Here is a 57,671-nt window from a genome sequence, read left to right as displayed (position 1 = left end):
GCGGACACACCCGCCGCGGTGCACGCCGAGGTCCACCGGCTGGTGATCCTCGACACCGGGGACGAGCGCGCCGAGACGCTGCGAGCGGAGTTGAGCGCGCTCGCACCCGAGTGGGACATCCGGACCGGCGACCCCGACGGCGCCTCGCACCTGGTGCACCTGGCCTCCGGCAGCGATCTGGACGAGGCGCTGCGAAGCGGCTTCCACCGCGCCCTGACGCTGTGCCGCACCCGGATCGCCGGGCGCGGCGGGCCGCTGCGCTACCTGTACGTACACGACGACGAGCCCGGCGCGGCCGGCGCGGCGCATGCCGCTCTCGACGCCTTCGCCCGCTCGATCGGACAGGAACACCCGCAGATCCGGATGAGCGTGGTGGCCCGCACCGGTGCCTCCGGCTCCCCGCGCGACCTCGCCGAGCTGGTGCGCGCCGAGGTGCTGTGCGGCGCCGGACCGGAGCTGCGCACGGACGGCCGACGCCGTCTGTCCCGTGCCTGGCGTCCGCTGGCCCTGCCCGCTCCCGCCGTCTCGCCGCTGGCCCGCGACGGAGCGCACCTGATCACCGGAGGGTCCGGGCGGCTCGCTCTGCACGTCGCCCGCCGCATCGCCGACCGGCATCCCGGCGCAGGGATCGTCCTCGTCAGCCGGTCCGCGCCGGCCGGCCCGCTTCCGGACGGCTGGCTGCACGTCCGGGCCGACGTCACCGTGCCCGCCGACGTGGCACGGGCGGTGCGCGCGGCCCGGGACCGGTTCGGGCGGGTGGCCGGCGTGGTCCACGCCGCCGGCACCCTGCGGGACGCCCTCGTCCTGCACAAGAGCGACGCGGACGCCGAGGCCGTGCTCGCGCCGAAGGTGCTCGGTGCCGTGCTGCTCGACGAGGCGACCCGTGCCGACGAGCCCGACTACTTCGTCGTGTTCGGCTCGACCGCGGCGGTGTTCGGCAACGCCGGGCAGACCGACTACGCCTTCGCCAACAGCTTCCTCGACCACTACCTCCAGCGCCGCCCGGGTCGCGGACTGGCCGTCGACTGGTCGCTGTGGCAGGACGGCGGCATGACCCTCGGTGCCGAGGCCCGGCGTGCCATGCGCCGCGAGTTCGGCATGGAGCCGCTGCCCACCGAAGCGGCGCTCGACGCGCTGGAGGCTGCCCTGGCCCACGGCGCCACCCGGGTCCTGCTCACCGCGGGCGATGCCACCCGGATCGGCGCGGCCCTGCTCCGCGCGGACGCCCCCCAGGCCGCGCCGCCGGCCGCGGCGCCCGCACCCGCGGAGCCCGCCGAGCCCGCCGGGGACCTGCGGGCGGGCGCGGTGGAGTTCCTGCGCGGGTTGCTCGCCCAGGAGCTGAAGACGGCGGTGGAGGACATCGCCGAGGACGAGCCGTTCGACCACTACGGTGTGGACTCGCTGCTGGTGCTCAGCCTGACCCGGGCGCTGGAGAAACACTTCGGACCGCTGTCGAAGACGCTGTTCTTCGAGTACGTCACCACCCGGGAACTCGCCGGCTACCTGGCCGAGGAACACCCGGCGGCGCTGCGCGAGCTGCTGGGCACCGGGCCGGTGAGCGAGCCGGTCCCCGCCACGCCCTCCGAGCCTCCACGCACCGCCGGGCGGACGCTGCCCGCGGAGACCGCCGCGCGGCCCGTGGCCGTGCACACCGCCATACCCGCCGACGACCGGGACGACATCGTGATCGTCGGCGTGGCCGGCCGCTACCCCAAGGCCGACGACCTCTGGGAGTTCTGGCGGAACCTCCGGCAGGGCCGTGACTGCGTCGAGGAGGTGCCCCGCGAGCGCTGGAACCACGACCAGTTCTACGACCCGGACGCCGACGCCCCCGGCAAGACCTACGGCAAGTGGGGCGGCTGGCTGTCCGACGTCGGGTCGTTCGACCCGATGTTCTTCCGGATGTCCAAGGCGGAGGCCGACCACATCGACCCGCAGGAGCGGCTGTTCCTGCAGACCGTGTGGCATCTGCTGGAGGACGCCGGCACCTCCCGGGCGGCTCTGTCCTCGGTCCGCACCGGCGTCTTCGTGGGGCTCATGTACGGCCACTACCAGCTGTACGGCGTCGAGGAGGCGCTGCGCGGCACCGGCGCCGCCACCTCCTCGTCGTACGCGTCGGTGGCCAACCGGGTGTCGTACTTCTACGGCTTCGACGGGCCCAGCATCGCGATCGACACCATGTGCTCGTCCTCGCTGACCGCCCTGCACCTGGCCTGCCAGGCCATCCGCGACGGGGACTGCGACGTCGCCGTGGCCGGCGGCGTCAACGTCTCCAGCCATCCGCTGAAGTACCTGCAGCTGGCCAAGGGCGGGTTCTTGTCCACCGACGGCAGGTGCCGCAGCTTCGGCGAGGGCGGCGACGGATACGTGCCCGCCGAAGGGGTCGGCGCGCTCCTGCTCAAACGCCGTTCCGCCGCCGAGGCCGACGGCGACCGGATCCTCGCCGTGGTCCGTGCCAGCGCGGTCAACCACGGCGGCGCCGGGAAGGGCTACAGCGTGCCCAACCCCCGGGCGCAGGCCGTGGTCATCGGCGACGCGCTCGGCCGTGCCGGGCTGACCCCCGCCGAACTCGACTACCTGGAGGCGCACGGCACGGGCACCTCGCTCGGTGACCCGGTCGAGATCGCCGGCCTCGCACGCGCCTTCAAGGGACACGAGCTGCGGGGCGTGCGCATCCCGATCGGTTCCGTGAAGTCCGTCATCGGACACGCCGAGGCCGCCGCGGGCATGGCCGCCCTCACCAAGGTGCTGCTGCAGCTGCGCCACGGCGAGCTGGCGCCCTCCCTGCACGCGGAACGGCTCAACCCGGAACTCGGCCTGGACACCACCCCCTTCCACGTCCAGCGCCGTCTCGCCCCGTGGACGCCACGTGCCGACGCGGCCGGCCGCCCGCTGCCCCGCACCGCGGCGGTCAGCGCGTTCGGGGCCGGAGGCAGCAACGCCCATGTGATCCTGGAGGAGTACGTGCCGACCGAGCAGGCCGACCACGACGAGGCGCCGTACGTGTGCGTGCTGTCCGCGAGGGACGCGGACCGCCTCACCGAGTACGCGGAACGCATCGCCGGGTTCCTGCGCGCCGAGGGGCGCGACACGCCGCCCGGCCGGCTCGCCCGCACCCTGCAGAGCCGCGAACCCATGGCCCACCGGCTGGCCGTCGTCTTCGACACCGTCACCGGCCTGGTCAAGGCGCTGGACGCGCACCTGTCCGGTGCCGGTTCGCCCCACGTCCTCACCGGGGTCGCCGAGCGCGCGGCGCAGCCTCCGGCCGACCGCACCCCCCACGAGCTGGCCGCCGCCTGGGTCCGCGGCGCGGACGTCCGCTGGCCGCGGGTCGGGCAGCCCGTCGCACTGCCCGGCTACCCCTTCGCCCGGGAGCGCTGCTGGGTGCCCGCCGCCGCGGTGCGCGATACGACGGGCGACTCGGTCGCCGTACGCCAGGAGACCGCCGCCGTCCCCGGGCCGCCGGAGCACGACCTGGTCCGTGAGGTGGTGCTGTCCGCGGACACACCCGTCATCGCCGGGCACCGGGTGCAGGGCCGGGCCCTGCTGCCCGCGCTGGCCTACTGCGACCTCCTCGCGCAGGTCTTCGCCGAGCACGGACTTCCCGTGGAGCGCCTCACCCTGCGCGACCTGACGGTGGTGCAGCCGCTGGACGCGACCGACGCGCCGGTGACCGCGCGGATCCACTGCGCCGTGGCGGGGCCCGGCCGCTGGCGGGTCACCGTCACCGACGGCGACGGCACCGTCCGCGCCACCGCCGAGGCCGTCGCGGGTGATCCGCCGCCCTTCACCGACCGTCTCACGCCCCGCCCGCACGGCACGCCCCGCCCGCTGTCCGAGGTGTACGCGCGGGACGAGGCCAACGGGCAGGTGTACGCCGGCGCGGCACGCGCCGAGGGATCGCTGTGGCACGACGCCGGGGACCTGGTCGCCGACCTCGTCGCCCCCCGCGGCGAGGAGCACCTGGCACACCCGGCGCTGCTGCTCGGCGCCGCGGTCGCCGCCGGCGCACTGCTGGACACCGAAGGCCGGGCGTACCTGCCGCTGCACGTCGCCTCGTTCCGCACCGCCGGACCGCTGACCGGGCGCCGTACGGTCCGGGTCCGGCGCGACGCGGTGGAGCGGCGGGGCGAGATCGTCCGCATGTCGCTGGACTTCTTCGACGAGGAGGGGCGCCAGGTGGCCGAGTTGTCCGGCCTGTCGAGCAAGGCCGTGCAGTCCACGCCGCCCGCACCCGCGGGTGCCGCCGACCGGTGGAGCGCGCAGGGCGCCGACGGGGACGGGACGCAACCCTCCGATGCCGTCGGCGCGGCCGAGGACCTGGTGCGCAGGCTGCTCGCCGGCGCCCTGGGCCGTGAGCCGCAGGCGATCCCGGTCACCGCCGGCTACTACGAACTCGGGCTGGAATCGGTGCAGGTGCTCGCCCTCGTGGAGGACCTCCAGAAGGCCCTCGGCCGGGAGCTTCCGCCGACGCTGCTCTTCGAGTTCCCCACCGTCCACGACCTGGCGGTCCACCTGGCGCACACGTACCCCGGCGCCCTCCCGCCCGGCGGGCAGGGCCGTGCCGGAACGGACGCCCCGACGGCGGCACCGGCCGCGGCCCCCGCACCCACCGGGCTGAGCCCGCTCCGGGCGGCCGTGACCGTACCGCCCGCCCCGGCGCCCGGCCCGCTGCGGGCGGAGGAACTCGACCGTCTCGTAGCCGGGCAGGTGCTCGCCCGCCTGCACGCGGCCGGAGCGTTCGGCGACGGCCCGGCGACGACGCTCGACCGGCTCGCTGACCGGCTCTGCGTCCAGGACGCCTACCGGCGCTGGCTGGAGGAGGCCGTCCGGCTGCTCACTGCCACCGGGCTGCTCCGGGAACGCCCCGACGGCACGCTGGAGCCGGTGGCGTACGCAGCGCACGACGACTCCGGCTGGCGCGCGGTCCGCGACCGCTGCGCCGCCGACCCCTACTGGAACGCCCAGCTCTCCCTGGTCGAGGAGTGCGTCGACCGGCTGCCCGAGATCCTCTCCGGCGCACTGGCCGCGACCGACGTGCTCTTTCCCGGTGGCTCCATGGCCAAGCTCACCGCGGTGTACCAGGGCAACCCGGTGGCCGACCGGCTCAACGACGTCGTGGCCGAGGTGACGGCCGCGGCGGTGCGGCAGCGCCGGACGGCGGAGCCCACGGCGAGCGTGCACGTCGCCGAGGTCGGGGCCGGCACCGGCGGTACCACCGCCGTCGTCCTGCCCCGACTGGACGCGGACGCCGGGCACCTCGCGTACTGGTACACCGACCTGTCCCCGGCCTTCCTGGACCAGGCCGAGCGCCGGTTCGGCGCCGGCCGGCCGTACCTGCGCTACGGCCGCTGGGACGTGGAGCAGCCGGGCGCGGGCGAGCGGGTGACCGGTGGCGGACTCGACGTGATCGTGGCCACCAACGTGCTGCACGCCACCCGCGACATCCGGCGGGTGCTGCGCAACCTGGCCGCCGCACTGCGGCCGGGCGGCCTGCTGGTGGTCAACGAGATCACCCGCAAGTCGGCCGTGCTCACCCTGACCTTCGGGTTGCTGGAGGGCTGGTGGCGCTACGACGACACCGAGGTACGCACGCCCGGGGCGCCGATCCTGACCGGTGCCCGCTGGCAGGAGGCACTGCGGGACGCCGGGTTCGCCGACATCTGGCGGCCGGTGGCCGAACCCGACGCGTTCGGCGAGGTGTTCGTGGCCCAGCGGCCCGACGAGTTTGTGCCGCCGCCCGGTACGCGGCTGCTGGGCCGGACCTGGGAGCCGGCCGGTACCACCCCCGGCCGGGCGCCGGCTGCCGTGGCCGTCCTCGGCCCCGAGGACGCCGCCCAGCGCCTCGCCGCGAACCTGCCGGATGCCGTGGCGGTCGCGTCCGCCGCCGAGCTCGACGACCGGTTCGACGCCCTCGTCGACCTCGGCGGGACCGATCTGGCGGACTGGCTGCCCGCCCTGCAGCGGATGGCCGGCCGGGGGGCGTTGCTGCTCGGCGTCGGCCCCGGTGACGCTCGCGCCGGGCTGTACCGGATGCTGGGCCACGAGTACCGGCGGCTGCGCTCCCGCTACCTGGAGGCCGACCCCGCCGACCCGGGGCTGCCCGAACTGGTCGGACGCGAACTGGCCGACGCGGGCGACGAGGTGGAGGTCAGCTACCGGGACGGTGTGCGCCACCGCGCCGCCCTGGCCGAGCTGCCCGCCGGCACCGGCGGACCCGTCCGGTTCCCCGCCGACGAGGTCCTGCTGATCACCGGCGGCACCCGCGGAATCGGCCTCGCCCTGGCCCGCCACGCGGTGGACCGGTGGGGAGCCCGCACCGTGGTGCTGACGGGCCGTGAGCAGCTGCCGCCGCGCGAGGAGTGGGATCGGCACGGCGACGACTCGCCGCTCGGTCGCAAGCTGAGTGGGCTGCGTGCGCTGGAGCGCGAACTCGACGCGAAGGGCGCCCGGCTGCGGGTGCTGTCCCTGCCGCTGGGCGAGGACGCCGGGGCGGTCGGCGCGACGCTCGCACAACTGCGCCGAGACTTCGGCCCGATCGGCGGCGTGCTGCATGCGGCGGGGCTGGTGGACCGGGACAACCTGGCCTTCGTGAGCAAACCGGTCCACGCCGTCCGTGCGGTGCTCGCGCCCAAGACGGCCGGAGTGGACGCCCTCGTCGACGCGGTGGCCGACGACCCCCTGCGGTTCTTCGTGCTGTTCTCGTCGGTGGCCTCGCTGGTGCCCGCCGCCGCGGTCGGCCAGAGCGACTACGCCATGGCCAACGCCCACCTCGACGCGGTGGCCCGGCGGCGGCCCCACGGGCTGCCTCTGGTGAGCGTCGCCTGGCCCAGCTGGCGCGGCGTCGGCATGGGCACGGAGCGCCCGGGACCCGGCTACCAGGCGACCGGCCTCGGCGAACTCTCCCTTGAGCAGGGGCTGCGGATACTCGACCACATCCTGGCCACCGGCGCCGGACCGGTGGTCCTGCCGGCCGTCGTCGAGGCCGGCTGGAGTCCGCGCCGCCTGGCCGGACCGGCCAGCGACGGCGCCGGCCCGGGCGGGCCGCCCGCCGCCCGGCCCGCGTCCCCAGCCACGTCACAGAACCTGCCGGCGTCGCTCACCGGGGATCTGGCGACCGCCCGCGCGGCCGCGGCCTCCTGGATCCTGGACCAGCTCGCGGAGCTGGTCGGTTACGACCGGGACCGCCTCGCCGCCGACGTGCCGATCGCCGACTACGGCACCGACTCGATCATGACCGTGCAGGTCCTGCGCAGGGTGGGGGACCGGCTCGGTGCCGAGCTGGCGCCGGACGCCCTGGTGGAACAGCCCACCGTGGACTCCTTCACCGCCTGGCTGGCCACCCGTCACGGTCCCGCCCTGACCGCCGCGTTCGGCTCCGCCGCCGGTGAGCCGTCCGCCTCCGGCCCCGGTCACACGGTGGCGGCCGACGCCGCCGGGGGTGCCGTACGCGCCCTGGCCGCCGTGCGCGAACCGTCCGGTGCCGACGAGCCGCACCAGGCCGCCGGGGACATCGCCGTGATCGGCATGTCGGGCCGCTTCCCCGGCGCCGCCGACCTCGACGGCTACTGGCGGCTGCTCGACGAAGGGCGGTCGGCGCTGGGGCCGGTGCCCCCGGGCCGCTGGCGCGACGGCGAGGGGCTCATGGCGGGCCTGCTCGACCTCGACGGGTTCGACCCGGCCCGCTTCCACCTCTCCGACACGGACGCCGCTGCGATGGACCCGCAGGCGCTGCTGCTGCTGGAGGAGACGCTGTTCGCCCTGTGCGACGCCGGCTACCGGCCCGAGGAGGTCAAGGGCCGCGACATCGGCGTGTACGTCGGCGGCCGCAGCCGGCACAACCCGAGCCGGACGGTGCTGGACCGCAGCCGCAACCCCGTGGTGGCGATCGGGCAGAACTACCTCGCCGCCAACCTGTCGCACCACTTCGACCTGCGCGGCCCCGGTGTGGTGGTGGACACCGCCTGCTCCTCGGCGCTGGTCGCCCTCCAGCAGGCCGTCCAGGCGATGCGCGCGGGAGACATCGAGGGAGCCGTGGTCGCCGGGGTCGGCCTCCTGCCCGACGCGGGCGGGCACCGGCTCTTCGGCCGCCGCGGACTGCTCAACACCGAAGCGGAGTTCCACGTCTTCGACCGCCGAGCGCGCGGCCTCACCCCCGCCGAGGGCGTCGGCGTGCTGCTGCTGCGGCCGCTGGACGCAGCCCGGGCCGCCGGTGACCGCGTACACGCCGTGATCAAGGCGGTGGCCGTCAACAACGACGGCCGCACCGCCGGGCCGGCCACACCCAACCCGGCCGCGCAGCGCGCCGTCATGCTGCGCGCGCTGTCCCGGGCCGGGGTCCGTCCCGAGGACGTCACGCACATCGAGACCAACGCGGCGGGGTCCGCCGTGCCGGACCTGATCGAACTGAAAGCGATCGCCGACGTCTACCGTCCCGCCGGCACCACCCCCTGCTACCTGGGTTCGGTCAAGCCGAACATCGGGCACCCGCAGTGCGCGGAGGGCATGGCGGGACTGATCAAGACCGTGCTGATGCTGCGCAACCGCCGCATCACGCCCTTCCGGAGCGGTGAACAGCCGCCCGAGCACTTCGACTTCGACGCCGTACCCCTGCGGTTCACGCGCGTGCCGCTGCCCTGGCCCGACGGCGCCCCGCTGGTCGCGGCCGTCTCCAGCTTCGCCGACGGCGGGACCAACGCACACGCCGTCCTGGCCGGTTACGACGGTCCCGCCGGGCGCCCTCCGGTGGAGCGTCCGCGGCTGACGCGGCGCCGGCTGCCGGCCGCCCACGTCGAGCGGTTCGCCGTCGTCGGCATGGCCGGGCACTACCCGGGCGCCGCAGACCTGGCCGCCTTCTGGGAGAACCTCAAGGCGGGCCGCGACGCGGTGCGTGAGGTGCCGGCCGAACGCTGGGCGGAACCCGACGGCACCGGGACGTCGCGCTGGGGCGGATTCCTCGACGAGGTCGACCGGTTCGACGCCGCGTTCTTCCGGGTCCCCCCGCAGGAGGCGGAGATCACCGATCCGCAGGAGCGCTGGTTCCTGCGCACCTGCTGGGAGGCGATCGAGGACGCCGGATACACCCCGGCCACCCTCGCCGCCGCCAAGGGACCGCACCGCCGCCGCGCGGTCGGCGTCTTCGCGGGCGCGATGCACAAGGACTACACGCTCATCGGCGCCGAGGCGTCCGTGCCGGTGCCGCTCAGCCTGAACCAGGGGCAGATCGCCAACCGCGTCTCCTTCGTCTGCGACTTCCACGGCCCGAGCCTGACCGTGGACACCCTGTGCTCCTCCTCGCTGACCGCGGTCCACCTCGCTGTGCAGAGCCTGCGCCGCGGGGAGTGCGACGTGGCGATCGCCGGTGGCGTCAACCTCTCGCTGCACCCCGGGAAGTACCGCACCTACGGCATGGTCGGCATGCACTCCTCCGACGGGCGCTGCCGCTCCTTCGGACAGGGCGGTGACGGCTACGTCTCCGCCGAGGGCGTGGGCGCGGTCGTCCTGAAGCCGCTCGCCGACGCCGAAGCCGACGGGGACCACATCTACGCCGTCATCAGCGGGTCGGCCGTCAACCACGTCGGTGCCGTCAGCGGCTTCAGCGTGCCGAGCCCCGTCGGGCAGGCCGACGTGATCTCCGCCGCCCTCGCCGAGGCCGGTGTCGACGCCCGCTCCATCGGCTACGTCGAGGCGCACGGCACCGGCACCGCGCTGGGCGACCCGGTGGAGGTGCGCGGCCTGGTCACCGCCTTCCAACGGGACACCCAGGACACCGGCTTCTGCGCACTCGGCTCGGTGAAGTCCAACATCGGACACGCCGAGTCCGCCGCCGGGATCGCCGGACTGTCCAAGGTGGCGCTCCAGTTGCACCACCGGGTGCTCGTGCCCTCGCTGCACGCCGAGACCCCGAACCGGCTCCTCGACCTCGACAGCACCCCGTTCCGGCTCCAGCGCGAGACGGCCGACTGGCCGGCCCCGGCCGAGGGGCCGCGGCGCGCGGGGCTCAGCTCGTTCGGCGCCACCGGCGCGGGCGCGCACCTCGTTCTGGAGGAGTACGTCCCGGCCGAGCAGCCCTCCGCCCGGCCGGCCTCCCCGGGCCAGCCCGTGCTGGTGCCGCTGTCGGCTCGCAGCGAGGACCGCCTGCGCGAGATGGCCGCGCGACTGCGGGACGCGCTCGCCGCCCCCGGCGCCCCGTCACCGGCCGACACCGCCCACACGCTCCAGGTGGGCCGCACCGAGTTCCCCGTGCGCGTGGCGTTCGTCGAGCACGACACCGGACGGCTGCTGGACCGCCTGGACGACTTCGCCCGGCACGGGATCCGTCCGGAGCTTTCCGGCACCCCCCTGCACGACACGGCCCGCCGCTGGGCCGAGGGCGACCGGGTCGACTGGCCCGCACCGCACGGCACGGCCCGGCCGCGCCGGGTGAGCCTGCCCGCCTACCCGTTCGCGGGCGAGCGGTACTGGGTGCCCGCGCACGACCCGGGGCGCGCTACGAGGTCCGGGACGGACCTGGCCGCGGTGACGCCCGGGCTGGAAGAACGGCGTCCAGCGGCGCCCGTTGCCGCGCCTGACCCGGTCGTGGCGGCGCCCGCGGGGAAGGAAGATCCGCGCCCGTCGGCGCCCGCGGCGGTGGTGCCGGTGCCGCCGAGCGGGCTGCTGACCGTGCCGCACTGGACGCAGGCACCTGCCGCGCCCAGCGCGCCGGCCACGCCCGGCCGCGTCCTGATCCTTGCCGACGAGGCCGGAACACCGCTGGCCGACGCCCTGGCCGCGCACTACCGGCAGGCCGGCACCGACGTGACCGGACGCCCGCTCGACGGCCCCTACGACGTCGCCGGAGCCAGGCCGGACCGCGTGCACGTCGTGATCGGCCCCGACCGTGCGGGGCCCGGCACCGGCGGCGAGGCCGAACGCGCGGTGCTGCGCCTGGTCCGGGCGCTGGCACACGCTGCCCCGGACGTGCGCACGGACCTGTTCCTGGTCACCCACGACACCCAGTCGGTGGCCGGGGAGCCGAGCGGCACGCGGGGCGCGGGCCTGGCGGGGCTGGCGTACTTCCTGGCCCGGGACGGCCGCCGGTTCGCCGTCCGCAACCTGGACGTGTCGGCCGCCGACCTGACCGGCCCCGAGGCCCGTGCGGCGCTGGCCGCCGCCGTCGCCGCCGAACAGCCGGCCGCCGACGGGGAACTGGTCGCGCTGCGCGGCGGACGTCGCTACCGGCAGCAGGTCCGGCCGGTCGCGTCGGCCGAGGCGGCCGACCCGGCGCTCGCGGGCATCCGCCCGGGCGGCCACTACGTCGTGGTGGGCGGCACCGGCTTCGTCGGCCGGACCGTCGGCCGCCATCTCGTCGACCGCTACGACGCCAAGGTCGTCTTCGTCGGGCGCCGTGCCGAGGACGATCCCGAGGTGCGTGCCGCCCTGGCCGACGGCCGGATCGGCTACGTACGGGGTGACGTGACGGACGCGCGGCAGGCCCGGGAGGCGCTGGACGCGGCCCGGGGACTGCTCGGTGACATCCACGGGGTGGTGTTCGCCGGTGCCACGCGGATCACCGGGGCGCTGGTGGGCGTGGCCGATCTGGCGGAGGAGGAGTTCCGCGCGCACTTCGACGTCAAGGCCGCGGGCGCCCGCCACGTGTACGAGGCGGTCGTGGACCAACCGCTCGACTTCCTGTGCTACTTCTCCTCCGCGCAGGCCTTCGCGTTCGGCGGCGCGGGCACCCATCCCGCCTACGCGGCCGGTATCACCTTCGCCGACGCCTTCACCCGCGCCGTGGGCCGCACCGCCGCGTTCCCCGTCGGCGTCGTCAACTGGGGAGCCTGGCGCTCGTCGTTCGGCGACGCGGCCCGGAACTTCCCGATGCTCGGCTTCCTGGAGGACGACGAGGGCGCGGCCTGCTTCGACACCGCGGTCCGCCTGTTGCGGGCCGGCCGGCACCACCAGGTCATCGCCCTGCGGGTGCCCGCCGACCGCACGGGCCACACCGACGGCCGGACCGAGGCCGACGGCCGGCCCGACGCCGGCCGCGCGGCCGACGCGCTCCGCCCGGTACCGGCCGCGGTGGACCGGCGACCCGAGATCGAGCGGCTGCTGGTGGAGCGACTCGCGCGCACGCTGCGCGTGCCGACCGGTGAGCTGTCGCCCTCGGTGGCCTTCGCCGACCTCGGGGTCGACTCCATCACCGGTGCCGCGTTCGTCACGGAGATCGCTCAGGAGCTGGGCGTGGACGTGAACGCCGGTGCCCTGTACGAGTTCCCGTCCGTCGCACGGCTCTCCGGCCACCTGGCGGAGCTGGCCGCCGCTCGGGAGCCCGACGTACCGGCCCGGGACCGGGCCCCCGCGGGCGCCGCACACGGCACACCGCCCGCAGCCGACGGAGCCCCGGTTCCGGAGGACCTGATCGCGACATTGGAGGCACGTTTCGCGGCCGGTGAGCTGTCCGCGACGGAAGTGCTGGACCTGCTCGATGCCGAGCTGGCCACGGAGGAGCGACGATGAGCAGCAGCACGAACGTCCGGGACATCCTCGACCGGTATGCCAGGGGAGCCGTCGACGCCGAACAGGCACGCAGCCTGCTGGCCGCCGGCCGCCCGGACCCGGCCGCCGAACCCGTGCCCCCCGGCCCGGAGACCACCGGGACGCTGGACATCGCGGTGATCGGCATGGCCGGGCAGTTTCCCGGGGCGCCGGACGTCCGCACCCTGTGGCACAACCTCAGCGAGGGCCGCGTCGCCTACGGGGAACTGCCGGAGCACTACCGTGCGGGCGACGATCCCGGCACCTACCGCTGGGGCGGCGCGCTCGCCGAACGGGACTGCTTCGACCCGGAGTTCTTCGGCATCCGGCCGCACGACGCCGACCTGATGAGCCACCACCAGCGGCTGCTGCTCCAGGAGAGCTGGCACGCCCTGGAGGACGCCGCACTCGATCCCAGGGCGCTGGCCGGTTCGCGCACCGGCCTGTTCATCGGCGCCGAACCCACCGGCTACCCGCACGAGTCGTTCGTCGGCGCGTCGGACGCGCTCGTGGCCTCGCGGTTGTCCTACTTCCTCGACCTGCGCGGCAGCGCCCTGGTGGTCAACACGGCCTGCTCCTCCTCGCTGGCCGCCGTGCACCTCGCCTGCCAGAGCCTGCGCTCCGGCGAGTCCTCCCTCGCCCTGGCCGGCGGTGTCAACGCCGGCCTCGACGCGCGCGGACTGAACCTGCTCGTCGACAGCGGCGCGATGTCGCCGACCGGCGCCTGCCGCACCTTCGACGCCGACGCGGACGGCACGGTCTACTCCGAGGCGGTCGCGGTCGTCGTCCTCAAGCGGCTGGCCGACGCGGTGGCCGACGGCGACCACGTCCACGGTGTGATCAGGGCGACCGGGCTCAACCAGGACGGGGCGAGCAACGGCATCACCGCGCCTAACGGCGCCGCCCAGGAGGAACTGATCCTCGACGTCTACCGGCGCCACGGCATCCAGGCCGAGCGCATCGGATACGTCGAGGCGCACGGCACGGGCACCGCGCTCGGCGACCCGGTCGAGGCCAACGCGCTGGTGCGGGCCTTCCGGAAGCTGACGGACGCTCGCGGATTCTGCGCCGTCGGCAGCGTCAAGTCGTTCATCGGGCACACCGGTGCGCCCGCGGGCGTCGTCGGTCTGATCAAGGTGCTGCTGTCCATGCGGTACGGTCTGCTGCCCGGCATGCCCACCCTGCGCCGCCTCAACCCGCTGATCGGCTTCGACGACTCCGCGTTCGTCTCCGACCAGGGGCCCCGGCCCTGGCGGTCGCCCACCGGGGCCCCGCTGATGGCCGCCGTCAACTCCTTCGGCCACAGTGGCACCAACGCCCACCTCGTGGTCGAGCAGTACCTGCCGGCCGCCGCGCCGCCGGACGGGGACGACGGCTCGGCGCACATCGTCCCGCTGTCCGCGCTCGACACCGACCGGCTGCGCGCCCTCGCCCGCTCGCTGGCGGACCATCTCGCCGCGCCACTGGATCCGGCGCCCGCCGTGCGCCCCGCCGACGACGACCGGGTGCGCGCCGTGGTGGCGGAGGTCCTCGATGTCGCCGTACCGGACGTCGCCCTCGACGAGCGGCTGAACTCCTATGGCGTGCTGCCGGAGCAACTCGCCCGGATCGGCGACGCGCTGGAGGCGGTCACCGGCTTCCGGCCGGACGCCGGCGTGCTGCACGAGGGCACCACGGTCGGCGAGCTGAGCCGGCTCGCCGCCGCGCACGCCGCCGCGGACGGCGGGCCGGACGGCGGGGGCGAGGTCATGCAGGCGTCCGGGGCCACGGCCCCCCGCCCGCCGCGACTCGCCGACATCGCCCGCACCCTGCAGCTGGGCCGGGCGGCGCTGCCGGTGCGCGCCGCCCTGGTGGTCCACGACCTGACCGAACTGCTCGCCGGGCTGCAGGCCCTGGCCGACGGCCGCGAGCTGCCGGCGAACTGCTGGATCGGCGAGGCCGACACGCGCGGCGACGTGATCCGGCTGTTCGACGAGGACGAGCTGCGCGAGGCCGTGGGCAAGTGGCTGGACAGGGGCAAGCTCGCTCGCGTCGCCGAACTGTGGGTCAGCGGCGGCCCGGTCGACTGGCGCCGTCTCCACGGCCCCGGACCGGCCCACCGCGTCCCCCTCCCGGGGTACCCCTTCGCCAGGCACCGGCATGGCATCACCGCCGCCGACCCCGCACCGCGCACCTCCGCCTCCCCGGTGACGCAGCCCGCGACCGCGCCCGCACCCGGGTCGGAACCCGTGGCCGCGGCGCAGGACGCGACGGCGGTCGCCGCGCGCTCCGCGCAGGTCGCGCCGACCGCACCGCGCCCCGAGCCGGCCGGCCCGCCGGCGGCGGCGGGCGCCCGCGCGCCCGAACGGCTCGACCGGGCGATGGAGGAGCGGCTCGTCAGGATGGCCGCCGAGCTGATCGACGTGCCGGCGGACACGGTCGACGCCCGGGAACAGCTCGACCGCTACGGCATCGACTCCGTCACCCGTACCCGCCTCAACCACCAGCTCTCCGAGGCGTTCCCGGGAGCCTCCCGGACACTGTTCTTCGAGTACCCGAAGCCCGAGGGCGTGGCCTCCCACCTGGCGGAGCGGTTCCCCGACGTCTGCCGGGCCTTCCTCGGCTGGGACGGGACCGAGCCGGCCCCGTCCGGCACCGAGGCGGCACCCTCCGTACCGGAACCGGAGACCGGGCCCGTCCAGGCGCCGCCCGCCGCGGAGCAGGGGACGGACGGTGACGCCGCGACCGTCGCCGACGTCGTTCCCGGCGCGGTCACCGGAGGCGATGACGACGACACGGACCTCGTCGAAGACGACGGCATCGCGATCATCGGGATGAGCGGACGCTTCCCCGGTGCCGCCGGCCTCGACGGCTACTGGTCGCTGCTCATGGACGGACGCACGGCCGTCACCGAGATCCCGCCCAGCCGCTGGGACTGGCGTGAGCACTACGACCCGCGGCCCGAGGGCGCGGACTTCGTCCGCAAGAGCCACTCCAAGTGGGGCGCCTTCCTCGACGGGTTCGACGAGTTCGACCCGGAGCTGTTCCGGTTCACCGAGCAGGAGGCGCGCAACACCGACCCGCAGGTGCGGCTCTTTCTCCAGGAGTGCTGGAAGGCCCTGGAGGACGCGGGCTACGCCCCGTCGAAGCTGCCGGCCGAGACCCGCGGCCGTATCGGGGTCTTCGCGGGCGGCGCCAAGCACGGTTTCCAGCGCCTGGGTTCCGAGGGCCGGCTGGAGATGCCGCGCACCTCCTTCGGCGACATGGTGAACCGGGTCTCCTTCCAGTTCGACCTCGGCGGGCCCAGCGAGGCCGTCGACACCGCCTGTTCCTCGGCCCTGGTGGCACTGCACCAGGCCGTGGAGAACCTGCGCCGCGGGCGCTGCGACATGGCCCTCGCCGGAGCGGTCAACCTGTACCTGCACCCGTCGACCTACGTGGAACTCGCCACGGTCGGACTGCTGTCGGGCCGCTCCGACTGCGCCTCGTTCGGCAGCGAGGCGAGCGGCATCGTCCCGGGCGAGGGCGTGGCGGCGGTCGTCCTCAAGCCGCTGCGTGCCGCCCTGCGCGACGGCGACCCGGTGCGGGCCGTCATCCGCGGCAGCGCCGTCAACCACAACGGCCGGACCATCGGCTTCACCAGCCCCAGCGCCCAGCGGCAGGCCGAGGTGATCCGCGAGGCGCTGCGCGACGCGCGCGTCGACGCGCGCACCATCAGCTATGTCGAGGCCACCGCCAACGGGTCGGAGATCGGTGATGCGGTGGAGATGACGGCCCTCACCCAGGCGTTCGCCGACCGGGACGGCACACGTGGCGCGTACCGCGTCGGCTCGCTGAAGCCCAACGTCGGCCACGCGGAAGCGGCCTCCGGCATGGCCCAGCTGTTCAAGGTGGTCCTGGCCCTCCAGCACCGCACCCTGCCGCCGACGCGGCTGCCGCACGAGTTCAACCCGGCCATCGACTTCGAGCGGCTGCCCTTCGAGTTGTCCGGCACCCCGGCGCAGTGGGAACCGGTCGTCGTGGACGGCGTCCCCGTGCCGCGCAGGGCGGGCATCACCGGCATCGGCGGCGGCGGGACCAACGCCCACCTCGTCGTCGAGGAGGCGCCCGCCCCCGCCCCGGCCCGCCCGGGCCCGCGCGGCCCGGTCCTCGTGACGCTGTCCGCGCACACCGAGGAGCGGCTCGCCGTCCACGTCGACCAGTGGCTGGAGTTCCTGCGCGAGCGTCCGGCCGTCGGCCTGGACGCGATCGCCTACACCCTCCAGGCCGGCCGCACCGACCTCACCCACCGGCTGGCCGTGCTCGCCTCCGGCGTCGAGGAGCTGACCGGCCACCTGACGCGCTGGCGGCGCGGCCGGCCGGGCGACGCCGTCGTCTCCGGCACCGCCGGGCGGGTGGACACCGCCGCGGTGGACGAGGCGCTGGGCCGGCGCGACCTGCGCGCGCTGGCCGACCTGTGGGTCCGTGGCGCGGCGGTCGACTGGGAACGGTTGTACGAGGACGGTGCCCCCGGCCGCGTACCCGGCCTGCCCACCTACCCGTTCGAGCCCCGGCGCTGCTGGATCGACACCACCGCCGAGTCCGTGGCGTCCGCGTCCCCGGGCGGCACCGCCGCCGGGCACCCGCTGCTCACCTCGGCCGTGCCCCTCGCCGACGGCGGGGTCGCCCACAGCGGTGAGGTCTCGCTCGACACCCACCCCTGGATCGCCGACCACACCGTGTCCGGCACCGTGATCTTCCCCGGCACCGGATTCGTGGAGGCCGCGCTGCACGCCGGTCGGGACCTGGGCTGCGGGGAACTGGAGGAGCTGACCCTGGAAGCTCCGCTGGCCCTGTCCCGGACCGACCGGGTGCTGATCCAGGTCGTCGTACGACCGCCCGACGCCACCGGCCGCCGCGCCGTCGAGGTGCACTCGCGGCCCGCCCACCCGGGCGGGGCCGGCGACGCCGAGCCGGCGTGGACACGGCACGCCACCGGCGCCCTGGGAACGCGCGCCGCCGGACCGGACTTCGACTTCACCGCGTGGCCCCCCGCGGGGGCCGAGCCGCTGCCCGTCGACGGCTACTACGACACCATGGCCGCCGCCGGATACGCGTACGGTCCCTCCTTCCGCGCCCTGCGGTCCGTCTGGCGGCGCGGTGACGAGGTGTTCGCCGAGGCCGCGGCGACGGATGCCCACGACGCCGGCCGTTACGGACTGCACCCGGCCCTCCTGGACTCGGCCCTGCACGCCATGGGATTCGGCGCATTCGTGCGCGGCGGAGGCGGACTGCTGCCGTTCTCCTGGAGCGGCTGGCGGCTGACCGGCCGGGGCGCGGCCACCGTGCGGATCAGGCTCACCGCGGCGGGCACCGACGCGGTCTCCGCCCAGATCGCCGACTCCGACGGGCGGCCGGTGGCCGTGCTCGACTCCCTGGTGCTGCGCCCCGTCGGGGGCGAGAAGCAGGTCGGCCCGGTCCCCGTGCCCGACGGGATCTTCGAGATCGACTGGACCGTGCTGGACACGGCGGGGCACAGCCCGGGGCGGTGGAGCGTGGCCGGCCCCGACGACCTCGGCCTGGCGCCGGCGCTGCGCCGTGCGGGCGCCGAGGTGTCCGAACTGCCGGGCGACACGGGTTTGGTCTCCCTGGCCGCCGAGCCGACGGACGACCTGCCGGCCGCGCTGCGCCAGGCCACCGCCCGGGTGCTGTCAGAGGTGCAGCGGCTCCTGGCGGACGACAAGCGCGGCGCGGAACGCCTCGTCGTGGTCACCCGCGGGGCGGTCGCCACCCGGGTCGGCGAGGACGTCACCGACCTGGTGCACGCCCCCGTCTGGGGCCTGTTGCGGGCGGCACAGGCTGAGCACCCCGACCGGCTGCTGCTGGTCGACACGGACGGCACCGACGCCTCGCTCGCCGCGCTGCCCGCGGCGGTGGCCGCTGCCACGGCTGCCGAGGAGTCGCAGCTCGCGCTGCGGGCCGGCGAGGCACGCGTGCCCCGGCTGGCCCGGCTGGGCGCCGACGGAGCCCTGGTTCCGCCGTCCGACGGCGCCGCCTGGCGGCTGGACACGGTCGGCGCCGGAACGCTGGAGAACCTCGCGCTGGTGCCGTGGGCGGCCGCCGACGCCCCGCCCGCGCCCGGCCAGCTGCGGGTCGAGGTCCGCGCCGCGGGCCTGAACTTCCGCGACGTGCTCGGTGCGCTCGGCATGTACCCCGGTGACCTCACCCTCGGTGCCGAGGGGGCGGGCGTGGTCACCGCCGTCGGCCCCTCCGTCGACGGATTCCGCGTCGGTGACCGGGTCATGGGGGTGTTCCCCAGCGGCCTGGGACCGGTGTGCGTGGCCGACGCGCGCACGGTCGCGCCCATCCCGGACGGCTGGTCGTTCGAGCAGGCCGCCGCGGTTCCGGTCGCGTTCGTCACCGCGTACTACGGCCTCGTCGATGTCGGGGGGCTGCGCGCCGGTGAGTCCGTGCTCGTGCACGCCGCCGCGGGCGGTGTCGGGATGGCCGCCGTCCAGCTCGCCCGGCACCTGGGTGCCGAGGTGTTCGCGACCGCGAGCGAGGGCAAGTGGGACGCCGTCCGGCAGCTCGGGGTGGGCGACGACCACCTCGCCTCCTCGCGCGACCTCGGCTTCGCGGACCGGTTCCTGGAGGTGACCGGAGGCCGCGGGGTGGACGTGGTGCTGGACTCGCTCGCCCGTGAGTTCGTCGACGCGTCGCTGCGGCTGCTGCCGCGCGGCGGCCGGTTCGTCGAGATGGGCAAGACCGACATCCGCGACGCACAGGAGGTGGCCACCGCGCACTTCGGCGTCCGCTACCGCGCATTCGACGTGGTCGATGCCGGACCGCAGCGGATCGGCGAGATCCTTCGGGAGATCCTCGGCCTGTTCCGGGAGGGTGTCCTCACCCACCTGCCCAGGATCCACTGGGACCTGCGGCGCGCGCCCGAGGCGTTCCGGTTCATGAGCCAGGCCCGGCACATCGGCAAGATCGTGCTGACGGTGCCCCGGCGCCCGGACCCGAGCCGTACCGTGCTGATCACCGGCGGCACCGGCGTGCTGGGCGGGATGCTCGCCCGGCACCTGGTGACCGAGCGCGGTGTACGCCACCTGGTACTGCTCAGCCGGCGCGGCCCCGAGGACCCGTCGGCGGCCGGGCTGACCCGTGAACTCACCGCCGCCGGCGCCGAGGTGACGGTGGTGGCGTGCGACGTGGCCGATCGTGAGCGGCTGCGGCAGGTCCTGGACGCCCTGCCCGCGGAGCATCCGCTCGGCACCGTGGTGCACACGGCCGGCGCGCTCGACGACGGCGTCTTCGACGCGATGACGCCCGAGCGGCTGGCCACGGTGCTGCGGCCCAAGGCCGAAGGGGCGCTGAACCTGCACGAACTGACGCGGGAGAGGGACCTCGACGCCTTCGTGCTGTTCTCCGGGGCGGCAGGGGTGCTCGGCAACCCGGGCCAGTCCAACTACGCGACGGCGAGCTGCTTCCTGGACGCGCTGGCCCAGCACCGCAGGGCGCACGGACTGCCCGGCACCTCACTGGCCTGGGGCTACTGGGAGCAGGCGACCGGCCTGACCCGGCACCTGACCGAGGGCGACACCGGGCGGATGGCCCGCGGCGGCCTGCTGCCGATGTCCACCGAGCAGGGGCTCGCGCTGTTCGACACGGCGTGCGGCGCCGACGTGCCGTTGCAGGTCCCCATGCGGCTGGACCTCGGCGCGCTGGCCGACCAGGCCGACGCGGGGCAGGGACACCCCCTGCACCGCGGCCTCGTCCGCACCGCGCGGCGTCCCGCGCCCGCCTCGCGGGAGGCCACGCCCGACCGCCTCGCCGGGGCGTCGGAGGACGAACGGCGCGCCGCGCTGCTGGACCTGGTGTGCGACGAGGTGGCGGCCGTGCTGAACGCGGACCCGGCCACCGTCGGCCCTGGCACCGGGTTCGTCGAACTCGGCCTGGACAGCCTGACGGCGGTCGAGCTGCGCAACCGGTTGAACCGGGTCACCGGCCTGCGGCTGCCCGCCACGCTCGTCTTCGACCACCCGGCCCCCGGCTCCCTCGCCGACCACCTCGCCGACCGCATCGCCCGCACGGCCCGTTCCCCCCGGCGGACCTCACCGGAACCCGAGGCCTCGGCGGGCTCCGGCACCGCCGATCCGACCGGCCCGGCGGACACCGGACCGGCCCCGGCGGACACCCCGGCGGACACCACAGCGGACCCGGCGGCCGTCCCGGCCACGGAGCCCCCGGCAGCGGCCGGAGCGCCGGCCCCGGGCGGCCACGCCGAGGTGCGCCGGGCGCTCCTGCGCGGCCAGGACCTCGACCGGATCGGCGCCGTGCTGGAGTTCGCCTGTCGCGACACCCGAGGGCTGACCGAACTCGCCGAGCACCACCCGGAGTTGCTGGTCCACGGCGTCACGCCGGACAAGGAACTCGTCGATCAGGCCGCCCGCTCGCTGCCCGAGCGGGGACTGGACGACCGCGTGGAGCTGATCGCGGCGGACGAGACGCTGGAGCCCGTACCGGGCCGGTACGACGTGGTGTTCGCCGTGCACGGATGCGTCCGCGTCCAGGACAAGCGGGCGCTCCTCGCCCACCTCGACGCGGCCGTCGTGGACGGCGGCGACCTGCTGCTCGCGGACTTCGTCTGCACCCTGAGCGGCGACTTCGTGAACGAGCAGGCGGGGATCGCCGTACCGACCGCGCGGACCTGGGCCGACCAGTTCGCCCGCAACCGGTTCGTGATCGACGAGGTCACCTCGTACGACCTCACGCACCCCGATCCCGACCTGGCCGGACCGCTGCAGCGGGGCTGGGTCGTCCACCGCCTGTTCCGGCTGCGGAAGCTGTCCTCCGCCACGCACGAGGAGCGGCTCCGGCTGAACCTGGCACACCTGGCCGACACCGCCGCGCACCCGCGCGACGCCCGGAACTGAAGGAGCAGTCGATTCAATGTCGCCCCACGTCAAGCAGGCGCTGACGGACATCGCGGCCCGCGTCCTCGACGTCTCCGCCGCCCAGGCGGGCCGGGCCGATCTGCGCGGCCTGGATCCCGACACGGCCGTGCGGATGACCGAGGCGGTCAACAGCCGCTTCGGCACAACGCTGCCCACCAGCGCGGTCACCGGGTCCGACGGCCTCGACGGCCTCGCGGTACGGGTAGCGGCACAGCTCGCCGCCCAGGAGCCCGCCGACGCCGTCGCCGTGATCGGGATGCACTGCCGTGCGGCCGGCGCGGACGACCCCGACGAACTGTGGGACGTCATCCGCGAGGGCCGGGACTGCACCACCGAGGTGACGGACCCGGTCGCACTGGCGCTGTTCCGTGAGCACTTCCCGGACGCCGCGGTGCCGCGCTACGGCGCCATGGCCGGCACCGAACTGTTCGACCCGGCCTTCTTCCGCGTCTCCCCGCGCGAGGCCGAGGCGATGGACGCCGCCCAGCGCGTGCTGCTCGAATCCTCCTACCACGCCCTGGAGGACGCGGCGCTCGACGCCTCCGCCCTGCGCGGCCGCGCGGTCGCCACCGTCGTCGGCAGCACGGGGCTCGCGCCGCAGGCCGAGTACTCGGCGCACGCGCTGATGGGCGCGGACACCAGCATCATGGCCGCCCGCCTCGCCTATCACCTCGACCTCGGCGGGCCCGCGATGACCGTGGACACCGCCTGCTCGTCGTCCCTCGTCGCCGTGGACATCGCCCGCCGCCTGCTGCTGGCGGGCGAGGCCGAGCTGGCGCTGGCGGCCGGCGTGTACGTGGCCAACCACCCCGGCACCTTCGTCACCATGGAGGCGCTCGGCACGGTCTCGCCGAACCGCTCGTGCCGTCCTTTCGACGCCGACGCCGACGGCATGCTGCTCGGCGAGGGCGTCGGCGTGGTCGTCCTGAAGCGGCTGTCGGACGCGGTGCGCGACCACGACCGGATTCTGGGCGTCATCCGGGGCAGCGGCACCAACCAGGACGGCCGGACCTCCGGCATCACCTCTCCCAGCTCCAGCGCCCAGCGCGACCTGCTGCGCGCGGTCTACCGCCGGGCCGGGATCGACATGGGCCGCCTCGGCTACATCGAGGCGCACGGCACGGGGACGAGCCTGGGTGACCCCATCGAAGTGCAGGGCCTGGTCGAGGCGTTCGCGGACTTCACCGACCGCCGGGAGTTCTGCGCCATCGGCTCGGTCAAGGCCAACATCGGCCACACGATGGGCGCCGCCGGCGTCCTCGGCCTGATCAAGGTGCTGATGTGCCTGCGGCACGGCAAGCTCCCGCCCGCCGCCAACTTCCGCACCGAGAACAAACACGCCGACTTCACCGACGCCCCCGTACGCGTCAACCGCGATCTCGCCGACTGGACCGCAGACGACAGCGCACCCCGGCTCGCCGGCGTCAGCTCCTTCGGATACAGCGGCACCAACGCCCACGTCGTCGTCGAGGAGTACCCGGAGCCCGTCCGCCGTACCGCTGCGCGCCGCAGGCGGCAGCTGGTACCGCTGTCGGCCAGGAGCGAGGAGCAACTGCGCGCCAAGGCACGGGCGCTGGCGGCCCGGCTCAGGAGCGGCGGCCTCGGTGACGCCGACCTGCCGGACGTCGCCTACACGCTCCAGGTGGGCCGGGAGCCGTTCGCGCAACGCCTCGCGGTGTGCGCCGACACCCTCGGTGAACTCGCCGACCGCCTGGAGGAGTTCGCCGCAGACGGCGGCACGGCCCACTCCGTGCACCGCGGCCAGGCGCCCGAGCGCCACATCCGGACCCGGGAGGACCCGCTGGCCGGCCGTGACCTGGACGCCCTCGCCGCGGCCTGGGTCACCGGCGCCGACGTGGACTGGCCCCGCCTGCACACCGGCACGGCACCACGGCGCACAGGTTTGCCGTCCCATCCGTTCGAGCGTGAGACGTTTCCGCACGTCTGGTCGCAGGGCACCGCCCCCGCCCCGGCCGCCGGCACACCCGCCCCGGAGGTTCCCGACGCGGCCGCCGTGCCGTCCGTGCTGGTGGCGCTCGATGCGGCGGCCGAGGCCCAGCTGCGGGACGATCCCAAGGCCGGCGACCTGGAGGCCGCGCACCGCTCCGAGGCGATGGTGCGCGAACTGGCCACGGTCTGCCGCACCCTGCTGTTCGCCTCCCTGCGCCGCCTGGACGCCTTCACCGCGCCCGGCGAGCGCCACCGGCCCGAGGAGCTGGCACGGCAGCTGTCCGTCGTCCCCGAGTACCGCCCGCTGTTCCGGGAGCTGCTCGCCGTCCTCACCGACGCGGGCCTGCTGCGCGCCGAGGGGGAGGAGCTGGTGACCACCGACCTGGTCACCGGGCCCGACCTCCTCGAGTGGACCCCGGAGCAGGTCACGGCCGTCACCGACGAGGTGGTCGCGCGCCACTCCGAGATGGACGGCTACGCCCGGCTGCTGACGCTGTGCCTGGAGGACCTGCCGGATGTGCTGACCGGGCGGAAGAAGGCGCACGAGGTGCTCTTCCCGGACGGCTCGTTCGACGCCGTCGAAGCCGTCTACCACAGCGACCACGACACCAACGGCCTGGTCGCCCGGCTGATCGCGGAGTACGTCCGGGCGCGCAGGGCCGTCGACCCCGGCAGCGCGGTGTCGGTCCTGGAGATCGGTGCGGGCACCGGCGGCACCACCGCGAAGGTGCTCCCCGCCCTGGACGGCCTCGACGGCGGGCTGGGCTACGTGTACACCGACATCTCCCGCGGCTTCACCCAGTACGGCCGCAGCCGGTACGGCGCGGACCACCCCTTCGTCAGCTTCCGGCCCCTCGACATCGAGCAGCCGCCCGCCGAGCAGGGCTTCGAGCCCGGTACCTACGACGTCGTCCTGGCCTGCAACGTCCTGCACGCCACCCGGCGGATCGACGACACGCTCGCCCACGCAGGGCAGCTGCTGCGCCCCGGCGGTGTGCTGATCGTGCTGGAGACCACCCGCAAGCAGGACTTCTTCACGCTGACCTTCGGCCTGATGAGCGGGTGGTGGGCCGCCGAGGACGACGGCCGGATTCCCGGTTCGCCGCTGCTCAGCGTGCCGCTGTGGCGGCAGGCCCTGGAGCGCAACGGATTCCGCGGGGTGCGCAGCCTGTCGCCCGCCCCGGTCCGGGAGGACCGGGCGTTCCAGGCCGTGGTGCTGGCGGAGAAGGAGGGCGCCGTCGCGGCGGCCACCCCGTCGGTGCGGGACGCCGCGCAGGCGGGCACGCCCGATGCCGACACGGTCACCGGGACCGCGGCGGGGCCCGCCGCCGAGGCCGCCGACCCGGTCACGCCCACCGCGGACGCGGGTGCCGGTGCCGCCGCCGAGGCGGGCGGTACGGCGGACGGTGCGGCCTTCGACAGTCCGATGCAGGAGCGGGTCGCCGCCGCCTGGCGGGAGGTGCTGGGGCTGACCTCGGTCCGGCCGGACGACGACTTCCAGGAAGTGGGCGGCGACTCGATCATGCTGACCCAGATCATCTCCCGCCTGAAGAGCGGCTTCCCGGTCGAACTCGACCTCGGCGAACTGTTCCAGGCCCGCACCCTCGCGGACATGGCCGGCCTCATGGAGGCCGAACTCATCGAAAAGATCGACCAGTTGCCGGACGACGCGGTGAACACCCTGCTGGCCTGAGCGACGCACAGTCCGCACGACCGAGAGGAGCCCTTCCCGCCATGTCCCACGACGACGCGCTCGCCCAGCAGGAATCGGTGGTCGCGCGCAAGGAACGCCTGTCCGCGCAGAAGCGGGCGCTGCTGGAGAAGCTGACCGGGTCGGCCCCGCCGACGGACGCCGCTGCCGGCACGGCCGCCTCCCCCGCGCCCCCGCCCACGCGGATTCCGCGCCGCCCCGCCCAGGAACGGCCGCCACTCTCCTTCGCCCAGCGTCGTCTGTGGTTCCTCGACCAGATGGTGCCGGGCAGCCCGGCGTACAACGTCCCGATGAGCTTCCGGCTGCGCGGGCCACTGCGCCGCGAGGTCCTGCAGCGCGCCGTCGACGAGATCGTCCACCGCCACGAGTCGCTGCGCACGGTGCTGCCCAGCGAGGACGGCGAACCGTGGCAGCGGATCCTGCCGCGAGCCGACGTGCCGGTCGAGTTCGTGGACCTCACCGCCGATCCCGGCGCCTTGGACGCGCTGGTCGCCGAGGCGGCCCGACGCCCCTTCGACCTGGCGGCCGGTCCGTTGCTGCGTGTCACCCTCTACCGGCTGGAGCCCGAGCTGCACGTGGTGCTGCTCAACGCCCATCACGTGGTCGTCGACGGCTGGTCGCTCGGCCTGTTCTGGCAGGAACTGCTGACGCTGTACCAGGCGTTCTCGGAGGGACGGCCCTCGCCGCTGCCCGAACTGCGCATCCAGTACGCGGACTTCTCCGCCTGGCAGCACGACCACCTCAGCGGCGAACGGCTGGAGCAGCAGCTGGCCTACTGGCGCCGACAGCTGGGCGACGGTACCGAACCACTGGAACTCCCTTTCGACCGGCCGAGGCCGCCGGTGCAGAACTTCGAGGGAAGCGACCTGAGGACGGTCTTCCCGGCCTCGCTGCGGTCCGCGCTGACAGCCCTGTGCAAGCGGGAGCGAGTCAATCTGTTCACCGTGCTGCTCGGTGCCCTCAACGTGCTGCTGCACCGGTACACGGGCCAGGACGACATCGCGGTCGGCTCCCCTGTCACCAACCGCACGCACCTCGACATCGAGCAACTCATCGGATTCTTCGTCAACACCCTGGTCTACAAGACGAGCCTGTCCGGGGAGCCCGACTTCCGCGAGGTGCTGCGTCGGGTCCACGAGGTCGTCAACGGGGCTCACCAGCACCAGGAGGTGCCGTTCGAGGCGGTCGTCGAGACCCTCCAGCCGGAGCGCTACCTCAGCCAGAACCCGCTCTTCCAGGTGTCCTTCAGCTATCTGCCCGCCCGCCGGCTGGTCTCGGACGGGGACCTGAGCGTCGAGGCGATCGAAGGCGTGCGCAACGGCACCTCGAAGTTCGACCTGTGGATCAGCGTGGTCGACCGCGACCGGGACTTCCTGGTCGAAGTCGAGTACAACTCCGCGGTCTTCGACGAGGAGACCGTGCAGCGACTCATGGACGCCTACCGCCTCGTCCTCGAAGCCGTGTCGGAAGACTGCGCGCTGGGCGTGGCGGACGTGCCGATCGTGCCGTCGGCCGACCTCGTCCGCTTCGAGCGAGAGGACGGTCCGCCCTCGCACCGGCCCCCCGCGGCCTTCCTGCACGAACTCTTCGAGGCCCGGGTGGCGGAGGCGCCGAACGCCGTCGCGGTCACCCATGACGGCAGCCACCTGACGTATCGCGAACTCGACGGCATGGCCAACGCGCTCGCCCACCGATTGCGCGATCTGGGAGCGGGGCCCGGCACGCTCGTCGGCCTGTGCGCCGAGCGGTCCGCGGACCTGGTCGTCGGCATTCTGGGCATCCTGAAGTCCGGTGCCGCCTACCTGCCGATCGACGCCGCCTACCCGTCCGAGCGGATCTCCTATCTGCTCTCCGACAGTGGCGCGCGGCTTGTGGTCGCCCAACCGCACGTGGCCGACGGCCTGTCCGGTCACGACACGACGCTGGTGCTGCTGGACGGGCAGACCGACGAACAAACCCCGCCGCGCGCACCGGACGCGCGTCCTGACGACCCGGCCTACGTCATCTACACGTCCGGGTCCACCGGACTGCCCAAGGGCGTCCTGGTCAGCCACGCCAACGTGGTGCGGCTCTTCTCCTCCACCGAGGAGTGGTTCGGCTTCGGGCGGGCGGACACCTGGACGCTGTTCCATGCCTTCACGTTCGACTTCTCCGTGTGGGAGCTGTGGGGCGCGCTCCTGCACGGCGGCCGGCTGGTCGTGGTCCCGCACTGGGTGAGCCGCTCTCCGGAGGCGTTCTACGAGTTGCTGCGGGACGAACGCGTCACGGTGCTCAACCAGACGCCGCTGGCCTTCCGTCATCTCTCCGACGTCGAGCGGGGTGCCCTCTGCCTGCGCCTGGTGATCTTCGGGGGAGAGGAGCTCGACGTCCGGGCTCTGCGGCCATGGTTCGAGCGGCACGGGGACGCCGTACCCCGGCTCGTCAACATGTACGGCATCACGGAGACCACCGTCCACGTCACCTACCGCCCGCTGACCCGCGCCGACCTCGATCGTGCCGCCGCGCACAGCCCCATCGGCCGGCCCTTGCCCGACCTGCGGGTGCGCGTCCTGGACCGGTACGGCCGCCCGTCTCCCGTCGGTGTCCGCGGGGAGCTGTACGTCGGCGGCGCCGGCGTGAGCCTCGGCTACCTCAACCGGCCCGAGCTGACCGAGGAACGCTTCCTGCGCGACGCTGACGGCACCCGCTGGTACCGCAGTGGCGATCTCGTCCGGTGGACCTCCGACGGGGAGCTCGAGTACCTCGGGCGCGCGGACGACCAGGTGAAGATCCGTGGCCACCGCATCGAGCTGGGCGAGGTCGAGGCCGCCCTGGCCGCGCATCCGGCCGTGGGCGAGGCCGTCGTCCTCGCCCGGGAAGAGTCCGGCAGCGGCACCAGGCAGCTGGTCGCCTACCTCGTGCCGGACGCCCGGGCGGGTGAGGAGGACTCCACCCGGGGAACGGAATGGCAGGCCGTCTTCGACCGCGTCTACGGCGAGGACGAGGCACTGGACACCGTCACCGACGACTTCCACATCGGCGGCTGGGACAGCAGCCTCGACGGCCGCAGGCTGCCCGAGGAGCACATGCGCGAGTGGGTGGACACCACCGTGGAGCGCATCCTGGCCCTGCGGCCCCGCCGGGTGCTGGAGATCGGCTGCGGCACGGGTCTGCTTCTGTCCCGTGTCGCCCCGCACTGCGAGACCTACCACGGCACCGACATCTCGGCGACCGCCCTCGACCACGTCCGCAGCCGCCTGGTGGAGCCCAGGGCCGACCTCGCCCATGTGCGGCTGCACCAGGGAGCCGCCGACGACCTTTCCGCGTTCACCGGAAATCAGTTCGATCTGATCGTCGTCAACTCCGTCGTGCAGTACTTCCCCGACGCCGCGTACCTGCGGGACGTCCTCGCCAAGGCCCTGCCGCTGGTCGCCGACGGTGGAGCCGTGTTCGTGGGTGACGTACGCCACCTCGCTCTGCTGGAGACGTTCCACACCGACGTCGAGCTGCATCAGCCCGGCGCGGACGCCCTCAGCCCCGAGCGGCTGCGTGCCCGGGTCAGGCGGCGCATCGCGCAGGACCAGGAACTGGTCCTGGACCCGGACTTCTTCCTGGCCGTCCAGCAGGAGGAGCCGCGGCTGGTGTCCGTGTCCACCCAGTTGCGGCGCGGCACGCACGACAACGAGATGACCCGTTACCGCTATGACGCGGTGCTGCGCGTCGGCGCTGCGGAGCACCCGCCGGCCGTACCGGAGAGCCGCGTCGAGTGGGCGGAGGGAACGGACGTGCTCGCGGTGGCCGAAAAGCGGCTGCGTGCGGAGCCCGACCGGACCCTGGCCGTCCTGGGTGTGCCCAACTCCCGCCTGCCCGGGAGCCGTCACGGCATCCACCCCGACGAGTGGTGGCAGCTGGCTGAACGCGTCGGGTGCACGGCGACCGTCGACTGGATGCCGCATCGCACCGACGGCAGCTATGCGGTGGTGCTCGCCCCCAACGGCGAGGAGCACCGCTGGTCCGCCGTTGCGCCGCACGCTCCGCAGCTCGGGTGGAAGGAACTCGCCAGCGACCCGGTCTTCAACAAATGGGCACGAGCCGTCGTCCCGCTGCTGCGGTCGCACCTCAAGGAGCGTCTGCCCGACTACATGCTTCCGACGGCCTACGTCCCGCTGCGCAAGTACCCGGTCAACGTCAATGGAAAGCTCGACCGGGCGGCTCTTCCCGAGCCGGTCTTCGAGGCGCCCGCAGGCGAGAGTGCCGCCACAGAGGGCCGGACGCCGACCGAACGGGCTCTCGCCGAGGTGTGGACCGAGGTCCTCGGTGTGGAACCCATCGGCGCCGGGAGCAACTTCTTCGAGCTGGGCGGCGATTCGATCCACAGCATCCGTGTGGTCGCCAAGGCCCGCGACCGTGACCTTGACCTCACCCCGCAGATGATCTTCCAGCACGGGACACTCGCGGAACTCGCCGCGGCCGTCGACGCACAGTCCGCCGAAGCGGACGCCCCTGGCGAGCAGGACACACCCGTCGAAGCCGGCGAGGTCTCACGGCTCGCCGAACTGCGCGCGGGAGCGGACATCGAGGACGTCTACCCGCTCGCGCCGTTCCAGGAGTGGGCGCTGCGCGTGCTGCGCCGCGACGCCCAGCCGGGGATGTTCCAGGTCCACCGGCTCACGGCGGTACCGCGAGGCATGGCCGACCAGGACGACTTCCGGCGCATCGTCCGGGACCAGACGCGCGCCTACCCGGCTCTGCGGACCTCGTTCCACTGGATCGGACCCGACCAGGCAGTCCAGGCCGTCCACCGCGAGCCCCGCACAGAGGTGGACTTCGTCGACTGGCGCCGGCTGTCGGCGAAGGAGCAGGATGCCGCACTGGAACGCCACCTCAAGGCGGACCGGGAACGCGGGATCGAGCCCGGCGAGCCGGGCGCCATCCGGTACCTCGTCGCCGACGTCGACGACCAGACCTGTGTCATCGTGGTCAGCCTGAGCTATCTGTGCCTCGACGGCTGGAGCTTCGACCGCATCGCCAACCAGGTCGAAGCCGGCCTGCGGGAACTCGCCGCGGGCCAGGCACCGGCATTCGAACCGGGCCTGCCGTTCAAGGAGTTCGTGACCGCGGTGCGCGGGCGCGATCAACGGGCCGCGCAACAGCACTGGCATCGCGTCCTCGACGGGCTGCCGGGACCGACACTGCTGTCCGCGCACGTCCCCGGCAACGCCGTCGGCAGCCAAAGCGGCTTCGGACGGCAGTGGATCTCGCTGCCCGACGCGCTCTGCTCCCGGCTGCGGCAGGTTGCGCGCGAGCACCGGCTCACCCTCAACACGCTGTTCCAGGCGGGCTGGGCTGCCACGGTGGCGGCATTCGCCGAAGGCGGCGAGCAAGCGGACCTCACGCATGGTGTGCTCTACACCGGCCGTACCGGTGGGCCGCAGGGCGTGGGCGAGATGGTGGCTCCCACCCTGAACATCCTGCCCCTGCGTGTTCTGGTGGACCCTGCCGAGAAGGTGCCCACCTTCCTCGCCCGGGTCGGTGCCGACCTGGTCACCACCAGCGAGTTCGAGAACACCCCGATGCACAAGGCCCTGGAATGGGGTGGGCTGCCCGGCGACATCCTCCCCACGGAGAGCTACCTCGTCTTCCAGAACGTCGGGCTTGACAACTCGGAGCGGTTCACCGCGGCGTACTACATCTCGCGCATGGGCTTCCCCCTGCGCATCGACGTGTTCCCCACCAGCACGATCAAGGTGCACATGTCGTACTACCGCGACCGGTTCACGGACGCCACCGTGGAGCGTCTGCTCGGTGCCTTCCTCGGAGTCCTGGAAGCCCTCGCGGCCGATGGCACCGCGACCGTGGGCGACCTGACGGCGGCGGCCCTGCGTGAGCGGCCCTCGCCCGAGGGACTGCGGGGCTTTCGCGAGGGCGAGTTCGTGGTCCAGGACATCCGCGTGCTGCTCGGCGAGGTCCAATGACCGCACCCATCGTCTTCCAGTTCTCCGGCCAGGGGTCCCAGTACCGCCGGATGGGCCTCGGCCTGTACCGCGGCGAGCCGGTGTTCCGCGACACGCTGGACCGGCTCGACGCCGTTGCCCGGGACGAACTAGGCGTGTCCGTGCTGGCCGAGATGTACGACGAACGGCGCAGGACGGAGGCGTTCGACGACATCCGGTTCACCCACCCGGCCATCGTCATGGTGGAACTCGGCCTCGCCGACACCCTGGTCCACCACGGCATCGAGCCCGACCTGCTGCTCGGCGCCAGCCTGGGCGAGTTCACAGCGGCCGTGGTGGCCGGCGCGCTGGACAGCGAGCAGTGCGTGCGCCTGGTGATCCGGCAGGCGCGGCGGCTGCGGTCCGCACGGCGCGGCGGGATGCTCGCCGTCCTCGCCGACGCGGAGCTGCACCGGCGTGTCCCGGTGCTGCGCGACCGCACCGAGATCGCCGCCCGAAACTATCCCGGCCACTTCGTGGTCGCCGGGACCGACGACGCCCTCGACGCGGCGGAGGACGAACTGCGGCTGCGCGACGTGGTCTGCCACCGGGTGCCCGTCGCCTACCCGTTCCACTCGGCCCTGATGGACGAGGGAGAAGCGGCGTTCCGGGATCTCATGGCCGAGGCCGACTTCCGGCCGCTGCGCCTGCCCGTGGTGTCCTGCGTCACCGGCGCCGAGGTCGACCGGATGACGGTCGACCACCTGTGGAACGCGGCCCGTCGGCCCATCGAGTACGCCGCCACTCTCACCGAGCTGGAGCGCCGCGGCCCGCACCACTACCTCGACCTCGGCCCCTCCGGAACCCTCCACAACTTCGTCCGCGGCGGCCTGCCCGACGGCTCCCGCTCCCGGTCGTACGCCCTGCTCGGGCCGCTGGCCGACGACGCCCGGCAACTGGCCGCCGTACGGGCCGCGTTCCCCGCACCGCGCCGCACCCACCCCGCATCCAAGGACGGAACCATGAAGGTCTACGGATTCCCCGGCCAGGGCAGCCAGGCCAAGGGCATGGGCAGGGACCTCTTCGACGAGTTTCCCGACGAGACGGCGACCGCCGACCGGGTGCTCGGCTACTCGATCCGGGAACTGTGCCTGGAGGACCCGCGCCGGGAACTGAAGCTCACCCAGTTCACCCAGCCGGCGCTGTACGTGGTGTCCGCGCTGACGTGGCTGCGCCGGCTGCGGGAGGACCCGCGGCCGCCGGACTACCTGATCGGGCACAGCCTCGGCGAGTACGGCGCGCTGTTCGCCGCCGGCGCCTTCGACTTCGAGACCGGCCTGAGGCTGGTGCGGCGGCGCGGCGAGCTGATGAGCCGGGCCGACGGCGGGCGGATGGCGGCCGTCCTCGGGTGCGGGCTGGACCAGGTGGAGCAGGCGCTCGCCGAGCACGGGCTGACCAGCCTGGACATCGCCAACCACAACGCCCCCACCCAGTTCGTCCTCGCCGGGCCCGCGGACCGGATCGAGGAGGCCAAGGGCGTCTTCGAGGCCCTGGGCGCGCACTTCCTGACGCTCAACGTCAGCGCCCCCTTCCACTCCCGTGCGATGCGCCCGGCCGCCGAGGAGTTCGGCCGTCACCTGGACGGCTTCACCCTGCGCGACCCCCGTATACCGGTCATCGCCAACGTGGACGCCCGTCCCTACCGGCCCGGCGAGGTACGGAGCATGCTGGTCCGCCAGATCCACTCGCCGGTGCTGTGGACCGACTCCGTGCGCTATCTGATGGGCCGGGGCGACTTCGAGTTCGAGGAACTCGGCCCCGGCGCGGTCCTGCGCAAGCTGGTCACCCGGATCAGGTCGGAAGCGTCGCCGCTGCCTGCCGGGGAAGCCACGGGCCACCGTCCCGCGGAGGAGCCGCTTGCGGGCCGGCCCGTGGTGGAACCCGTACGGCCCCGACCTGTGGCGGAACCGGAGCCGGAACCGCACCGCTCCGCGCGGGGGTCCCTGCCGGGCCGGCCCGCGGTGGAGGTGGTCCGTGCCCACCGTGCCGCACCGGCGGCTCCGGCCGCCTCCCCGGCCGGCACCGAGTCGCCGCGCCACCCCGTGGCAGCACCGGGCCCGTCCTCGGTCGCTCCGGCCGCGCAGCGGACACCGGACGGGTTCCCCGAACCGGCCGTGGTGCCGACCGCCCCCGCCCCCGTCCGCGCCGTCCCGTCCGGCCGGCCCGCGCCCGATCGCCCTGCCGCCCCGGACCGGCTCGTGCCCTTCGACCGCCTCGCCGTCGGCGGCTCCGATGGCTCCCCTCTCGCTTCCGACCGCGTCACCGGCCCCGACCGGCCAGGCCGAAAGGGCGCCGGTGGGGCGGCGGAGGCGGTGGGCTCCCGGCCCAGGGCGGGCGGTGGGGCCAGGGCCGAGACGCTGGGGGCCGCCTCCTTCCGGGAGCGGTACGGCCTGCGGTACGCCTATCTCGCCGGCTCCATGTACGGCGGTGTGTCCGGGCCGGAGCTGCTGACCCGGCTGGCCAAGGCCGGTGCCATGGGCTTCTACGGCACCGGGGGTGTGGCCCTGCCCGAGGTCGAGGATCAACTGACCGTATTGGGCGGACGGTTGGGGGCCGATGGCGCGTTCGGGGCGAACCTGCTGCACAGGCCGGCCGACTCCGAGCGGGAGTCCGCGCTCGTGGACTTGTTCCTGCGCACGGGCGTCGGCACCGTCGAGGCATCCGGCTTCCTGCGGATCACGCCGGCACTGGTGCGCTACCGGCTCGCCGGGGGCCGGGTGCTGGCCAAGGTGTCCAGCACCGACATGGCGGCGGCCTTCCTCGCCCCGCCGCCCCGGCCGCTGGTCGAGCGCCTGGTGGCCGAGGGGCTGGCGGACGCCCGGGACGCCGAGCGCCGCGGCGGCCTGCCCATGGCGGACGACCTGTGCGTCGAGGTCGGCTCGGCCTGGTTCGACGACGCGGGCGGCAGTCTCACCGCCCTGCTGCCCGCGGTGCTCCGCCTGCGCGACGAGCGCAGCGGTCCCGGGCCGCGGGTGCATGTCGGCGCGGCCGGCGGGATCGGCACGCCGGAGGCCGCGGCCGCCGCGTTCATGATGGGCGCAGACTTCCTGCTGACCGGGTCCGTCAACCAGTGCACACCGCAGGCCGCCACCAGCGCCGAGGTGAAGGACCTGCTCCAGCGGCTCGACGTGCACGACGTGGCCCTCACCCCGGCCCCGGAGATGTTCGAACTCGGCATGCGGGTGCGGGCGGTCCGGCGCGGGGTGTTCCTCCCGGCCCGCGCCGCGAAGCTGCACGACCTGTGGGCCCGGCACGACTCCTTCGAGGACATCGAGGGGCCGACCCGCCGCCGGATCGAGGAGACCTTCCTGCGCGGCACGTTCGAGGAGGCCGCAGCGGGCGCTACCGGTGACGCCAAGGCCCGGATGGCCGCGGCCTTCCGGGCGTACCTGGGCCGCGGGTTCGACCTGGCACGGCGCGGCGAGCCGGACCGGCGGGTCGACTACCTCGTCTACTGCGGCCCCGCGATGGGCGCGTTCAACGCCTGGGTGGCCGGGACGGAACTCGCCTCCTGGCAGGCGCGGGACGTCGACACGGTCGCCGAACGCCTGATGACCGAGACCGCCGACCTGCTGCGCAGCCGGTCCGCCGCCTTCACGGGCGACGTGTAGGCCCGTGGCGGCCCCGGCACCGCACCCGCCGGACGACTCCGGCACCCGTACCGACAGTTGGCACAGCGAGGGAAGAGGAACGAGCGTGGCTTCGCACGACGGCACCGAGGGGACCGACGGCGTCGACGGCACGAGCAGGACCGACGCGGACATCGCCATCGTGGGCATGGCCGGGCGGTTCCCGGGCGCCGGGAGCGTGGACGAGTTCTGGGATCTGCTCAGCGCGGGACGCGAGGGCACCACCCGCTTCACGGGGGAGGAACTCGCGGCCGCGGGCGTCCCGGCGGCCCTGAGCGCCGACCCGGCGTACGTGCCGGCCCACGGCGTGCTGCCCGACGTCGACCTGTTCGACACCGCGTTCTTCGAGCTGACCCCCGCCGAGGCGGAGGTCACCGACCCGCAGCACCGGCTGTTCCTGGAGACCTGCCATGCCGCACTGGAGAACGCGGGCTGGGACCCCTTCCGCTACGACGGCCTGATCAGCGTCTACGGCGGGGCCGCCATCAACACCTACCTCCAGCAGAACGTCCTGCCGAACATCGACCAGACCGCGACCTCCGACCACTTCAAGGTCATGGTCGGCAACGACAAGGACTTCCTGGCCACCCGGGTCAGCTACAAGCTGGGCCTGCGCGGTCCCGGCTACACCGTGCAGACGGCCTGTTCCACCTCGCTGGTCGCCATCCATCTCGCCTGCCAGGGCCTGATCAACGGCGAGTGCGACATGGCGCTCGCGGGCGGCGTCACGGTCAAACTCCCGCAGCGGCGCGGCTACCTGTACGAGGAGGGCGCGATCCTGTCCCCGGACGGCCGGGTCCGCACCTTCGACGCGGAGGCCGGCGGGACAGTACTGGGCAACGGCGTCGGCGTCGTGGTGCTCAAGCCGCTCTCCGACGCCCTCACGGACGGCGACACCGTCTACGCCGTCATCAAGGCCACCGCGACCAACAACGACGGCTCGGCGAAGGTGAGTTACGCCGCGCCGAGCAAGGAGGGACAGGCCGCGGTCATCACCGAGGCCCACGCCGTCGCCGGAGTGGACCCGAGGAGCATCACGTACGTCGAGGCCCACGGCACCGCCACCCGGCTCGGCGACCCCGTGGAGGTGTCGGCGCTCACCGACGCGTTCCGCCGGGGCACCGGTGACACCGGCTTCTGCGCCATCGGCTCGCTGAAGTCCAACGTCGGTCACCTCGACGCCGCGGCGGGCGTGGCGGGTGTCATCAAGACGGCGCTCATGCTCCGCCACCGCTCGCTGGTGCCGACCGTCAACTTCGAACGGCCCAACCCCGCCATCGACTTCGCCACGTCCCCGTTCTACGTCAGTACCGAGACTAGGCCCTGGGAGTGCGAGGGCCCCCGGCGCGCCGGCGTCAGCTCCTTCGGCATCGGCGGCACCAACGCCCACGCGATCCTCGAGGAGGCCCCGGAACCCCAGTCGCCGGACCCCTCCCCGCGGGAGGCGGAACTGCTCGTGCTGTCCGCCCGGACGCCCACGGCCCTCGACACCCTGACCGGCCGTCTGGCGGACCACCTGGAGCACCGGCCCGGCACCCCGCTGGCCGATGTCGCCCACACCCTGGCCGTGGGCCGGCGCGCCCACCGGTTCCGGCGCGCGGTGATCTGCCGGGACACCGAGGAAGCGGCCCGGCTGCTGCGCGAGCGGTCCGAGCCCGGCTGCCGAACCGGGCAGGCCGGGCCCCGGAGCGCGGGGACACGCCACACCCCCGACCGCACCCTGCCCGAGCGGCAGCTCCTGGATGCCGTCCGCGACGCCTGGCTCAGCGGCGCGGACGTCGACTGGGAGGTCTTCTACGACGGCGAGCGCCGCCGCCGGGTGCCGCTGCCCACCTACCCCTTCGAGGGCCGCCGGGTGTGGCTGGACCCCGCCGATCCGGCGGCCCCGCCCGCCGGGCCGCACCCCGCCACCCCGGGGGCCCCGCTCACCGGCCCGCACCCGCTGCTCGGCGCCAATGTCTCCACGCTGGCCGAGCACCGCTTCGAGACGGCGCTGACCGGCACCGAGTTCTACCTGGCCGAGCACCGGGTGGGCGGCGAACCGGTCATGCCGGCCGTGGCCTACCTGGAGATGGCCCGTGCGGCCGGGGCGCTCTCCCTGCCGGCGGGAACCCTGCGGCTGAGCCGGGTCTCCTTCGAATCGCCGCTGTCCTTCGCCAGGGGCCCCAGGACCGTACGACTGCGCCTCACCCCCCACGGGGACGGCGCCCGCTTCACCGTCACCGCCCGACCGGTGGACGCGGCGCCGTCCGCCGGTCAGGAGGAGATCCACGCCCGCGGCGAGATCGGCCTCGCCGCCGGTGCTCCCGGCGACGACCCCCCGCGCCTCGACCCGGACGCCCTCGCCCGGCGCTGCCCCGACACGCTCGCCGGGCCGCGGCTGTACGACCTGCTGCGTGCCCACGGGCTGGACTACGGGCCGTCGATGCGGGCCGTCCGCGAACTGCGCCGCGGCACCGACGAGGCCGTCGGCGACCTCCTCCTGCCCGACACTCCCGTAGCGCGGGCGGCGCACGGCACGGACGCCGCATTCGTCCTCCACCCGGGGCTGCTCGACGGCGCCCTGCACACCGTGGTGGGACTGCTCAGCGCCCGGGAGGAGCCCAGCACCCTCTTCCTGCCCCTCGCGCTCGGCGCGCTGGAGGTGCTCGCTCCGCTGCCGTCGCGCTGCCTGGTGCACGTCGAGCTGCCCGCCCAGCGTTCCGGGACCAAGCAGGTCAAGGCGGACGTCACCGTGACCGATCCCGACGGCGTCGTCGTGGCCCGGCTGTCGGAGCTGTCGGTGCGCACGGTGCGCGAGGCGGACCGCACGCCCGCCTCCGTCCTGTTCCGGGCGGCCTGGACACCCGCGGACGAACCCGCGACGCAAGCGGACGGATCCGCCGCGGGCGGGACCGGTCCCACGCTCGACGGTCCGCTGCTGCTGCTCGCGGACGAACCGGAGCGTCGGGCCGAGTTGACCGCCGCCCTGCGCGCCGTCGGCGCCGCCGGCACCGACGTGGTCCTCGTGACTCCCGGTGCCGGGTTCGACCGCCTCGACGACGGGCACTACACCGTGGCCCCCGGCGCCCAGGACGACTACGCCGCGCTCCTGGACCGGCTCGGGGACGGCCGGGCGCCCGCAGCCGTCCTGCACACCTGGTGCCACGCCGACGACCCCGCGGACCCGCTCGCCGTCGCCGGGTCCGACCGGGGCCCGCGCTCCGTGGTCGCCCTCACCAAGGCCCTGCTGGAACGCCGGGGCACGGCCCGTGCCGGCGTGCTGGTCGCCCACCGCACGGACGACGCCGGCGCGAACCCGGCGCTGGCCGCCCTGGCCGGCTTCGGCCGCAGCGTCACCCAGGAGAACCCCCGCCTGACCTTCTCCCTGATCGGCCTCGACGCCGAGACCCCGGTCGCACGGGCCCTGGCGGCGGAGCTGGCCCGCGCGACCGACGGCGAGCGCGAGGTCCGCCACCGCGGCGGGGAACGCCTGGTGCGCCGGCACCGGCGCGGGGACCCCGCCGCCGAGGACGCCCCGGTGTTCCGGGACGGCGCCCTCTACGTGATCACCGGCGGGACAGGGCGGCTCGGTCTGGCCGTGGCGCAGCACATCGCGGCCGGTGTCCGCGCCCACCTGGAACTCGTCGGGCGCACCGAACCCGGAGCGGACGCGCTGCGCACCATCGAGCGGATCCGCGCCGCCGGCAGCACCGTCACCGTCCGGCGCGCGGACGTGGCCGACGAGGAGGCGCTGCGCGAGGCCCTGGCGGCGGCCCGCGCCGAGCACGGGCCGGTGCGCGGAGTGGTCCACGCGGCCGGGGTGCTCGGCGACTCCTTCCTGCTGCGCAAGAGCTGGGAGAAGTTCGCCGACGTCGTCCGCCCCAAGGCCGACGGCGCCGTGCACCTGGACCGCCTCACCACCGACGACCCGCTGGACTTCTTCGTCTGCTTCTCATCGGTCGCGGGCGTCTTCGGCAACGCCGGGCAGAGCGACTACGGCTACGCCAACGCCTTCCTGGACGCCTTCGTCGAGCGCCGCGCGGAACTGGCCGCGGCCGGCCGCCGCCGCGGACTGAGCCTCTCCCTGGCGTGGCCGCTGTGGCAGGACGGCGGCATGCGCCAGGGCGAGGAGGACGCCCGCGCTCTCGCCCACCGGCTCGGTCTCGCCGCCCTGCCCACGCCTGAGGGCCTGGCCGCTTTCACGGACGCGCTGGCCGGGCCCGCGGGAGCCGTACTCGTCGGCTACGGCGACCCGGACCGGATCGCCGCGGCGCTCGAGCCGGCACCCGCCCGCCCCCGGGCCGCCGAGGACGCCTCGCCGCAGCGGCCCGCCCCGCAGCAGGCGGAGGTTGGCACCAGGTCGGCCACCCCCGCGCCGGAGGGGTGGGCGGCGTCCTGGCTGCGTCGGCTGGTCGCCCGCGCAACCAAGCTGGACGCCGCGGAACTCGACCCCGAGGTGCCCTTCGACCAGTACGGAATCGACTCGCTCGTCATCACCCGGCTCAACACCGAACTGGAACGGCACTTCGACGACCTGCCGAAGACCCTGTTCTTCGAGTACACGACCCTGGAGGAACTGGTCGGCTACTTCGTCGCGGAATACGGCCCCCGGCTCGCCGAACTGGCCGCCGCGGAGGCCGGAACGGAGCCGCCCGCCGCCCCGGACGGCCTGCAGGAACCGCCGTCCGCGACGCCGCCCGCCCCGACGCCGGCCCTTGCCCGCCCGTCCGCCGAGGCCCGCCCGCCGCGGAACCCGGACCACGCCGACGCGGTCGCCGTCATCGGGCTCGCCGGACGCTATCCCCTCGCGGACGACCTCGAGGAGTTCTGGGACAACCTCGCCGCCGGACGCGACTGCGTCACCGAGATCCCGGCGGACCGCTGGGAGCATGACCGCTACTTCGACCCGGATCCCTCCGCGACCGGCCGCGCCTTCGCCGGCTGGGGCGGATTCCTGCGCGACGTCGACCGCTTCGACCCGCTGTTCTTCGGCATATCGCCGCGGGAGGCGGAACTGATGGACCCGCAGGAGCGGCTGTTCCTGCAGAACGCGTGGCACGTCGTCGAGGACGCCGGCTACCGGCGCACCGACCTGTCCGGGCGCCGCGTCGGCGTCTTCGTCGGCGTGATGTACGGCGAGTACCAGCTCTACGGCGCCGCCGACGCCGAACGCGGCGGAATCCGGGTCACCGGATCGTCCTTCGCCTCGATCGCCAACCGAGTGTCGTACACCCTGGGCCTGAACGGGCCGAGCATCGCCCTCGACACGATGTGCTCCTCGTCCCTCACCGCCATCCACCTGGCCTGCGACAGCCTGGCCCGCGGCGAGAGCGAACTCGCCCTGGCGGGCGGTGTGAACCTGTCCCTGCACCCGTACAAGTACGTGTTCCTCAGCCAGGGCCGGTTCCTGTCCACCGACGGCCGGTGCCGCGCCTTCGGCGCCGGCGGCACCGGATACGTCCCCGGCGAGGGTGTCGGCGCGGTACTGCTGAAGCCCTTGTCCGCGGCGATCCGCGACGGCGACCACATCCACGGCGTCATCCGCGGCCACGCCGTCAACCACGGCGGCCGCACCAACGGTTACACCGTGCCCAGCCCGAAGGCCCAGGCCGACACGGTGGAACGGGCGCTGCGCGCGGCCGGGGTCGAGCCGTCCGAGATCGACTACTTGGAGGCGCACGGTACCGGTACCGCGCTGGGCGACCCCATCGAGATCGCCGGACTGACCAAGGTGTTCGGCACTGCGGCCACGGACCGCGAACAGCGGCCGATCGGCTCGGTGAAGTCCGCCATCGGCCATCTGGAGTCGGCGGCCGGCATCGCGGGTCTGACCAAGGTGCTGCTGCAGTTCCGGCACGACCGGCTGGCGCCCTCGCTGCACGCCGACGAGCCGAACCCGAACATCGACTTCTCGCGGTCGCCGTTCAGGGTCCAGCACTCGGCCGCCGACTGGCCGCGACGCGAGGGAGCGGCCGGCCCGGTGCCGCGCCGAGCCGGCGTCAGCTCGTTCGGAGCGGGCGGCGCCAACGCCCATCTGGTCGTCGAGGAACACCTCGACCGACCGCGGCGCACCGAGCGGCCGGTGGCCGGGCAGCGCTTCTCAGGACCGCTGGTCTTCCCGCTGTCCGCGCGCGACCCCGAACGGCTGCGCGCCTACGCGGGCCGGCTCGCCGACTTCGCCGAGCGAGCGCACGTACGCGCCGCTGACCTGGCCCACACCCTCCAGACAGGCCGCGAGGCGATGGAGGAACGGCTCGTGGTCGTCGCCGAGGACGGCGCCGGGCTCGTCCGCGCGCTGCGTGAGACGGCCGCCGGCACCCGCGCCTTGGGCCTGCAGCACGGTGACGAACCCTCCGCCCGGCGGGACGACGCGGACCCGGTCGTGCCACGCCTCGCGGCGGACTGGCTGCGCGAGGGCACCGCCGACTGGAGCCTGCTGCCGGACGGGGGCGAGGACCGGCCGCGACGCATCCCCGCCCCGCTGTACCCGTTCGCCGACGAGCGCTACTGGCTGCCCGCGGGGGACCGCGGCGCGGGGCGGGCGGCCCGCCCGCATCCGCTGATCGACGCCAACGAGTCCACGCTCGACGAGGTCCGCTTCCGCCGTACCTTCCGCGCCGACGAGCCGCTGGTACGCGATCACGTCATCGAGGGCCGGCGGCTCCTGGCCGGCACGGTCTGCCTGGAACTGGCCCGCGCCGCGGCCCGGCTGGCCGGGCTCGACCGTCCGCACGCGGTGCGGGACGTGCTGTGGGGGCGGCCCGTGGTCGTCGCAGGGGACTCCCGCGACGTGTACGTGACGCTGAGCCGCGTACCCGGCGACCGGGGCGCGGCCGGCGAGCTGTCCTTCACCGTGTGGACCGCCGACGGCACCGAACGCACCATGCACGTGCGGGGGACGGTGTCGGCCGCGCCCGGAGCCGGCCCGGAGGACGCCGCCGACCTGCAGGCGCTTCGCGCGGCCTGGCCGGAACGCCTCGACCGCGCCGCGGTGCGGCGTGCCTACCAGGACGCCGGCTTCTCCTACGGTCCCTCCTTCGATGTCATCGACGCCGTGCATCGCGGAACCGGTGGCGCGCTCGTCCGGCTGACGCTGCCGGAGACCGGCCCGGCCACCGGCACCGCCGAGCCCGAGCTGCTGCCGCCGGCCCTGCTGGACGGGGCCCTGCGCGTCTGCCACTGGGCGGACGGCGAACCCCCAGGGCAGGAAGGGCACCTGGCCGTGCCGTTCAGCCTCGACGCCCTGCGCATCGCGGCGCCCGGCGAGCGGCTGCCCCGCTCCTGCTGGGCGTACGCCGTCCCCGCGGGCGGCGGTGAGACGCCGTCCCAGCCGGGCCGGTTCGACGTGCGGGTCGTCGACGACGACGGCCGTGAGCTGCTGACCCTGACCGGATTCGGCGGTCGGCTGCTCGCCACCGCCGACGCGGGGACCGCCGCCGCGTCGCACCCGGCAGCCGCCGCCGGGACCGTCGCCGCGTCCCGCCCGGAGCCCTTCTTCTACCGGCAGGAGTGGCAGGACCGCGCGCCGGAGCCCGCCCGGCCCACGGCGGCCGACGCCGTCCTCGTGCTGGACGGCACCGGAGCGACGGCGGCGGCCCTGGCGGCCGCCTCACCGGCCCGGCGGGTGGTCGAGGTGCGCCCCGGGACGGGTTTCGAGCGCACCGCGCCCGACCGGTTCACCGTCGACCCGGAGCGGGCCGGGGACTACGAGCGGATCCTGCGCGAGCTGAGCCGGGACGGCGTCCGCGCACTGGACGTCGTCCACCTCTGGGGCCTGCACACCGACCCCGTCCGCTACGGCGCCGACGCCACGGACGACGGGGCGCGGGTGGCCCTCGACCGAGCCTTCGCCCTGGGCCTCGGTTCCCTGCGGGCGCTCGTCCGCGCGGTCGGTGCCGTGCGGCCCGCCGAGTCCGTGCGATGCGCTTACGTGGTGGAGGAGTCTGAGGAGGGAGCCCGGCCCGAGCAGGAGGCCGCGGCCGGCTTCGCCGCCTCCGTCACGGCCGTCCTGCCCGGCTTCGAGATGTTCACCGTCACCTGCGCGGACGGTCTGGCCCGCACCTCTGACCTGGCCGACCTGCTGGAGCAGGAGCTGAACCGGGGCGGCCGGACGGCCGGGCTGGAGGTGCGCCGCTCGCGGTCCGGGCGGCAGGTACGGGTCCTGCGCCGCGTGCCCACGGCCGCCGACGCCGGGACAACGGGTGAGGAACTGCCGTTCAGGACGCACGGCACCTACCTCCTCACCGGCGGCACCGGCGGCATCGGCCTGACACTGGCGCGGCACCTGGCCGCGGCCCACCAGGCGCGGCTGGTGCTGGTCAGCCGCTCCGCCGACGGCCCCGAGGCACTGGCCGCCGCCGAGGAACTGACCGCTCTGGGCGCGACGGTGCTGCTGGCCGCCGCCGACGCCGCCGACGCCGAGAGCATGCGGGCGGTGCTGGCCCGGGCCAAGGAGCGGTTCGGTGACCTGGACGGCGTCTTCCATCTGGCGGGCACGGCCGACCAGAGCAGCGTGCTCGACCTGGAGCCGGCCCGCTTCGCCGAGCTGCTCGCCGTCAAGGCGCACGGAGTCCGGCTGCTGGACGCCCTCACCGCCGACGAGCCGCTCGGCCTGTTCGTGGTGTTCTCTTCCCTCGCCTCGGTGATCGGGGACTTCGGAGCCTGCGCCTACGCCGCCGCCAACCGCTTCCTCGACTCCTACGCCGACCTGCGCGCCGCCCGGGTGCGGGCCGGCCAGGCCCGGGGCCGCACTCTCGCCCTGGCCTGGCCGCTGTGGCAGGCGGGCGGCGTCGACGAACTGCTGCGGGATGCGGAGCTGGACGGGTTCCGGCGGCGGACCGGGATGCGCGCGTTCGGCGGGGACGAGGGGATCCTCGCACTGCAACGCGCCGCCGGCACCGGTTTGGTCCGGGTGGTGCCCGCCCTCGGCGACCCGGCGACCGTCGACCGGGCCCTGACCGGGCGCACCGAGACCCCCCGACCGGATGCCCCGGAACCGCGGTCCACCGAGCCGCCGGCCGCGGAGCCGGACCACGCGGTGGACCGGTCCGGCGCCGCGGCCGGTGCCGCCCCCGCCCAGCTGCCGCCCGGCACGCTCACCCGGCTCGGCGACCACCTGCGCGACCTGCTGGCCCGGGTGCTCGGACTCCCGGCCCACCGCATCGACTCCCGGACCCCGCTGGAGTCCTACGGCCTGGAGTCCGTTCTCGTGATGGAGGTCAACCAGCTGCTGGAGCGGGACTTCCCCGGCGTGCGCGGCACCGTGCTGTTCGAGTACCGCACGGTGCACGAGCTGGCCGGGCACCTGCTGCGGGACCACGCCGACGACGTACGGCGGCTGTTCCCCGCCCTCGGTGCTCCCGGCGCCCCGTCCGGGCAGGCGGACTCCGCCGCCGCGCGGCCCGGGCGCGACCGGCCCGCGCCGGCCGCCACGTTCGCGTCGGCGGCCACACCCGCGCCGCACCGGCCCGCCGGGCGGGCGGACGCCGACGAGGACATCGCGATCATCGGCATCAGCGGGCGCTACCCGGGCGCGCGCGACCTGGACGAGTTCTGGGAGAACCTGCTCCAGGGACGCGACTCGGTCACCGAGATCCCCGCGGAGCGGTGGGACGCGGACGGCGTGTTCCACCCCGACGCCTCGGTCCCGGGCACCAGCTACGGCCGGTGGGGCGGATTCCTGGAGGACGTCGACTGCTTCGACTCCCTGTTCTTCCGTATCCCGCCGGCGCAGGCCAAACTGATGGACCCTCAGGAACGGCTGTTCCTCGAGGCCGCGTGGTCCGCGCTGGAGGACGCCGGCTACCCGCCGTCCCGGCTGCCGCGGCCCCGCCACGGCGGCCAGGGCCACGACGTCGGGGTCTTCGCCGGTGTCATGTGGGGCGACTACGCGCAGCTGGCCGCCGAGGAGTCGGCCCGGGGCAACCACCACGCCGTCCTCGCCAACCGCTCCTCCGTCGCCAACCAGGTGTCGTACTTCTGCGACTTCCGCGGCCCGAGCGTCGTCGTCGACACCGCCTGCTCCTCCTCCCTGGTCGCCCTCCACCAGGCGTGCGAGAGCCTGCGCCGCGGTGAGTGCCGCTACGCGCTGGCCGGTGGGGTCAACGTCTCCGTGCACCCGCTCAAGTACCAGCACCTGAGCCGGTTGCGGATGCTCGCCACCGACGGTCGCTGCCGCTCGTTCGGCGCGGGCGGCAGCGGCTACGTACCCGGCGAGGGCGTGGGTGTCGTGCTGCTCAAGCGGCTGTCGGAGGCCGTCGCCGACGGCGACCACATCCACGCCGTGATCAAGGCGACCGCGGTCAACCACGGCGGTCGCACCAGCGGCTACACGGTGCCCAACCCGCAGGCGCAGCAGGCGCTGATCGAGGAGGCTTTGGAGCGGGCGGGCATCGACCCCGCCACCGTCGGCTGCGTCGAGGCGCACGGCACCGGCACCGCCCTGGGCGACCCGATCGAGCACACGGCCCTGCGGCAGGCCTTCGCCGACGCGCCGGACGCCGTGGGCGTGCGCGCACTGGGCTCGGTCAAGTCCAACATCGGCCACCTGGAGGGCGCGGCCGGCATCGCCGGTGTCACCAAGGCCGTACTCCAGCTCGTTCACGGCCGACTCGTCCCGTCCCTGCACGCCGAGGAGCTGAACCCCGTCATCGACTTCTCCCGCTCCGCCTTCCGCGTCCAGCGTGAGGTGGCCGACTGGCCCCGGCCGACGGCCGAGGCCGACGGGAGGCCGGTGGAACTGCCGCGGCGGGCGAGCGTCAGCTCCTTCGGCGCGGGCGGCACCAACGCCCATGTCGTCCTGGAGGAATACCGGGCCCCGCAAGCGGCGCCCGGAACCGAGACCTCCGACACCCCGGAGCTGCTGGTGCTCTCGGCGCGCAGCACGGAGCGGCTGCGGGCCTACGCCGCCGGCCTGGCGGCGTTCCTGTCCCGGGCCCGGCCGCGCCTCGCCGACGTCGGTCACACCCTGCGGGCCGGCCGGGAGCCGCTGCCCGAACGGCTGGCCTTCCTGGCGTCCGACATCGCCGACGCCGCCGAGAAGTTCGCCGCCTTCGGCCGCGGCGAGACCGGCTCCTGGGCCGTCCTCGGCACCGCCGACCAGCACGCCGCGCTCGCCGACGTGTTCACCGAGGGCTCCGGTCCCGGCTTCCTGCGTGCCCTGGCCGCCGACGGCGACCATGTCCGGCTCGCCCGGCTGTGGGTCTCCGGTGCCTTCGACACCTGGCACACCCTGGACGAGGCCACACCGCAGCCGCGCCGCACGGTGCCCCTGCCCGGCTATCCGTTCGAACGCGCACGGCACTGGCTGGCGCTGCCGGACGCCGGCCGGACACGCGACAGCGTCGGCACTCTGCCCGCCGACGCCGCGCCGGCCACCGCGGCCGGGCTCGCGGGAGGGCCCGCGGAAGGGCCTGCTGCCGATGAGCCTGCGCAGGGACGGTCCGTGTCGCTGGCGGCGGAGGATCCCGTGGTCCGGGACCACCTGGTCGCCGGGAGGCGCGTGCTGCCCGGCGTCGGCCACCTCGACCTGGTCGCCGCGACGTTGGACGGCGAAACCACACCCGTCTTCCGGGACGTGCGCTGGCTCTCCCCGGTCGTGGTCCCGGACGAGGGCACCGACCTCGTCCTCGCCCTCCGGCCCGAGGCGGAGGGCGGGAAGCCGGCCCACGCCTACCGGCTGCACGCGGCCGGAGACGAACGGACCTACTCGACAGGCCGGGTGCTCCGGACCACCCCGGCCCCCTGCGCACCCCTGGAGGTGGACCGGATCCGCGCCGAGTCGCCCCGCGAGGTGACCCGTGCCGAGTTCTACGCCGGGCTCGACCGCCAAGGCCTGCCCTACGGGCCGTACTTCCAGCGCGTGGAACGGGTGTGGACCGGCGCGGGCGGCGCACTGGCCCGGCTGTCCCCGCCCCCCGCGTGCCCGGACACCGCCGGGCACGGCGGTCTGCGGCCGGGCACCCTCGACGCGGCCCTGCACCCGCTGTCCCTGCTGCTCCCCGGAACACCCGACGACGCGCGGCGGCCGCTGCTGCCGTTCGCCGCCGACGCCGTCGAGTTCCACGGCCCGGTACCGGCCACCGGCTGGTCACACGTCCGGGACCTGGGCGGCCACCGCTTCGACGTGACCCTCGCCGACGACACCGGACGGGTGCGGGTGCGCATCCGCGGCCTCGCCCTGCGCGAGCTGAAGCGGGAGGCGGACAGCGGCGCCGCCGTCCCGCACGGGCCGGGCACCGACTTCCGGCCGCGTTGGCGTCCCGCACCGCGGCCCGCCCCGAACCCGGACGAGGCCGCCCCGCGCGCGGTGCTCACCGTCGCCCCTGCCCAGGCCGTGCCGCTGGCCGACGCGCTGGAGCGGGCGCACCCGCACGCCGAGCACACCCGGCTGACGATCGGCACCGGCGGGCTGGACGAGCGGGAGGTGCGCGAGGCGCTGCACCGCGCCCCGCGGACCGATCTGGTGTACTTCCTCGCCGTCGGCGGCGAGGAGGGACTGGCGGCCACCGCCGCCGAGATGGACACCGGCCGGGACCGCACGGTCGTCTCCCTGTACCGGCTGCTGCGCGGCCTGGAGCGGGCCGGCTTCCTGGACCGCCCGCTGCGCCTGAAGGTCGTCACCGGCGATGCCTTCCCGCTCGGCGACGGCGACCCCGTACGGCCCTGGGCCGCCGGGCCGGCCGGCCTGTGCGAGGTGGCGGCCAAGGAGTTCCCGCTGCTGCGGACGGCGTGCCTGGACGTGCGCGGCACCGAGGCGGTCGATCGGGCCCCGGACATCGCGGCCGAGCCGGCGGTTTCCCGGCCGCGTCCGGTGTCGTTGCGCGGCGGCGTGCGGCGCGTCCGCGTGCTCGAACGGGTCGAGCTTCCCGAGGCGCCCACGCGGTTCCGGGACCAGGGCGTGTACCTGGTGATCGGCGGGCTCGGGGTGCTGGGCCGGGACACCGCCCGGTACCTGGCCCGCACCTACCGTGCACGGCTGGTGCTGGTCGGCAAGAGCCCGCTCGACGACGAGCGGCGCGCGGAGCTGGCCGCCCTCGAGGAACTGGGCGGCCGGGTCCGCCATGTGGTCTGCGACGCGGCGGACCCGGCCGCACTGCGCCGCGCGGTCGACACCGCCAAGGACGCCTTCGGAGCGCTCCACGGAGTGATTCACTCGGCGATGGTGCTGGCGGACGAGCCGATCCGGACCCTGCCGGAGCCGCGGCTGCGCAGCGCCCTCACGGCCAAGGCGGACACGCTGTGGAGCACCTTCCAGGCGGTCCGCGGCGAGCCCCTGGACTTCGTGCTGGTGTACTCCTCCGCCGTCACCCTGGAGGGCAACCACGGCCAGGCCGGATACGCGGCAGGCTGCCACGTCGCCGACGCCTGCGCCCTGGCAGCGGCTCGCACGGTGCGCCATCCCGTGCGGATCGTCCACTGGGGCTACTGGCACGGCGGCGGCGACGCGCACCGGGAGCAGGTGCTGGGCCGCCTGGCAGCGGCGGGCATCGAGCCGATCAGCGCCGAGGAGGGCATGGCGGCCGTCGAACGCGTGCTCTCCGCTGCCGGCCCGCAGACCCTGGTGCTGAAGGCCGCGCCGGTGATCCTCGAGGGCCTGGGCGCCGACCCGCACACCGTGCTGCGGTCCCAGCCGGCACGGCCCGCCGTGACCGTCCCCGCGACCGGGGGCGACGGGCCCGAGGGCCCGAGCGGGCCCCGCACCCCGTCGGTGCCCGCCACGACCGAACGGCTCGCGCGGCGGCTGCTGGTCGGCGCTCTGCGGCGGATGGGCGTGCTGCACGGGCCGGGGGAGCGTCACACCCGCGACGGGCTGCGGACCCGGCTCGGCATCGCCGAGGGCCGGGAGCGGCTGCTCGGCCTCCTCGTCGACGTGCTGCTGCGCGGCGGCTGGCTGCGTGAGGAGGCGGACGGCGAGCTGGTGACCACCGACGCGCTGCACGACGATCCGGAGCTGCGCCGCTGCCTTGCCGATCCCGAGGCGGCCGTACGGGAACTGACGGACCGCCACCCCGAGGCGGGGCCCGTCGCCACCCTGCTGCTGCGGTGCGTCCAGGCGCTGCCCGAGGTGCTGACCGGCCGGCGAGGTCACATGGACGTGCTGTTCCCGGGCGGCTCCCTCGACCTGGTGGAGGCCGTCTACCGGGGCGATCCGGTGGCCGACCGCTGCAACGACCGGGTCGCCGACACCGTGGTGGACTACGTCGAGGAGCGTCGCCGGCGTGACGCCCGGGTCCGCGTCCGCATCCTGGAGGTGGGCGCGGGCACCGGCGGGACCAGCGAGCGCGTGCTGCGCCGCCTGTCCGAGGCCGGCCTCGGCGAGCACGTCACCTACGTCTACACCGACGTGTCCGAGGGTTTCGTCCGGCACGGCCGCCGGCGCTTCGCCTCCGACCACCCTCGCACCGAGTTCCGCGTGCTCGACATCGAACGCGACCCCGGCGCCCAGGACTTCGCTCCGGGCGCCTGCGACCTCGTCCTCGCGTCCAACGTGCTGCACGCCACCCGCCGGGTCCGCCGCACCCTGGCACACGTCAAGTGGCTGCTGGGCACGCACGGCGTCCTCGTGGTCAACGAGGGTGTGCAACTGCAGGACCAGATGTCCCTGGTGTTCGGGCTGACCGACGGCTGGTGGCTGTTCGAGGACGCCGAGTACCGGCTGCCCGGGTCACCGCTGCTGAGCCTCGACTCGTGGCACGACGTGCTGGCCGAGCAGGGCTTCGTCCGGATCGCCGCACACCGCCCGCCGGGCGGCGACGGCGGTCCGGCGCACCAGCGGGTCCTGGTCGCGTACAGCGACGGGCTGGTGCCGGTCGCCGAAAGCGACGGCCCGGAGCCGACGGCACCCGCCGCGGCACCCGCCGCGGCACCGGCCGTGGCGGGTCCGCCCGCCGCCGTCGGCCCCGTCACCGCGGAGCGGCCCACCGCGGTCGCCGAACAGGCGCAGTCCGCGCAGCCCGTGGAGCGCACGGTCCGCTCCGTTTTCGCCGAGGTCCTGGAGATGCCCGAGCACCTCCTCGACTCCCGGGCCACCTTCGACAACTACGGCGTCGACTCCCTGGTCGCACTGACCTTGACCAAGGCACTGGAGCCCCACTTCGGGCCCCTCCCGGCGACCCTGCTGTTCGAGCACATCACCATCGAGCGGCTGGCCGCCTTCCTCGCTCCCCGCGCCACCCCCACGGCCGGAACCGCGCCGGCCGCCGGTGAGGCAGCCGAGACGCCCCGGCCGTCGGCCCCGCCCGCGGCCGGGGACCGCCCGGCGCCCGGCGGCGCGGCGGAGCAGAACGGGCTGGCCGCCATCGTCGAGGGCCTGTCCGACGACGACGTCGACCGCATCCTGCGCGAACTGAGCACCGCCCTGCGTACCGACGAGGAGCAGCGATGACCACGCCCTTCACCGCCGTCCTGATCGGCGAAGAACCGCTTCTCGCCGAGTGCGGGGACCTGCTGTCGGCACGCGGCCACCGCATCGCCGCGGTGGTGGCCGCCGACAGTGGGCTGCGCCAGTGGGCGGCCCGTTCCGGGCTGCCCGTGGTCGAGCCCGGACGCGGCCTGGCCGAGCGGCTGCGTCCGCTGCGCTTCGACCACCTCTTCAGCATCGCCAACCTGCGGATGCTCCCGGAGGAGGTGCTGGCGCTGCCCGCCCGCCTGGCCGTGAACTTCCACGACGCGCTGCTGCCGCGGCACGCCGGCCTGCACGCGACGAGCTGGGCGATCCTTGAGGGCGCCGAGCGGCACGGCGTGACCTGGCACGTCATGGAGCGCGAGGCGGACACCGGTGACCTGCTGAAGCAGCGTCAGGTGACCGTCGGCGCGGACGACACCGCCTACGCGCTCGACCTGCGCTGCTACGAGGCCGCCGTCTCCTCCTTCGGTGAACTGGTGGACGAGCTGGCCGCGGGCACCGAGGTGCGCACCCCGCAGGACCTCAGCCTGCGCACGTATCACGCGGCAGTGGACGGCCCGCCCCGCGGCGGGCTGGTCTCCTGGGACCGGCCGGCCCGGGAACTGGACGCGCTCGTGCGGGCCACCACCTTCGGCCCGCACCACCGCAACGCCTTCGGCCTGGCCCTGCTGGTCCTCGGCGAGCGACTGCTGGCCGTGCGGGAGGCGGCGGTCCTGGACCGCACCTCCACACTGCCGCCCGGCACGGTGGTGGAGGTGACGGACGACGCCGTGGTCGTGGCCACCACGGACCTGGACGTGCGGCTGACCGGCCTGGCCGACCTGGACCGGGGCCCGTGCCGGCCGGCGGAGTCCGGCATCCGCCCGGGCGACAGGTTCACGCAGGTCGACGAGGTCCGGGCCGAGCAATGGGCGGCCACCGCCCGGGAGGCGCGCCGCCACGAGCCGTACTGGACGCGGCGGCTCGCCGACCAGGCCCCCCTGGACCTGCCCGGCCCGCCGCCCGCGGACGCCGCCACCGCCGCGCCCCGGCCCGCCACCGCCGGCCCGGCGGCCCGGTGCGCCGTACCCGGTACGATCGCCGCTCTCGCGCCCGAGGCCGCCGTGCCCCGGACACTGGCGGCGCTGCTGGCCTTCCTGGGGCGAATCTCGGGGGAGGGCGGCGGCTTCGACGTCGGCCTGCGCCGTCCGGGCGCGCCGCGGCCGGCTTCCGGGCCGCCCGGCCCCCTCGTCCCGCTCGTGCCCGTCCGCGCTCCGGACCTCGCGGACGACCACACGCTCACCGACCTGGCGGACGGCATCGCCCGGCAACTGGCCGACCTGGAGCGCCGGCACGCCCCGCTGCGCGGACTGGCCCTGCGCACCCCCCGCCTGAGCGACACGGCGGCGTGGCGGTCCGGCACGCACCCGGTCGTCGTGGACCTTCCCGCCGCTCCCGGCACCCAGCCCGCCCCCGCCCCGGACGGCGCCCGCCTCGTCGTCCGCCTCGGCACGCCCGGTGAGCCGCTGCGCGACGTGGAGTTCGCGTCGCCGGAGCCCTCCGCGTACCACTGGGTGCACGGCCTCGCCACCCGCTTCGAGCGTTTCCTGGCCGACGCCGAGAAGCGGCCGGAGGAGCCGGCGCACCGCCTGGAGCTGCTGACCGCCGACGAGCGCCGCCGGGTCGTCGAGACCTGGAACGACACGGCGGCGGACTACCCCCGGCACCGCTGCGTCCACCAGCTCGTCGACGACATCGCTCGCCGCGGCCCCGACGCACCCGCCGTGCTGTTCGAGGAGACCGTGGTCACATACGGCGAGCTGGTGCGCCGTTCCACACGGCTGGCCGAGCGGCTGGCCCGGCAGGGCGCCGGGCCCGGCAACCTCGTCGGCGTCTACCTGCACCGCACCGAGCACCTGCTCACCGGCCTCCTCGCGGTGCTCAGGACGGGCGCCGCGTACGTGCCGCTGGACCCGCTCTATCCGCGCGAGCGCATCCGGTACATGATCGAGGACTCGGAGGCCGTCCTGGTGCTCACCGAGTCCGCGCTCGCCCCCGACCTGGCCGAGGACTGCCCCGCGCCCCTGCTCCAGCTCGACGTGCAGGACACCACCACGCCGGAGCCCGGCACCGCCCTCGACCGGGCGACCGCCGACGCCCCCGCCTACGTCATCTACACCTCGGGCTCCACCGGCCGCCCCAAGGGCGTGCGCGTCGGGCACCGGGCGCTGACCAACCTGCTGTGCGCCATGGCGCGCGAGCCCGGCTTCGGCCCCACGGACACCCTGCTGGCCGTCACCACGGCCTGCTTCGACATCGCGGCTCTGGAGCTGTTCCTGCCCTTGGTGACGGGCGGCAGGGTGCGGGTGGCACCGGCCCGGGTCGCCGCCGACGGCTTCGCCCTGCGCGAGCTCGCCGAGCGCACCCGGCCGACCGTCATGCAGGCGACCCCCGTCACCTGGCGCATGCTCATCGGCGCGGGCTGGCGGGGCAGCCCCGAGCTGACCGTGCTGTGCGGCGGCGAGGCGCTGCCCGGCGACCTGGCCGACGCCCTGGTCGCCCGCACCCGCCGGGTGTGGAACGTCTACGGGCCGACCGAGACCACCATCTGGTCCTCGATCGACGGCGTGACGGAGGGACAGCCCGTCACCATCGGCCGCCCGCTGGCCAACACGCGGATGTACGTGCTCGACGAGCGGATGACGCCCGTGCCGCCGGGCACGCCCGGCGAGTTGTACATCGGCGGGGACGGCGTCGCCGACGGATACCACCGGCGGCCGGAGCTCACCGCCGCCAAGTTCCTCGACGACCCGTTCCGGCCCGGCCGGGTCTACCGCACCGGCGACCTGGTGCGGCACCTGCCCGACGGCCGCCTGGAGTACCTGCGCCGGGCCGACGGGCAGGTCAAGCTGCACGGCTTCCGCATCGAGCCCGGCGAGATCGAGGCCGTGCTCCGGGACGACCCGCGGATCGCGGACGCCGCGGTCGTCGTCCATCGGGACGACGACGGCGGTGGCAGCCTCGTCGCCTACGTGGTCCCCGCGGGCGGCGACTGCCCCCCGGCCACCGAGATGCGCCGGCGTGCCGCCGCCCGCCTGCCCGCCTACATGCTCCCCGGCGCCGTGGTGCCGTTGCGGGAACTGCCGCGCACCCCCAACGGCAAGCTCGACCGCAGGGCGCTGCCCGCGCCCGGCGCGGGCACGGTCGCCGCACCGGCCGGAGCACGGCCGGAGGGCGACCTGGAGGAACGGATCGCCGCCGTCTGGCAGAGCGTGCTGGGCGTCCCGTCCGTGGCCGTCGACGTCAACTTCTTCGAGGCGGGCGGGGACTCGCTGCGGCTGACCAGGGTCGTGGCTCGGATCCGGGCGGAACTGGCCCACCAGGTGAGCCGGTTGGACATGCTCCGGTATCCGACCGTGCGGGCCCTGGCCCGCCATCTCGCCGCCGGCACGGACGGTGCCACGCCGGCCACGCCGGCACCGCCGCAGGCGCGGGCGGACGGCCGTGGCCGCGCCCTGCTGGCACAGCGCCGGCGCAGGGCCGGTGCGGACCGGTGAGCCCGGCCGCCCACCCCACCACGAGAACTCAGGGAGACACCATGCAACCGACCGCCGTGCGCTGCCGGATCTGCTCACTCGGCGACGGACACCCCGGAGTGATGCTCGACGACGACCAGGTGTGCAACCTGTGCAACCTGAACGTCGCCGAGGAACTGCTCGACAACTACCGCTACACCCATCAGGTCTTCACCGAGTTCCAGCAGGCGCCGCCCAACCCGAAGGGCGACTACGACTGCCTGTTCATGTACAGCGGCGGCAAGGACAGCACCTACATGCTGGACAAGTTCGTCAACGAGTACGGCAAGCGGACCCTCGCCTACACCTTCGACGTCCCGTTCGAGAGCAGCCACACGGCCCGCAACATCCAGCTGGCGCGCGAGAAACTGCCCGCGACCTTCGTGTTCGACTCGGACGACGAGAACATCAAGAAGATGATGCGGGACGTGTTCAACCGGCCCCGGCCGAGTGAACCCGGCAAATACCTGGACGAGAAGCTGCCCTGCGTGTCCTGCCGTACGTTCTTCGTCATCAGGGCGATCCTCCACGCCTTCCGGGAGCGCATCCCGTACATCGTCCTGTGCGCCGACCCCCAGCAGATCCTCACCATGGAGTCCAACGTCCGCGAGGTCGTCCGTGGCTTCTACCGCACCTTCGGCCCGGAGCTGGCGAGCGAGCTGTTCGACGGGGCGATCGAGGACGTGCTGTTCGCCGAGGACGGCGAACTACCCAAGATCGTGTTCCCGTTCATCGCGCTGCGCCACGAGTACGACCCGGAGCGGATGGTGCGCGAACTGAAGGAGAAGGGGCTGTACGAGTCGTCCCCGATGGAGACCCACTGCACCCTGTTCCCGCTGCTGAACTACTACTCCTTCAAGAACTGGGGCTGCATGTTCTACAAGCTCAACGCGTCGAGCTATGTGCGCGCGGTCCGCCGCAACGAGAACTACGACCGGTCGACGTTCAGCATCAGGTTCCCCCGGTCGCTCGACCTCCCGGACGTCGAGGACCGGCTGGGACGCGTGGTGAGGGAGATCGCCGCAGGCACGGGGGACCGCGAGGAGCACCGGGAGGCCCTCGTGGACCTCTTCATGCAGATGGACGCCACCGAGGACGCGGCGCGCTTCGTGGCGGAGTCCTTCCTGGACATGCGCAAGGTCGCCGCGGATCTCGGAATCAAGGTCGGCTGAGGGGAAGACAGTGAACGTACAGGGCATACAGACCGCGCACACGCCGGAGCCGGAGCCGGAGGCGGTCGGTGAGGTCAGGGACTCGGACATCGCCGTCATCGGCATGGCGTGCCGGTTCCCGGGCGCCGACACGCCCGAGCGGTTCTGGGAGGTGCTGACGGAGGGCCGCGAGACCCTCACCTATTTCTCCGACGACGAGTTGCGCGCGGCCGGCGTGGGCGACGCGCTGCTGAGCAACCCGCGCTTTGTGAAGGCCGGTCAGGTCATCGAGCGAGCCGACCTCTTCGACGCCGGTCTCTTCGGCATCACCCGCGACGAGGCGGAGCTGATCGACCCGCAGCAGCGGCAGTTCCTGGAGTGCGCCGCCGAGGCACTGGACCAGGCCGGCTACGACCCGGAGCGCACCGGTCAGCGGATCGGCGTCTACGCCGGCGTGGGGATGAACACCTACCTGCTGCACAACCTCGCGGAACGGCACCGCACGGCGTCCTCGGTGGACCGCTACCGCATGATGGTCGCCAACGACAAGGACTTCACCGCCACCCGCACCTCGTACAAGCTCAACCTGCGCGGCCCGGCCGTGTCCGTGAACACCGCCTGCTCCACCTCCCTGGTGGCCGTGCACCAGGCCTGCCTGGCGCTGCTGTCCGGGGACTGCGGCATGGCCCTGGTGGGCGCCGCGCACATCCAGGCCGAGCAGCGCGAGGGGTACCTCCACCACGAAGGGATGATCTTCTCGCCCGACGGCCACTGCCGGGCCTTCGACGCCAAGGCGCAGGGCACCGTGATCGGCAACGGCGTGGGCGTGGTGGTCCTCAAACGGCTGACGGACGCGCTCGCGGACGGTGACTGGATCCACGCCGTGATCAAGGGCACCGCCGTGAACAACGACGGATCGGCCAAGACCGGCTTCACCGCGCCCAGCATCGACGGCCAGTCCACCGTCATCGCCGACGCCCAGGACATCGCCGACTGCCCGGCCGCCACGATCTCCTACGTGGAGGCGCACGGCACCGCCACACCGCTCGGCGACCCCGTGGAGATCGCCGCCCTCAACCAGGCGTTCGCGCGGGACGACGCCCGGCCGGCCGCCGGGACCTGCGCGATCGGCTCGGTCAAGACCAACGTCGGGCACCTGGACACCGCCGCGGGCATGGCCGGTCTGATCAAGACGGTCCTGATGCTCCGGCACCGCACCCTCGTCCCGAGCCTCAACTTCGAGTCACCCAACCCCGAGATCGACTTCGCGGCCGGCCCCTTCTACGTGAACACCGAGACCAGGCCGTGGCCGGCTGCGCCGACGCCGCGCCGGGCCGGAGTCAGCTCGTTCGGCATCGGCGGCACCAACGCCCACGTCGTCCTGGAGGAGCCGCCCGCGCCCGCCGCGCGGCCCGGCGCCCGGGCCGCCGGGCCGCGGCTGCTCGTGCTGTCGGCCCGCACCCCTGCCGCCCTCGACACCGCCACCGCCCGCCTCGCCCGTCAGCTGCGGCAGCAGCGGGACCTCGACCTGACGGCCGTGGCCCAGACGCTGGCCCTGGGCCGCCGCATCCACGCTCACCGGCGGGCGCTGGTCGCCACCGACGTACGGGACGCGGCGCTCGCCCTGGCCCTCGGCGACGAAGCCCGGGTACTCACCGCAGCCGGGGACGGCACGCCGCCGGTGCTGCTGCTCGACGGCGGCGCCGCCGCATCGCGGGAGCACGCCGAGGACCTTCAGGAACACGTACCGGCCTTCCGGGAACACCTCGCGCGGTGCGCCGAGCGCCTCGGTGCCCCCGACGCCGTCGCCCTGCTGGCGGCCGGCGACGCCCGGGCGGCCTTCGCGGTGCAGTACGCCACCCTGCTCACCCTCACCGGGTGGGGGGTGCGTGCCGCGGTGTCCGTCACCGGCGCCGACGCCCTGCCCGACCAGGCGCGCACCCTGCTGGCGGAGGGCGACCTGCCGCAGCAGCGGACGGCCACGGAGGCCGGTACCGCCCTGCCGCTGGTGCCCGACGGCGGCACCGCGGTCCCGGGTGGCACCGGGGCGGGTTTCCTGCTGGGGGTCCTGGCCCGGCTGTGGACCGCGGGCGAGGACGTCGACTGGTCCGCCGTGTACGACGGCGAGTCCGTCCGCCGGGTCCCGCTGCCCGCCTATCCCTTCGACCACGAGCGTTACTGGATCGAGCCGCACGGCGCCGCGGACCGGCCCGCCCCGGCTGCCGCCCGGAGCCTCGGCGACCGGATGGCGAGCGTCGCCGACGCCGAGAAACCCGCGCTGATCACGGAGTTCGTCCAGCGGGAGATCGCCGTGGTGCTCGGTACCGCCGACCCTCTCGACGTCGACCTCGACGGCAACCTGTTCGACATGGGACTGGACTCGCTCATTCTGATCGAGGTGATCGCCAAGCTCGGTGACGAACTCGGGTACGAGGTGCGTACGTCGGCGTTCGTCGAGTTCCCGACGGTACGGTCCTTCGTCGCCGCGCTCAGCGAGGAGATGGGCATCGTCGCGGACGGCACGGCAGGGCGGCCGGGTGCGGGCGAGGGCCAGGGACGCGTCTCGCGACGTGCCCAGCGTGCGGCCGCCCGCAGGGGCGGAGCCTGACGAGTGCGCATCGCCGCCGCGACGCGGGAGCGGGCGGCCGGACCGGGCATCAGGAAGAAACGAGGATGACCGGTCCGGCCGAGTGCCAGGTCTGGCTGGCCCCCGCCCTCGCGGATCCCGCCCTGCTGTACCTCCTCGACCCCGGGGAGCGGGAACGCGTCCGGGGCCTGCGCAGCGAGGAGGCCAGGACGCTCTCCACGACCGTCCACGCCCTGCTCCGCCTGGTCGTGGCGGCACGGACGGGGGTCGAGCCGTGGCAGGTCCGGCTGGTGCGGAC

Annotated in this window: 9 protein-coding genes and 1 pseudogene (1 of these 10 running past the window's edge); all 10 read left to right on the top strand. The window is 74.6% G+C overall.

The genetic code is table 11. From position 1 onward, the window contains the following. Positions 1 to 12,498 carry the 3' portion of an amino acid adenylation domain-containing protein gene (locus ABZ078_RS20640; RefSeq protein WP_356577240.1) on the top strand. Its footprint begins 10,893 nt before the window's first position, so only the last 12,498 of its 23,391 coding nucleotides appear in the window; its start codon lies beyond the left edge, outside the window; its stop codon occupies positions 12,496 to 12,498. Next, entirely contained in the window at positions 12,495 to 21,410 is an 8,916-nt protein-coding gene (locus ABZ078_RS20635; protein WP_356577238.1) for an SDR family NAD(P)-dependent oxidoreductase, read from the top strand. Before ABZ078_RS20640 ends, ABZ078_RS20635 begins: the two co-directional genes overlap by 4 nt. A 16-nt stretch (positions 21,411 to 21,426) precedes the next feature. Further along, positions 21,427 to 25,074: a beta-ketoacyl synthase N-terminal-like domain-containing protein gene (locus tag ABZ078_RS20630; RefSeq protein WP_356577236.1), complete on the top strand. Its 3,648-nt coding sequence runs from the start codon at positions 21,427 to 21,429 to the stop codon at positions 25,072 to 25,074. A 41-nt stretch (positions 25,075 to 25,115) separates the two neighbouring features. After that, on the top strand, positions 25,116 to 31,046 hold the full coding sequence (locus tag ABZ078_RS20625) for an amino acid adenylation domain-containing protein (RefSeq protein WP_356577234.1): 5,931 nt from the start codon (positions 25,116 to 25,118) through the stop codon (positions 31,044 to 31,046). Then, complete coding sequence (gene fabD, locus ABZ078_RS20620) at positions 31,043 to 34,675, top strand: ACP S-malonyltransferase (RefSeq protein ID WP_356577232.1); 3,633 nt, start codon at positions 31,043 to 31,045, stop codon at positions 34,673 to 34,675. Before ABZ078_RS20625 ends, fabD begins: the two co-directional genes overlap by 4 nt. Before the next feature lie 85 nt (positions 34,676 to 34,760). Beyond that, the gene (locus tag ABZ078_RS20615) at positions 34,761 to 50,060 is read left to right on the top strand and encodes an SDR family NAD(P)-dependent oxidoreductase (protein ID WP_356577230.1); all 15,300 of its coding nucleotides are present in this window, start codon (positions 34,761 to 34,763) and stop codon (positions 50,058 to 50,060) included. Beyond that, on the top strand, positions 50,057 to 53,617 hold the full coding sequence (locus ABZ078_RS20610) for an amino acid adenylation domain-containing protein (RefSeq protein ID WP_356577228.1): 3,561 nt from the start codon (positions 50,057 to 50,059) through the stop codon (positions 53,615 to 53,617). The genes ABZ078_RS20615 and ABZ078_RS20610 overlap by 4 nt, the downstream gene beginning before the upstream one ends. A gap of 41 nt (positions 53,618 to 53,658) precedes the next feature. After that, positions 53,659 to 54,807, top strand: a complete 1,149-nt coding sequence (locus tag ABZ078_RS20605; protein ID WP_356577227.1) for an OzmP — start codon at positions 53,659 to 53,661, stop codon at positions 54,805 to 54,807. A gap of 10 nt (positions 54,808 to 54,817) precedes the next feature. After that, positions 54,818 to 57,394 carry a beta-ketoacyl synthase N-terminal-like domain-containing protein gene (locus tag ABZ078_RS20600; protein ID WP_356577225.1) on the top strand — a complete coding sequence of 859 codons (2,577 nt, stop codon included), beginning with the start codon at positions 54,818 to 54,820 and terminating at the stop codon, positions 57,392 to 57,394. A 65-nt stretch (positions 57,395 to 57,459) separates the two neighbouring features. Then, positions 57,460 to 57,671 (top strand): annotated as a pseudogene (locus ABZ078_RS20595) (hypothetical protein); the annotation flags it as partial.

This window comes from Streptomyces sp. NPDC006385, assembly GCF_040612485.1.
In the GTDB taxonomy this organism is placed as follows: domain Bacteria; phylum Actinomycetota; class Actinomycetes; order Streptomycetales; family Streptomycetaceae; genus Streptomyces.
The sequence above is the reverse complement of the archived record's forward strand: the minus strand, read 5'-3'. Positions and strand labels throughout refer to the sequence as shown.

Excerpts from the sequence above, each read along its gene's own strand:
- ABZ078_RS20635 (WP_356577238.1), top strand. The coding sequence starts at position 12,495 with ATGAGCAGCAGCACGAACGTCCGGGACATCCTCGACCGGTATGCCAGG.
- ABZ078_RS20630 (WP_356577236.1), top strand. The coding sequence starts at position 21,427 with ATGTCGCCCCACGTCAAGCAGGCGCTGACGGACATCGCGGCCCGCGTC.
- ABZ078_RS20625 (WP_356577234.1), top strand. The coding sequence starts at position 25,116 with ATGTCCCACGACGACGCGCTCGCCCAGCAGGAATCGGTGGTCGCGCGC.
- fabD (WP_356577232.1), top strand. The coding sequence starts at position 31,043 with ATGACCGCACCCATCGTCTTCCAGTTCTCCGGCCAGGGGTCCCAGTAC.
- ABZ078_RS20610 (WP_356577228.1), top strand. The coding sequence starts at position 50,057 with ATGACCACGCCCTTCACCGCCGTCCTGATCGGCGAAGAACCGCTTCTC.
- ABZ078_RS20605 (WP_356577227.1), top strand. The coding sequence starts at position 53,659 with ATGCAACCGACCGCCGTGCGCTGCCGGATCTGCTCACTCGGCGACGGA.